Annotated in this window: 50 protein-coding genes and 3 riboswitches (1 of these 53 running past the window's edge); of the genes, 34 read left to right on the plus strand and 16 right to left on the minus strand. The window is 45.0% G+C overall.

All coding sequences use genetic code 11. The features are described 5' to 3' along the window. The 5 genes in view from AB1K91_RS11680 to AB1K91_RS11700 are tightly spaced (at most 26 nt apart) and all read left to right on the plus strand, a layout consistent with a single transcriptional unit that may run on beyond the window. Positions 1–809 carry the 3' portion of an ABC transporter ATP-binding protein gene (locus AB1K91_RS11680; protein ID WP_093727506.1) on the plus strand. 118 nt of this gene lie to the left of the window's left edge, so 809 of the gene's 927 nt are visible here — the last part of the coding sequence; its start codon lies off the left edge, out of view; the stop codon is at positions 807–809. Then, complete coding sequence (locus tag AB1K91_RS11685) at positions 796–1,725, plus strand: ABC transporter permease (RefSeq protein WP_413090012.1); 930 nt, start codon at positions 796–798, stop codon at positions 1,723–1,725. The genes AB1K91_RS11680 and AB1K91_RS11685 overlap by 14 nt, the downstream gene beginning before the upstream one ends. Positions 1,726–1,745: 20 nt before the next feature. Next, entirely contained in the window at positions 1,746–2,168 is a 423-nt protein-coding gene (locus AB1K91_RS11690; RefSeq protein WP_413090013.1) for a DUF4064 domain-containing protein, read from the plus strand. 26 nt (positions 2,169–2,194) lie between these two features. After that, positions 2,195–2,608 (plus strand): DUF4064 domain-containing protein, encoded by a 414-nt coding sequence (locus tag AB1K91_RS11695; protein WP_413090014.1) that lies wholly within the window; start codon positions 2,195–2,197, stop codon positions 2,606–2,608. Between the two features lie 23 nt (positions 2,609–2,631). Continuing rightward, positions 2,632–3,057, plus strand: a complete 426-nt coding sequence (locus tag AB1K91_RS11700; protein WP_413090015.1) for a DUF4064 domain-containing protein — start codon at positions 2,632–2,634, stop codon at positions 3,055–3,057. Between the two features lie 33 nt (positions 3,058–3,090). Here AB1K91_RS11700 and crcB (AB1K91_RS11705) read toward each other — a convergent pair whose 3' ends face one another. Continuing rightward, a complete protein-coding gene (gene crcB, locus AB1K91_RS11705) occupies positions 3,091–3,435 on the minus strand; it encodes a fluoride efflux transporter CrcB (RefSeq protein ID WP_413090016.1) in 345 nt (114 codons plus the stop codon). Continuing rightward, a complete protein-coding gene (gene crcB / locus AB1K91_RS11710; RefSeq protein ID WP_413090017.1) occupies positions 3,432–3,824 on the minus strand; it encodes a fluoride efflux transporter CrcB in 393 nt (130 codons plus the stop codon). The genes crcB (AB1K91_RS11705) and crcB (AB1K91_RS11710) overlap by 4 nt, the downstream gene beginning before the upstream one ends. Positions 3,825–3,921: 97 nt before the next feature. Here crcB (AB1K91_RS11710) and AB1K91_RS11715 point away from each other — a divergent pair, with 97 nt between their 5' ends. Beyond that, positions 3,922–4,122: a hypothetical protein gene (locus AB1K91_RS11715; protein WP_413090018.1), complete on the plus strand. Its 201-nt coding sequence runs from the start codon at positions 3,922–3,924 to the stop codon at positions 4,120–4,122. 78 nt (positions 4,123–4,200) lie between these two features. Further along, positions 4,201–4,662: a flavodoxin gene (locus AB1K91_RS11720; RefSeq protein WP_413090061.1), complete on the plus strand. Its 462-nt coding sequence runs from the start codon at positions 4,201–4,203 to the stop codon at positions 4,660–4,662. A 34-nt stretch (positions 4,663–4,696) separates the two neighbouring features. On the opposite strand, the gene AB1K91_RS11725 is transcribed toward AB1K91_RS11720, so the two are convergent. From AB1K91_RS11725 to ascB, 3 genes are all read right to left on the minus strand, one after another. Beyond that, positions 4,697–6,577 (minus strand): beta-glucoside-specific PTS transporter subunit IIABC, encoded by a 1,881-nt coding sequence (locus tag AB1K91_RS11725; RefSeq protein ID WP_413090019.1) that lies wholly within the window; start codon positions 6,575–6,577, stop codon positions 4,697–4,699. 173 nt (positions 6,578–6,750) lie between these two features. Further along, positions 6,751–7,581 carry a BglG family transcription antiterminator LicT gene (licT, locus tag AB1K91_RS11730; protein ID WP_413090020.1) on the minus strand — a complete coding sequence of 277 codons (831 nt, stop codon included), beginning with the start codon at positions 7,579–7,581 and terminating at the stop codon, positions 6,751–6,753. Between the two features lie 72 nt (positions 7,582–7,653). Next, positions 7,654–9,084 (minus strand): 6-phospho-beta-glucosidase, encoded by a 1,431-nt coding sequence (gene ascB, locus AB1K91_RS11735; RefSeq protein ID WP_413090021.1) that lies wholly within the window; start codon positions 9,082–9,084, stop codon positions 7,654–7,656. 239 nt (positions 9,085–9,323) lie between these two features. Here ascB and AB1K91_RS11740 point away from each other — a divergent pair, with 239 nt between their 5' ends. The 8 genes from AB1K91_RS11740 to thiM all read left to right on the plus strand — a co-directional run bounded on the left by AB1K91_RS11740 (position 9,324) and on the right by thiM (position 16,740). After that, positions 9,324–9,737: a secondary thiamine-phosphate synthase enzyme YjbQ gene (locus tag AB1K91_RS11740; protein ID WP_413090022.1), complete on the plus strand. Its 414-nt coding sequence runs from the start codon at positions 9,324–9,326 to the stop codon at positions 9,735–9,737. Then, entirely contained in the window at positions 9,734–10,768 is a 1,035-nt protein-coding gene (locus tag AB1K91_RS11745) for an EAL domain-containing protein (protein WP_413090023.1), read from the plus strand. The genes AB1K91_RS11740 and AB1K91_RS11745 overlap by 4 nt, the downstream gene beginning before the upstream one ends. Before the next feature lie 210 nt (positions 10,769–10,978). Further along, on the plus strand, positions 10,979–12,682 hold the full coding sequence (locus AB1K91_RS11750) for a methyl-accepting chemotaxis protein (protein ID WP_413090062.1): 1,704 nt from the start codon (positions 10,979–10,981) through the stop codon (positions 12,680–12,682). A gap of 195 nt (positions 12,683–12,877) precedes the next feature. Beyond that, positions 12,878–13,123 (plus strand): transcriptional regulator SplA domain-containing protein, encoded by a 246-nt coding sequence (locus AB1K91_RS11755; protein ID WP_413090024.1) that lies wholly within the window; start codon positions 12,878–12,880, stop codon positions 13,121–13,123. Further along, a complete protein-coding gene (gene splB / locus AB1K91_RS11760) occupies positions 13,116–14,144 on the plus strand; it encodes a spore photoproduct lyase (RefSeq protein ID WP_413090025.1) in 1,029 nt (342 codons plus the stop codon). Before AB1K91_RS11755 ends, splB begins: the two co-directional genes overlap by 8 nt. A gap of 60 nt (positions 14,145–14,204) precedes the next feature. Continuing rightward, positions 14,205–14,305: riboswitch (TPP riboswitch) on the plus strand. Positions 14,306–14,425: 120 nt separating this feature from the next. After that, positions 14,426–15,124 (plus strand): thiaminase II, encoded by a 699-nt coding sequence (gene tenA / locus AB1K91_RS11765; RefSeq protein ID WP_413090026.1) that lies wholly within the window; start codon positions 14,426–14,428, stop codon positions 15,122–15,124. Continuing rightward, positions 15,117–15,953 carry a bifunctional hydroxymethylpyrimidine kinase/phosphomethylpyrimidine kinase gene (gene thiD / locus AB1K91_RS11770; RefSeq protein ID WP_413090027.1) on the plus strand — a complete coding sequence of 279 codons (837 nt, stop codon included), beginning with the start codon at positions 15,117–15,119 and terminating at the stop codon, positions 15,951–15,953. The genes tenA and thiD overlap by 8 nt, the downstream gene beginning before the upstream one ends. Further along, positions 15,940–16,740: a hydroxyethylthiazole kinase gene (gene thiM, locus AB1K91_RS11775; RefSeq protein WP_413090028.1), complete on the plus strand. Its 801-nt coding sequence runs from the start codon at positions 15,940–15,942 to the stop codon at positions 16,738–16,740. Before thiD ends, thiM begins: the two co-directional genes overlap by 14 nt. Before the next feature lie 36 nt (positions 16,741–16,776). On the opposite strand, the gene AB1K91_RS11780 is transcribed toward thiM, so the two are convergent. Further along, positions 16,777–17,097, minus strand: a complete 321-nt coding sequence (locus tag AB1K91_RS11780; RefSeq protein WP_413090029.1) for a YckD family protein — start codon at positions 17,095–17,097, stop codon at positions 16,777–16,779. A 172-nt stretch (positions 17,098–17,269) separates the two neighbouring features. Between AB1K91_RS11780 and thiE the strand changes: the two genes are divergently transcribed. The 4 genes from thiE (at position 17,270) to AB1K91_RS11800 (ending at position 21,185) form a co-directional block, all read left to right on the plus strand. Continuing rightward, the gene (gene thiE, locus AB1K91_RS11785; RefSeq protein ID WP_413090030.1) at positions 17,270–17,914 is read left to right on the plus strand and encodes a thiamine phosphate synthase; all 645 of its coding nucleotides are present in this window, start codon (positions 17,270–17,272) and stop codon (positions 17,912–17,914) included. A 137-nt stretch (positions 17,915–18,051) separates the two neighbouring features. Further along, entirely contained in the window at positions 18,052–18,603 is a 552-nt protein-coding gene (locus tag AB1K91_RS11790) for a copper resistance CopC family protein (RefSeq protein WP_413090031.1), read from the plus strand. Positions 18,604–18,609: 6 nt separating this feature from the next. Further along, on the plus strand, positions 18,610–19,680 hold the full coding sequence (locus AB1K91_RS11795) for a copper resistance D family protein (protein ID WP_413090032.1): 1,071 nt from the start codon (positions 18,610–18,612) through the stop codon (positions 19,678–19,680). 242 nt (positions 19,681–19,922) lie between these two features. Beyond that, complete coding sequence (locus tag AB1K91_RS11800) at positions 19,923–21,185, plus strand: S8 family peptidase (RefSeq protein ID WP_413090033.1); 1,263 nt, start codon at positions 19,923–19,925, stop codon at positions 21,183–21,185. A gap of 110 nt (positions 21,186–21,295) precedes the next feature. On the opposite strand, the gene AB1K91_RS11805 is transcribed toward AB1K91_RS11800, so the two are convergent. The 4 genes from AB1K91_RS11805 to AB1K91_RS11820 all read right to left on the minus strand — a co-directional run bounded on the left by AB1K91_RS11805 (position 21,296) and on the right by AB1K91_RS11820 (position 25,615). Then, positions 21,296–22,102, minus strand: a complete 807-nt coding sequence (locus tag AB1K91_RS11805) for a hypothetical protein (protein WP_413090034.1) — start codon at positions 22,100–22,102, stop codon at positions 21,296–21,298. Positions 22,103–22,204: 102 nt separating this feature from the next. Continuing rightward, the gene (locus tag AB1K91_RS11810; protein ID WP_413090035.1) at positions 22,205–23,170 is read right to left on the minus strand and encodes a serine hydrolase domain-containing protein; all 966 of its coding nucleotides are present in this window, start codon (positions 23,168–23,170) and stop codon (positions 22,205–22,207) included. A 200-nt stretch (positions 23,171–23,370) separates the two neighbouring features. Further along, positions 23,371–24,579, minus strand: a complete 1,209-nt coding sequence (locus AB1K91_RS11815; protein ID WP_413090036.1) for an MFS transporter — start codon at positions 24,577–24,579, stop codon at positions 23,371–23,373. Further along, positions 24,572–25,615: a helix-turn-helix domain-containing protein gene (locus AB1K91_RS11820; RefSeq protein WP_413090037.1), complete on the minus strand. Its 1,044-nt coding sequence runs from the start codon at positions 25,613–25,615 to the stop codon at positions 24,572–24,574. The genes AB1K91_RS11815 and AB1K91_RS11820 overlap by 8 nt, the downstream gene beginning before the upstream one ends. A 70-nt stretch (positions 25,616–25,685) precedes the next feature. On the opposite strand from AB1K91_RS11820, the gene AB1K91_RS11825 reads away from it, so the two are divergent. The 4 genes from AB1K91_RS11825 (at position 25,686) to AB1K91_RS11840 (ending at position 28,277) form a co-directional block, all read left to right on the plus strand. Beyond that, complete coding sequence (locus AB1K91_RS11825) at positions 25,686–26,195, plus strand: NUDIX hydrolase (protein ID WP_413090038.1); 510 nt, start codon at positions 25,686–25,688, stop codon at positions 26,193–26,195. Between the two features lie 23 nt (positions 26,196–26,218). Further along, positions 26,219–26,581: a DoxX family protein gene (locus tag AB1K91_RS11830; RefSeq protein ID WP_413090039.1), complete on the plus strand. Its 363-nt coding sequence runs from the start codon at positions 26,219–26,221 to the stop codon at positions 26,579–26,581. Between the two features lie 67 nt (positions 26,582–26,648). Further along, positions 26,649–27,725, plus strand: a complete 1,077-nt coding sequence (locus AB1K91_RS11835; protein WP_413090040.1) for a tetratricopeptide repeat-containing glycosyltransferase family 2 protein — start codon at positions 26,649–26,651, stop codon at positions 27,723–27,725. 69 nt (positions 27,726–27,794) lie between these two features. Then, the gene (locus AB1K91_RS11840) at positions 27,795–28,277 is read left to right on the plus strand and encodes a DUF456 domain-containing protein (protein ID WP_413090063.1); all 483 of its coding nucleotides are present in this window, start codon (positions 27,795–27,797) and stop codon (positions 28,275–28,277) included. Positions 28,278–28,310: 33 nt separating this feature from the next. Here AB1K91_RS11840 and AB1K91_RS11845 read toward each other — a convergent pair whose 3' ends face one another. The 4 genes from AB1K91_RS11845 to AB1K91_RS11860 all read right to left on the minus strand — a co-directional run bounded on the left by AB1K91_RS11845 (position 28,311) and on the right by AB1K91_RS11860 (position 30,895). Beyond that, complete coding sequence (locus AB1K91_RS11845) at positions 28,311–28,514, minus strand: hypothetical protein (protein WP_413090041.1); 204 nt, start codon at positions 28,512–28,514, stop codon at positions 28,311–28,313. A gap of 119 nt (positions 28,515–28,633) precedes the next feature. Beyond that, positions 28,634–28,927 (minus strand): DUF3817 domain-containing protein, encoded by a 294-nt coding sequence (locus tag AB1K91_RS11850; protein WP_093727533.1) that lies wholly within the window; start codon positions 28,925–28,927, stop codon positions 28,634–28,636. A gap of 94 nt (positions 28,928–29,021) precedes the next feature. Continuing rightward, on the minus strand, positions 29,022–29,804 hold the full coding sequence (locus AB1K91_RS11855) for a carbon-nitrogen family hydrolase (RefSeq protein ID WP_413090042.1): 783 nt from the start codon (positions 29,802–29,804) through the stop codon (positions 29,022–29,024). Then, positions 29,801–30,895, minus strand: a complete 1,095-nt coding sequence (locus tag AB1K91_RS11860; RefSeq protein WP_413090043.1) for an iron-containing alcohol dehydrogenase family protein — start codon at positions 30,893–30,895, stop codon at positions 29,801–29,803. The genes AB1K91_RS11855 and AB1K91_RS11860 overlap by 4 nt, the downstream gene beginning before the upstream one ends. 78 nt (positions 30,896–30,973) lie before the next feature. After that, positions 30,974–31,076, minus strand: a riboswitch (SAM riboswitch). A gap of 106 nt (positions 31,077–31,182) precedes the next feature. Between AB1K91_RS11860 and AB1K91_RS11865 the strand changes: the two genes are divergently transcribed. Further along, a complete protein-coding gene (locus AB1K91_RS11865; RefSeq protein WP_413090044.1) occupies positions 31,183–32,361 on the plus strand; it encodes a pyridoxal phosphate-dependent aminotransferase in 1,179 nt (392 codons plus the stop codon). A 40-nt stretch (positions 32,362–32,401) separates the two neighbouring features. On the opposite strand, the gene AB1K91_RS11870 is transcribed toward AB1K91_RS11865, so the two are convergent. Continuing rightward, positions 32,402–33,532, minus strand: a complete 1,131-nt coding sequence (locus AB1K91_RS11870) for an MBL fold metallo-hydrolase (RefSeq protein ID WP_413090045.1) — start codon at positions 33,530–33,532, stop codon at positions 32,402–32,404. A gap of 13 nt (positions 33,533–33,545) precedes the next feature. Further along, on the minus strand, positions 33,546–34,172 hold the full coding sequence (locus tag AB1K91_RS11875) for a metal-dependent hydrolase (RefSeq protein ID WP_413090046.1): 627 nt from the start codon (positions 34,170–34,172) through the stop codon (positions 33,546–33,548). A 457-nt stretch (positions 34,173–34,629) separates the two neighbouring features. On the opposite strand from AB1K91_RS11875, the gene ddlA reads away from it, so the two are divergent. The 10 genes from ddlA (at position 34,630) to argF (ending at position 47,490) form a co-directional block, all read left to right on the plus strand. After that, a complete protein-coding gene (gene ddlA / locus AB1K91_RS11880; protein WP_413090047.1) occupies positions 34,630–35,736 on the plus strand; it encodes a D-alanine--D-alanine ligase in 1,107 nt (368 codons plus the stop codon). A 506-nt stretch (positions 35,737–36,242) separates the two neighbouring features. After that, complete coding sequence (locus tag AB1K91_RS11885) at positions 36,243–36,605, plus strand: hypothetical protein (RefSeq protein WP_413090048.1); 363 nt, start codon at positions 36,243–36,245, stop codon at positions 36,603–36,605. 586 nt (positions 36,606–37,191) lie between these two features. Continuing rightward, positions 37,192–37,236, plus strand: a riboswitch (PreQ1 riboswitch). 105 nt (positions 37,237–37,341) lie between these two features. Further along, a complete protein-coding gene (gene queC / locus AB1K91_RS11890) occupies positions 37,342–38,001 on the plus strand; it encodes a 7-cyano-7-deazaguanine synthase QueC (protein WP_413090049.1) in 660 nt (219 codons plus the stop codon). Next, positions 37,998–38,435 carry a 6-carboxytetrahydropterin synthase QueD gene (gene queD, locus AB1K91_RS11895; protein WP_413090050.1) on the plus strand — a complete coding sequence of 146 codons (438 nt, stop codon included), beginning with the start codon at positions 37,998–38,000 and terminating at the stop codon, positions 38,433–38,435. Before queC ends, queD begins: the two co-directional genes overlap by 4 nt. Further along, positions 38,425–39,156, plus strand: coding sequence for a 7-carboxy-7-deazaguanine synthase QueE (gene queE, locus AB1K91_RS11900; protein ID WP_413090051.1), 732 nt, complete (start codon positions 38,425–38,427; stop codon positions 39,154–39,156). Before queD ends, queE begins: the two co-directional genes overlap by 11 nt. 343 nt (positions 39,157–39,499) lie before the next feature. After that, positions 39,500–40,759 carry an argininosuccinate synthase gene (locus tag AB1K91_RS11905; protein WP_413090052.1) on the plus strand — a complete coding sequence of 420 codons (1,260 nt, stop codon included), beginning with the start codon at positions 39,500–39,502 and terminating at the stop codon, positions 40,757–40,759. After that, complete coding sequence (gene argH, locus AB1K91_RS11910; RefSeq protein WP_413090053.1) at positions 40,756–42,171, plus strand: argininosuccinate lyase; 1,416 nt, start codon at positions 40,756–40,758, stop codon at positions 42,169–42,171. Before AB1K91_RS11905 ends, argH begins: the two co-directional genes overlap by 4 nt. 90 nt (positions 42,172–42,261) lie before the next feature. Continuing rightward, positions 42,262–43,347 (plus strand): carbamoyl phosphate synthase small subunit, encoded by a 1,086-nt coding sequence (locus AB1K91_RS11915; protein WP_413090054.1) that lies wholly within the window; start codon positions 42,262–42,264, stop codon positions 43,345–43,347. Continuing rightward, positions 43,340–46,543 carry a carbamoyl-phosphate synthase (glutamine-hydrolyzing) large subunit gene (gene carB / locus AB1K91_RS11920; protein ID WP_413090055.1) on the plus strand — a complete coding sequence of 1,068 codons (3,204 nt, stop codon included), beginning with the start codon at positions 43,340–43,342 and terminating at the stop codon, positions 46,541–46,543. Before AB1K91_RS11915 ends, carB begins: the two co-directional genes overlap by 8 nt. Further along, complete coding sequence (argF, locus tag AB1K91_RS11925) at positions 46,540–47,490, plus strand: ornithine carbamoyltransferase (RefSeq protein WP_413090056.1); 951 nt, start codon at positions 46,540–46,542, stop codon at positions 47,488–47,490. Before carB ends, argF begins: the two co-directional genes overlap by 4 nt. Positions 47,491–47,593 lie beyond the last annotated feature (103 nt).

A 47,593-nucleotide genomic window follows, 5' to 3' on the forward strand; every position in this document is an offset into this window, starting at 1 on the left:
ATGGAGCAGGAAAAACAACGACAATCCGTATGATGGTCGGCTTGATCCGGATTTCGGAAGGTGATGTGCGCATTCAAGGAAAGAGCATTAAGACGGATTATAAAGAAGCAATCCGACATGTAGGCGCTATCGTCGAGAACCCGGAATTATATGGATTCATGTCAGGTTATAAGAATCTGCTTGTATTTTCAAGAATGATTCCCGGGATTTCGAGAGAGCGAATCGATGAAGTGGTGAAACTCGTCGGACTTGAAAAGCGCATCCATCAAAAAGTAAAGCGATATTCCTTGGGTATGCGTCAGCGTCTGGGCATCGCACAGGCATTATTACATAATCCATCCATCTTGATTTTGGATGAGCCGACGAATGGTTTGGATCCATCAGGTATTCGTGAAATCCGCCAATACATACGCAGATTGGCAGAACAGGAAAATGTGGCAGTCATCGTCTCCAGCCACTTGCTTTCCGAAATGGAACTGATGTGTGACAGGATCGGTATCCTGAAAAACGGCGAACTCATCTCTATCCAGCAAATCCAAAACACGGAAGAGGATGCGCCTACTGAAGTTGTTCAGATCGATTGTCCACCAAGCTATCACGAAAAAGCACAGCGTCTCCTGCAGGAACGATTTGGTGTAACGGCTATGGCCAGCGGTGAGAAACTGACATTCCCGATAACACGCGGTGAAATTCCATCCATCATCAAAGAACTGGCAGTCGCTGATATTGAAATGCATGGCTTTGCAGTCGAACGGAAGACGCTAGAGGATAAATTCTTACATGTGATTGGAGAGAATGTCATTGAGTAATTTTTTCCAGCTTGTCCGTAATGAACAGACAAAGCTGTACAGCCAGCTGTCGACATGGATCATGCTTGGCATTCTTGTTGTCGTAGTACTTGGCTTTGCAATTTTAATGCGGACAGCAGATGGTTTTGTATCGGATTATGATGATGCGACATGGAAGCAGCAATTGCAAGAAGAGAACGAATCACTTGCGGAATTCGACCCGGCTGATTCGAATATCTTGATAAATAACTACCGAATTGAGAATGATTTAAAGCCTGAGGGGATGACCGCTTGGGAATTCCTATATCAAGGTAATTTTATTACGAGTGTGCTCAGCTTGCTGACGATTATAGTTGCTGGCGGAATAATAGCAAATGAGTACCGCTGGGGAACTATCAAGCTATTATTAATCCGACCCGCAACGAGGACGAAGATCTTCTTTGCTAAGTATGCGAGTGTATTGATTTTTGCATTGACTGCATTGATAGTATTATTCATCTTCTCTTGGTTATTCGGAATGTTGTTCTTCGGTCTTGGGGGCGACGGTTCCATGTTACAAGTGAAGGATGGAGAAGTTGTTGAGGTCTCCGTATGGACACGGATCGCACAGGACTATGGTCTGCAACTGGTAAAGCTGGTCGTATGGTCGACATTTGCGTTCATGATTTCTGCGGCATTTCGAAATGGTGCATTGGCAATCGGAACGGCTATCTTCCTGATGTTCGTTGGCACATCGGTTGTCGGCTTCATAGCAGACAAACCGTTTGCAAAATATATCTTGTTTGCGAATCTGGATTTAACACAATTTACAACAGGGTATAAGGTGATAGACGATTTAACACTTACATTTGCGATTGTGACCATAATTGTGTATTATCTAATTTTCTTAGTCGTAGGATGGGTATTGTTCGCCAAGCGAGATGTGGCGGGTCACTAAAATAAGAGAGGGGAATTTATATGTTGAAAAGAACAGCAGAAAAAGTGTTGGCAATCATCGGGGCAGTTTTGTTTCTTATCTTCGCAGGGTGGTCTGCTTTGGGTCTTGGAGGATCGGATGAAGCGGCAACCAATGAACTCCTAAACCAAGGTTTTTCGCAAGAGGATGCTTCCATGTTTACTGATATCGTGACTGGAATGTCCATTTGGCTGATCATCCTATACGTGATTTGTGCAATTCTTGGTTTTGTTTCCCTAGCTATGCTCAAACCAAATAAGAAAGCAACAGGTGCTGGTGTGCTTCTTATTATTACAGCAGTGCTTGGTACGCTTCTGTCTATCTTTACAGGCATCATCGGCGGCATCCTCTATTTGATCGCAGGGATCATGGCGATTGTGCGAAAGCCTGTTGAGCAATATAATGATAGAGGAGAGACTTATTAAGAACTAACGCAGGAAGGAGGTTTGACATGTTGAAACGAACAGCGGAGAAGGTACTTGCCATCATTGGTGCAATTGTCTTCCTCATTACTGCGGTCATGACAACTGTTAGAGTTGCTACGTACGATCCCGAAGCGGCTCGCGGTGAAATTTTGGATAACGGGTTGGACCAGCCGATCGATACTGATATGGTTGCCAGCATGGCAAGTTCCATCGGGATCTTTATCATTATTGTAAGTGTGATCTGTACCATCTTAGGTATTGTGGCAGCAGTTAAGCTTAAAGCTGATCGTAAGCAGGTTGGACTGGGTGTCATGTTAATCATCGCGGCTTTGGTGGGTTCGATTGGTACATTCCTATCGGGCTTTATCGGTGGTGTATTGTACACTATTGCAGGCATCCTGGTACTTGCGAGAAGACCTTTGGATGAAAGCAGAGATTAGTTGGCTGAGAGAGGGGAAACAGATTGATTGGACGTACTGCAGAATTGGTTTTAGGAATTATAGGTGTGGTTTTTAATGCATTGGCTGCCATTTTGGTTGGATTTTTCATCGTGGCAGCTGGAGATGCCATGAGGGAGGAGATTTATAATGATCCTACCCTTACAGCTCAAGATGCAGATCTGATAAGCAGTGTTTTAGGCGGATTGGGATGGTATTTCGTCATTGTCAGTGTGATATCGGCTATTCTGGGTGTTGTGGGAATCGTACTATTACGCCGTGACAGCAGATCCACTGTTTCTGGTGTTATCTTTATTGTAACAGCCGTTCTGTCTGCTTTTCTGACACTTTTCGGTTCTTTTATCCAGTCAATCCTATTTCTAGTCGCAGGGATCCTGGCGATTGTCAGGAAACCAATTGACACAAATGACAACACGATAGAGAGCTACTGAAAAACGGGGCACTGCTTTGGAGCAGTGCCCTTTTTACATGGATAATCCGATCAACGCTAAAGCAATACCAGCAGCATAACTGCATAGCAAGTAACTGACAGCGATGATTATTCGCTTTTTGCTGCTTAATTGGACAATTTCCAAATGGAAAGTAGAAAATGTGGTAAACGAGCCCAGGAACCCAATGGCGAGGAAGTTGTGCCAGTCCGTTCCCCAATCTGCCTGGAAAACCAGTCCGATCAGGAAAGAACCCATTACATTGATCAGAAAGGTCGCCAGCGGGAAGCTGTATGTCCAGGAGGTCTCTACCCGTCTGCTGATTTCATAGCGAATCACTGCTCCAAGCCATCCACCTATTAAAACGAAGATAATATTCATATAGTATGCTCCTTATGACTTGGGTCCGGCGAAAGTCGCAGCCCGAGAAGCAGAGCACCTAGACCGCCGGTTGTACTGCAGGCAAGGTAGAGCAATCCGATATGTAACAGATCATCTTGGAAAAGCAGTGCTGTTTCCAGGCTGACAGTCGAAAAGGTCGTAAAGGCGCCGACCATGCCAGTAGTCAGTCCTTTAGCAAGGGCAGGATTATCCGCAAAGAATCGTCTTTTCACAAAGTTAGTCAAATACCCCATAGCGAAACAACCAATGATATTGATGCAAAGCGTACCTAAGGGAAAGCTGCCGGTCTGCGGCATGATTATCCCGACGAGATAACGCAGGAGTGCCCCGATACTGCCGCCGCAGCCGATGGCGATATACACTTTCATACACAAACCTTCTTTTTCTGCATATACTGCTGTATGTCTGTATTATACCCCAATAGTTGTGTTACGCTAGTATGACGGATTTATAAGGAAAGGTAGTATGATGATGAAAAACGCGGCGATTCTTAGTGAGGAATACTTCATATCCTATTTTCGCCTGTTGCTGAATACTCGCGGATGTACTGTGGAAGAAGCTTATCAGCTCACAGTTGAACAGATTTTCGAAGGTGATATTAATATCTTCGGCGAAGAGACAAAAAAGAATTTTAAACTTGCCTACCAGACGGTCAAAGGGTACTGATGCTTCCCGGACTGCTCCATTTGACATTGAGAATGGTTATCAATTAAAATGAGGGTAGATGAAGGGAAGTGAATGAAGGTGGCAAGTGTACTGATAGCATTCACCAGTATGTCGGGCAACACGGAAGAGATGGCTGACATCATGGAACAGACTTTGGAAGAAAGAGGAGTCGAGGTAACGAAGCTCCAAATTGATATAGATCAGTTAGATGTCTTTACCATGACCGATTATGATGGCATCTTAATGGGGACCTATACATGGGGAGACGGAGACATCCCTTATGAAATCGAGGATTTCTACGATGAATTGGATGACATCGAACTGGATGGCAAGCCGGTTGCCCTTTTTGGATCTTGTGATTCGATTTATGCAAGCTACGGTGCGGCCATTGATACATTCGAGGAGAAATTCAAGGAACGCGGAGCGGAAATTGTCCTTGATAATATGAAAGTTGATCTATCACCAGAAGACGAAGATATTCGGAACTGCCAGGAATTCGCAGCTTCGTTTGCTTCGATATTGGATAAACAGCACATATGAAAAGCAGTCTGCTAATGCAGACTGCTTTTTTACGTCATGAGATTTTTTCTTCTGTTATTTCGCCTAGCATCAAGTTGATCACTTCGTCACCGATTTCCACTTTAGCCGCTTCTGTCCCGGTAACAGAGATATACGAGGAAGAGTTCGTTACAATAATCGGTGTAGAAAGGGAGAATCCGGCTGCTTTGATTGCCTCCATATCAAACTCAAGCAGCAAATCTCCTGGTTTTACTCGATCACCTTGCTGTACATGCAGGATAAAATGTTTGCCGTCCAACTGGACAGTATCAATACCTACGTGAATCAGTATTTCTGCTCCATGGTCAGAAGTCAAACCGATGGCATGCTTGGTCTTAAAAGCGACCGTTACTTCTCCATCAATCGGGGATACAACCTTGCCAGCAGTCGGCTCAATTGCAATCCCTTTCCCCATCGCTTCGGATGCAAATGCTGGATCATCCACGTTTTGGAGAGCGGTGACTCGGCCAGAAAGGGGGCTGGAGATAATTTCATTCTGCTGTAATGTCAACGTGTCTTCTGTTTCCTTTTTATCTATATCTGTTTCCGTTTTATCGTCAAAACCGAGAATGAGAGTTAGTACAACGGAAACGACAAAGGCAGCTGCTATTCCAATGAGCAGACCAGGGAATCCCTCACCGCCAGGACCGTAGAAAATAGGCAAAGTAAGTAAACCTGGTGCTCCGGATGCGAACGCCTTCGTTCCTGCCTGCGCAATGATGGCACCACCTACAGCCCCGCCGATTATGCCAGCGATAAATGGTTTCTTCAAAGGAAGCGTGACACCGTAGATGGCTGGTTCTGTAATACCGAAAAGGGCGGTGATTGTAGCTGATCCCGAAAGAGCCTTCATTTTCTTATTCCTTGTCTTGATCATGACAGCCAGTGCGGCCCCTGTTTGTGCAAAGATAGAAGCTGCTGCCGCCGGTTTTAATGGATCACTTCCATTTACAGCGATATTATTGATGAATACAGGTGCTAACCCCCAATGTACACCAAAGATAACCAGAAGCTGCCAGCCGCCGCCAAGCAGAGCGCCAAATAACAATGGACTGAAATTGAATACTGCTAGAAGTCCAGAGGCAATCCCATTACCGATATTGACACCAAGCGGCCCGAATACAATCAACGTGACAGGAACCATTATCGTCAGCAAAATCAGTGGTGTCACGAAGTTGCGGACAGATTGATGGATGAAGCGGTTACATATATCTTCCAGCTTCGACATTAATATTATTGAGAATATGATTGGAAGAACCGTTGAAGCGTATTTCATTAGAACAACTGGAATACCAAAGAAGGAAGTATCTGTACCTTCCTCAAACAAGGTAACAATTGTTGGATAAAGAAGTGCACCAGCAATAGTCAAGGCAACAAAAATATTACCATTGAATTTCCGGGCAGTTGTAACAGCCAACAACAGTGGTAAGAAATAAAAGAAGCTATCAGCGGCTGCGTAAAGGATCGTATAAGTCGTCCCTGCAGAATCAAGCCAGCCTAAGTTGTCTGAAATCAGCAGCAAACCTTTCAGAATACCGGCACCAGCCATTACACCTAATAGTGGTGCAAAGATACTCGAAATAACATCAATGGCTCTGCTGAGCATATTGCCGCTTTTCTGCTGATCCTTATCTGCTTTTTTGCTGTCGGAAGTCAAATTGGTGAAGGTACCGATAGCTTGATAGACTTGGGATACGTCATTTCCGATAACGACCTGATACTGGCCACCGCTTCTTTTGACGGTTATGATTCCATCGGTATTTTCCAATTTAGTTGTGTCAGCTTTCGATTCATCCTTGAGTACGAATCGCAGTCGAGTCGCACAGTGGACAAGTGAGCGGACATTCCCCTCTCCACCAATAAGCTTGATGATTTTTTTTGCCAATTCATTGTACATAGATAACACCTCCATAAAAAATGAAAAAAACCTAAACACAGTAAAGCGTGGAGGTGCATCCGCCGCTTCCTGCATTTAGGTTTTGCCTGAGAATCAGTTACAATCCTAATATCTATATTTGGTTGATGAATTCATTATAATAAATAGAAATGATATGTCAACGCTTACATTGATTATCTGTTCATAACTCGCTGAAGGTGGATTGTTAAATAGAACATCTCTTCGTTTGTCAGCTCATGCCCATACTCGGATACGATGAAATCTTTAATTTTCCTGCTGCAGTCAGCTGCTTCGGGGTACTTTTCTGACATCATTGTATAAAGATAAGCATCATTGCTGCCATAGAATGTCTTCGTGAAGATACGCTGTGCAAAATATCGTAAATGAGTGATGAATCGGGATACATTCAGGGAATTCTCATCTAGATCCATCTTGTAATGATACTTAACGATTGTCATGATATGCTCGACGAAACGGGTGATGTCCATCGTGTTGGATACTTGTTCATTCATTTCAGCATTTATGAAATGGATAGCAATCAAGCCAGCTTCCTCATCGGGCAATTGATATCCAAGAGACTCTTTGATTTTAGCTAAAGCTTGCTTTCCAACATCAAATTCAGCAGGGTAAAGCTGCTTTGTCTCCCATAACAGGGCATTTTTAATATCATATCCCTGCTGATGCCTTTCGATAGCGAAATGGATATGATCAGTCAGTGCCACGTAAATATTTTCGTGAAATTGTTTTTGCAGCCGTACAGTTGCTTCCTGGACGATCGTTTCTACAAGTGAAGCTAGCTCCATCGGTACTTGTCGCAATAATGTCTGAAAGTTATTTGATACTTGCTTGTCTTTCAATGTAAAGATCTTCTGAATCTTGCCATCATCCAGCCGATCCCCGACTTTTTTGTGGAAAGCCAAACCTTTCCCCATTACAACCAATTCCGTGCCATCCAATTGATAAACACTGACGACATTATTATTGATGATCCTGGCTATCCGCATGTATATGACCTCCTTGGGAGAGCCATGATGCCCTGAACCAACGGTTGGGCATCTGGTCTTCCTGTACTGCTATCATGTTAAACCATTTGTACTGATCACTTTCTGGTACCAATGGAAGCTTTTCTTCTTTTTTCGTTCCAAGCTGCCATTCCCTTGATTATCACGATCTACATAAATATAGCCGTATCGTTTCTTCATTTCACCGGTGGATGCGCTGACCAGGTCGATTGGTCCCCAGCTTGTGTAGCCGATAAGATCAACACCATCTTTGATTGCTTCTGCCATCTGCTCGATATGCTGCTTTAAGTATTCGATTCGGTAGCCGTCTTCTATCTCATCTTCTTTATTCGGTTCGTCAATTGCACCCAATCCATTTTCGACAACGAAGAGGGGCAGCTGATATCGATCATAGAGCTGGTTCGCTGTGATTCGGAAGCCTTTTGGATCAATCGTCCAGCCCCACTCGGACTTCTTGAGGTATGGATTGGAAACGGAGTGGAATACATTTCCCGCAGTCGATTTCGCCAAGACCTCCGGATCAGTGCTGGTCGTCCTGGAGGAGTAATAGCTGAAGCCGATGTAATCTACTGTATTCATTTTTAAAATCTCTTGATCTTCAGGTTGCATATCAATCTGAAGATCATTTTCCTCGAAGAATCTACGGGCATAGCTTGGATAGTATCCACGAGCTTGGACATCGATGAAAAAGTAAGATTCCCGATCCCGATCCAACGCAGCTTGGACATCGTCCGGATTGCTTGTATATGGATAAAACATACCTGCGGCAAGCATGCAGCCGATTTTTGCTTCTGGCGCTATCTCATGACAAGCTTTCACAGCTAAAGCGCTTGCCACCAGTTGGTGATGTGCAGCTTGGTATTTAATCTGCAATTCTTGATCACCTTTTTCGAATATCAGCCCTGCACCGACGAAAGGAAGATGAAGCAACATATTGATTTCGTTGAATGTCATCCAATACTTTACTTTATCGCGGTAACGTGTCAGGACGGTTTTGGCATACTTCTCGAATAAAGTTACCAGTTTCCGGTTACGCCAGCTGCCATATTTCTCTACGAGGGCAACCGGGACATCGAAATGAGCTAAGGTTACGACAGGCTCGATTTTATGCTCCAATAAACAATCAAACAAAGAATCATAGAAAGCGAGACCATGTTCATTCGGTTCATCTTCTTCACCAGTGGGAAAAATCCTGGTCCATGCAATAGATACTCGAAGTGCCTTGAAGCCCATTTCGGCAAATAAAGTAATGTCCTCACGAAAGCGATGATAAAAGTCGATGGCTTCATGGGAAGGATAGAATAAATCATTTTGCAGCTTCAATGTAGGGATATGGCCTTCCATATATGCCCTGCGTTTCTCCCCCGATGGGAGCAAATCAACGGTGCTCAGTCCTTTTCCGTCTTCCAGGAAAGCTCCTTCTGCTTGATTGGCAGCCAATGCACCACCCCATAGAAAATCATTTGGAAAAACTGAATTACTCATCCTAATCTCTCCTCCCAAAATAAAAATAACCCAGCACAATAACACACTGCAGCACAGTGGTATCGACTAGGTTATGCCCAAAAAGGTAACATTCCATATCTCTATATATACAAGTTTATTTTAAGGGAAATGTGACAGCGCTGTCAAAGGCCATTTTAAACAGTTTTTTAATTTAAAAAGGAATATGTAGAACAATGTCGAATAAATTCGGGTATAGGATCAGAACAGGAGGTAGGACTATGGACATATTCCCTATAGTAACAAATCAGCATGATGAAATGATTGAAATCACCGAATCCATTGAGCGCTATATACAGTCAACAGGCATCCGGGAAGGGATAGCAGTCATCTCCTCCTTGCATACGACAGCGGGCATCACCGTAAATGAGAATGCCGATCCCGATGTGAAGCAAGATTTTCTTCGTCGACTTGCGGAAGTATTTCCTTGGGAACATGAATTGGATCTCCATGCAGAAGGAAACACAGCCGCTCATTTGAAAACGAGTACCGTCGGGCATGCTCACACAGTTCTCATTTCAGGAGGCAGATTAGTTTTAGGGACGTGGCAAGGCATCTATTTTTGTGAGTTTGATGGACCAAGATCGCGGAAATACGCCGTTCAAGTCCTGTCGTCCGGAAAGGGTGGATCATGATGGGGCAGCCCTCTGTTTGCGCAATGTGCGGTACAGTCCTGCATATACCAGAGAAAGGGGAATTACTGCTGCAGCTGCCGGAATCATCCCGACACCTAGCTCTAGGTAATCCGCTCAGGCAGGAAGATACATATACGATTTATCAATATTTCAATAAACAGCAGCTGGAGCAGATGCTGCTTTCCATTCAACGTCATTGTATTGCCTCAGCAATGTGTTCTGTTGCCAAGAAAGTGACACATAGTTATCCGATGCTATCTGTCGAGGAGTTGCTGCATCGGATTCAATATCCCCAATTTACGGAGATTATCCACAAGAGGGCATTTCGTTCCTTTTTGCAGCCGATCATTTCCATGAAGGATGAAGCAATTTTCGGTTTTGAGCATTTATTGCGCGCAGACAAATTGGAAGTATCCCCCGCTGTTTTATTTAATTTTGCGGCAGAAGCAGGACTCACTTCCATGCTCGATCAGGAAGCAAGACAGACAGCAGTCAGGAAAAGGGCGAGGGAAGGCATACCTGTTGGAGTGAAGAGTTTCATCAACTTCCTGCCATCCACCATCTATGATCCCGATTTTTGTCTGGGGCAGACCTTTCATATAGTCAATGAATATGGGATTGCTCCCGGAGACCTCGTATTCGAAGTGGTCGAAACAGAGAAATTGGATGACATTGCCCGCTTGAAACGTATTTTCAAACGCTACAAACAAGAGGGCATGATGGTGGCTCTTGATGATATAGGCGCAGGCTATTCCACACTCGATCTGTTCAGGGAACTGGAGCCGGATTTCGTCAAAATAGACAGAGCATACATATCTTATTGCGATACGGATTCCAAGAAACAGGAATTTCTCCATAAAGTGATCGATGTTGCCAGAACGCTTGGTACAAAGGTTCTGGCAGAAGGGATTGAGAGGGAGGAAGAGCTTAGCTTTTGTAAACGAATCGGGATTGATCTAGCCCAAGGCTATTATGTTGGGAAACCGAGCCCGGAGGCTTTATCTGATGATGGACTGTTTCCATTAAGATAAATATTTGAAAGTCCTGGTACTTGGCGGTCACATTACGCTGAAGTGTCAGGGCTTTTTGTTGATATTTTGTAAAAAATTAAATCGGAATATTTTACATAACTTTTAGAATCACTTCATTTTCTTTTAACTTCGCCGATATATGGTACGTGATTATACAGAATGGTGCTGTGTAATAGTTATTAGTTTAAAGGGGATACGTAAGTGAAAGTGATGAGAAATGTAAAGATCAGGTCAAAGCTTTTTATTTTGATCCTGGTAGGAGCCATTGCGCTCGGTGTTGTAGGTGCATCTGGGTTGATTTATACACGGGAGATGGCTCAAGATGCTGAAAAGATGTATCTAGACAAAATTCTGCCCAATTTATCACTGGGTATAATTCAAGAAAATAACACTGCGAACGATGCATATTTATTGGAAATGATGCTCGTGACGGAAGAGGCAAGGAATGATGAGCTGAATAAGCAGCTTACTGACTCCATAGTTGAGATTGATGATGAAATGGAGAAATTGGAGCATAGTTATATGTCCGAAGATAGTAAGAAAATCTTCGAAACCTATAAGCAAGAACGTGAAAAGTTGCAAGATGTTCGAAATCGGGTTTTGCGCCTGACAATGGCGAATCAGAATGAAGAAGCTTATGATTTGTATGTCGAAGAACAGGTTCCGCAGCTTACTCTCGTAAATGATACACTGACGAAAATGCAGCTGCAGAACACAGAAGAAGCAGAGCAGGCATATAACGAAGCGAATGAGGACGTAAAGACAGCAACAATTATCTTATCGATTGTCATTGGTGTCGCGTTGATACTGCTCATTGCGTTAGGAATCCTGATTACGAAGCTCATCGTAACTCCTGTGAAAGAGTTGCGTGAATTACTGGGCAAAGCAGCAGATGGTGATTTCAGCAGTGATGGTTCGTATCAATCCAAAGATGAAATAGGGGAGCTGACAGCTTCCTATAACACTATGGCTGATGGTATGCGATCCATCATCCGGGTTGTGAACGATACATCTCAGCAAGTGGCAGCTTCCGCAGAAGAATTGAGTGCTAGCGCGGAACAAAGCAGTTCGTCATCCGAACACGTGGCAAGAACGATGCAAGAATTGGCAGGAGGTTCTGTCCAGCAGCTCGAACTTGTTACGACAGCTACAGGGACAATGAATGCCATGGAACAGCATACGAGTACATTAGCTGCAAACGTCCAGACCGTTGAAGAAGCAGTAAGAAAAACATCCGCGCTTTCTGTTCAGGGAGGGAATGCAATCAAGGATGTCAATAAACAGATGGATACGATCAATTCCCATGTCCGGGAATTGTCTGCTTCCATTGACAGTCTGAACAAGCGGTCGGGGGAAATCAGTGATATTACAAGTGTCATTACGGATATCTCGGCACAGACGAATCTTCTTGCCCTAAACGCCACCATCGAGGCAGCTCAAGCTGGAGAACATGGTAAAGGATTTGCAGTCGTTGCGGATGAGGTGCGGAAACTGGCCGAGGAAACGAAGGGAGCAGCAGCGCAAATCGCTTCTTTGATCGACTTCATCCAAAAAGACACAACAGCAACGATCGACCTGATGCAGTATGCGGCGAATGAAGTGCAGACAGGTACACAAGTTGCAGGTCAAGCAGGCGGATCCTTCCATCAAATTGAAACTGCCGTAGCAGGATTGGTGGAGGAATTCAAAGAAGTGCAAGTCGCCCTGGAAGGTATGCTTGCAGGAACGGATTCTGTCAATCGGTCACTTGGTGATGTGAATGAGGTAGCTGAAGAAGGAGCAGCTTCAACGGAAAATGTGTCAGCTGCAACGGAGCAGCAGCTGGCAGCTATGCAGGAAATCGCTGCTTCATCCAGTTCGCTTGCATATCTAGCAGAAGAGCTGCAAACCTCTGTAGCTCGTTTCCGTGTATGATTTAATTGGCCAGCAGATAGTAGGCGATAAAAGATAAAATGATCAACAGAAAAATATATATAAAGATTTTCACTCTTGAACCCTCCCTAAGAAGTAGACGAATACATCTTGGAAAAGGGTTCATTTTTTTACATGCTTTGTCTGCAAACTGTGCATACTAGCCCCAGTATGTATAAAAAAAGGAGGCAAATTGGTATGGATGCATTTCAAGCAGGAGATATCGTCTACGTAATCATTCGCAACCCCCATGCGCAGGGAGTGGCAAATATACAGGAAGCAGCAGTCGTCCATAATCCCGAAAAGCCTGGGGAACTGGCTTTATTTGTTTATGAAACATATTATCCGTTGACAGATGAAGTAGCCGTCTATCAGGATCTTGGAGAGGCAGAAGAGGCGTATGTGTCTGCTTTCGGTCTCACCGAGGGCGGTTATTATGGTTAAACCATTCGTACCGCAGCTAGTCTATATCGAACCTAGGGCATTGGAGTACCCGCTTGGAGTGAAACTGCAAAATAAATTCAAGGAAATGGGAGTGGAAATCCGTGAGACCACTTCCCATAATCAGGTTCGTAATCTGCCAGGGGACAATGATTTCCAGAAGTATCGTACCGCTAAATCGACTTTGGTCGTCGGAGTGCGGAAAACATTGAAATTCGATACGTCGAAACCATCTGCTGAATACGCAATTCCCTTTGCGACAGGCTGTATGGGGCATTGTCATTATTGCTACCTGCAAACAACGATGGGTTCCAAACCTTATATCCGTACGTATGTGAATACAGATGAGATATTCGAAGCAGCAGAGCAGTACATGCAAGAGAGGGCTCCTGAGGAAACAAGATTCGAGGCTTCCTGTACTTCGGATATTGTCGGGATCGATCATCTGACGCATACGTTGAAGCATGCAATAGAATATTTCGGGCGTTCCAAGCATGGTCAGCTGCGCTTCGTCACAAAATTTGCCCATGTGGATCATCTATTGGATGCAGATCATCAGGGGCGGACACGATTTCGCTTCAGCATCAACGATGATTATGTGATCAAATATTTCGAACCTGGTACCTCCCGATTGAAAGATCGGATCGAAGCTGCTGTGAAAGTAGCAGAAGCTGGGTATCCGCTCGGTTTCATCGTCGCTCCTATCTATCTGCATGAAGGCTGGCAGAAGGGCTACCCGGAAATGCTTGAGCAGCTGGAAGCGGCATTGCCTGCCCATGCCAAAAAGAATCTCACTTTTGAATTGATTCAGCATCGATTCACGAAGCCGGCAAAGCGTGTCATCCAGAAAAACTACCCGATGACGAAGCTGGAACTCGATGAAAATAAGCGGAAATACAAGTGGGGTCGCTACGGTATCGGAAAATATGTTTATCAGAATGAAGAACAAGAAGAAATCAAAGATGTTCTGGGGAGCACGATTTATAAGATGTTCCCGCAATCACGGATTGAATATTTCACCTAATGCATCGGTTGACAATCTTATCCATGCATGTGATAGTTAAAGGGACAATTGAATTTTGAGGAAGTCCACTAGGGGTGCCGTTTGGCTGAGATAAGAGAAATCTTTGTCCCTTTGAACCTGATCTGGTTAACACCAGCGTAGGGAAGTGGAGCCGGATTCGTGTAAGCTTTGACACTATCACTATGTATACGAGTCGCTCCATACTTTTGGAGCGGCTTTTTTATATAGCCGGCGCCAATCACTCTTCATCAGGGCTTTCTCCAATAAGGGGAGGAAAATACATGTTTTCTGCACAATTGAGAGAAGAAGCAAACCCGGTTTTCGAAGCGATCTATAAGCATCCTTTTGTTACGGGAGTAGCAAATGGCCATGTGCCGAAAGAAGCATTGATCCATTACGTGAAGGCAGATTATGAGTACCTGACTGCATTCGCCCGTATTTACGGCTTGGCAGTCAGCAAATGTGAGACACGGGAAGAGATGGATTTCTATCAGTCTCAGATCAACTTCGTCCTGCATAGTGAAATTCATCCGCATAATGTTTTTTGTAAGGTGGCCGGTGTGAAATATGAAGATTTGCAGCGTATGACACCGCCGCCAGCAGCGGACCACTATATATCCCACATGATGAATAGTGCTCTGCATGGTGATATCGGGGAACTGATGGCAGCGCTTCTGCCTTGCCCATGGACGTATCAAGCACTGGCTGCTCATATTATCGAGACGAAGGCTCCGGATGCATCCAATCCGTTCTTGGAGTGGATCCTCTTTTATGCCGGCAGGGAAGACGGTATGCCGGATGTGACATCCGAACTTTGCAAGCGGCTGGACAAATGGGCCGAAACGGCAGGATCTGCTGCCAAGGAACGGGCACGGAAAGCTTTCCTGAAAAGCTGTATGCTGGAGCATGCCTTCTGGGAGATGGCGACCACCGAGCAAGACTGGATGGTGCCGTTGAAAGGGGAATCCCTTCATGCCTGATGTTAGAAGTGCATTGACGATTGCCGGTACGGACCCTTCGGGCGGTGCTGGAATCCAGGCGGACCTGAAGACATTCCAAGAGCGTGAAGTATATGGCATGAGTGTGATCACATCTCTCGTCGCACAGAACACGACAGGAGTGCAGGCCATTCATCATGTTCCAGTTGCATTTCTTGAACAGCAGCTGAAATCCATTTTTACAGACATCGGACCGGCTGCTGTAAAAACCGGAATGATTGCAACAGAAGAAATGATGCAGTGTATCGCTTTTACGTTGAATAAAACGAAGGCAGCTTATATCATGGATCCAGTCATGTACGCCAAAAGCGGCCATGCACTAATGGGAGAAGAAACGAGGGATGCGCTTAAGTCGCATCTTGTTCCGCTGGCAACACTGGTTACGCCGAACGTACCCGAAGCAGAAGAACTGACTGGTATCCGGATAGATGATGAAGCTAGCATCAAAACAGCGGCAAAAAGGATCGTCCGGGAATATGGAGCAAAAGCTGTCCTGATGAAAGGCGGGCATATGGAGGGGGCTTATGCAGCAGATTGGCTTTATGATGGAGAAAACTTCACCTCCTTCACAGCCGAGCGAATGCAGACAAAGCATACACACGGTACAGGATGCACATATTCAGCAGCAATCACAGCGGAATTGGCAAAGGGGAGAACCTTGCAAGAAGCGGTCAAGATCGGCAAGGACTTTGTGACAGATGCCATTCGATATTCGCTGCAGCTAGGCAAAGGAAATGGACCGACAAACCATTGGGGCTACCGTCTGAAAAGTGTACCTGTACAGGAGGAACAGCATAATGAAGTATACTGATGCGATAAAGGAAGTCCGCGCAAAGAACCCGCTGATTCACTGTATTACAAACAATGTTGTCATCAATTTCACAGCGAATGGATTGATTGCACTCGGTGCTTCTCCCGTGATGGCGTCTGCCAAGGAAGAAGCGGCGCAAATGGTGCAGCATGCACAGGCGTTGCTGATCAATATCGGTACACTGTCTGCAGCGGATGTGGAAGCGATGATCCTAGCCGGGAAAGAAGCGAACAGACTCGATATACCGGTGATTTTCGATCCTGTAGGTGTGGGTGCGACAACATACCGGTCAGAAACGGCCCGTCGTATTCTGGCAGAGGTGGATGTCACTGTCATCCGTGGAAATGCGGGTGAAATAGCTGTCCTGGGCGGTACATCTGCCAAAATAAAAGGGGTGGATGGTTCAGGTGAAGGTATTTCACCTAGTCTCGTTCAGCAGATTGCAAGGGAATTGGATACGATAGTGATCGCAACAGGAAAAATAGATATCCTCTCGGATGGGAACAATACGTACAGCATAGCGAATGGTCACGAAATGCTCACTAACATAACAGGGTCCGGCTGCTTGCTTGGTGCGGTTGTTGCGGCATTTGCAGGAGCAGCAGATGATATAGTGAAAGCTTGCATCGGCGCACTCTGCTTTTATGGTATCGCAGCAGAAGCAGCGGCTGAACATACAGAAGCCCCGGGAAGTTTTCAGGTTGCTTTTCTGGACCAGCTTTATCTATTGGGGGATAGTGCAAGGGATATGGAACAGGTGGATAAACTAGAAGTAGTTGTGAAATGAAACAATCAGCAGGAATGATCCTGCTGATTGAAATGGTCAGTTTGGACGGGGAGGATGGCCATGCCTATGTGGCTTAGGAATGAAGCCATCCTTCTCCAATTGCTCAAATCGTTGGTCCAAATGCTTCACGATTTGGTCGGCTCTTTCCTCGGAGAAGACACCGAATTCAACATATTTCTCGATGATTTGCTTTTCCTGCTCCAAGGCTTGTTTCTGCAGTGCTGCTATTTCCTGCTTTTGCTTATCTGTCAATACATCGGCAACAACTTCATCAGCAGCGAAAGAAGCAGCGGGATTGGTAACGACCAATCCGAGACATAGAGCGATTATGACAGCCCCGGCTTTTATCCATTTCAACTTTACCATCTCCTTGTTCAAAGCTTGGGCTTACTTTACGCAGTTTTGGGATTGCTATCCATCTTCCACACTTTTTCCTAAATTAGCAGCAAGGAGTTTTCTATCTGAGGAATGAGAACATATTCGATAGGGGATTGGGATGTGAAAGTATCAATGGAAAAGGAGCAGTAACATGAAAGAAGAATTGGAGCTATATTTCATCATGGGCAGTCAAAACTGCCCGGACAAGGATCCGGAGGACATACTGGAACATGCGCTCGAAGCCGGCATCACAATGTTCCAGTTTCGTGAAAAAGGGGAAGGAGCGAGGGTAGGAGAAGCAAAACGACAGCTGGCAGAAAGGCTCCAGGCTAGATGCAGGGCGCACCGCATTCCTTTCATCGTTAATGACGATGTCGACCTTGCCATTGCGATTGGCGCAGACGGCGTGCATGTCGGACAGACAGATGAAGCGATGCAGGTAGTGAAGGAGCGTTGTCCAGAGCATTTCATAATCGGTGTAAGTGCCCAAAATGCCGAAGAAGCCAAGAAGGCAATCCGAGACGGAGCGCATTATATCGGGGTCGGCCCGATTGCTGCCACCCGAACTAAAATCGATGCCAAGTTCCCGATCGGACTGACTGGACTGCGGGAAATCCGGAAACAAGTCGGGGACTTCCCTATTGTTGCCATCGGGGGTATCAATCAAAAAAACGCAGAAGCTGTTCGTCAAGCCGGCGCGGATGGCATCTCGTTCATCTCGGTCTTGACCAAAGCAGCAAATATCCAGCAGGCTGTCGATGAGTTGAAAATGGGAATGGAAAAGATGCACAGATAAGTGCATCTTTTTTATTTGGCAGGGGCAACGCTGCTTGAGGATATAAAAATGTAAGTTTTTGGTCACAATTCATTATATACGCTTGTCTTTTTCTTTTATACGATGGAAGAGACATTTGAAAATTGGAGTGGTAGATAATGAAGAAGGCGATGTTCGTCTTGCTGGCATTATTTTTATATATGCTGCCGCAGACTGTATCTGCCCATGCAGTCTTGACGGCATCTGACCCCGGACAGGGTGATACCGTGAGAGAGAGCTTGGATGCTTTCACGCTGACATTCAATTCGGATGTGGAAGATGTAGTGGAAACAAAGGTGACAGTAGATGGACAAACATTCAGCACAGAACCTTCGACTGTGGATGGAACGACAATCACCGTACCATTGGCGCAAGAAATGATCAATGGCGATTATGAATTGAGCTACAAAGTGATTTCAGCTGATGGACATGAGGTTGGTAACACAGTTTCTTTTACAGCAGAAGGTTTGACAACGAATGACGATGAAGATGTTCAATATGCAGAGAAAAGCGATCAAAATCTGAAAGTGAACGAGCAGGAGCAAACAGCTGCTGAAAAAACGAATGAAGAAGAGGAAGGTTCCAATACAGGATTCATCACCACTGGTTTGGTGGTCATCGTCCTTCTTTGTGCGGGAGTCTTGTTCTTCGGATATCGGAAAAAGGATTAATTCTCCATGATTCTTGTCCCATTATTGGAGTTGCTGTCGTATATCGCTTTCTCTTTTCTCGCAGGGTCTATTGTATTCCGATTTGTACGCAAGGACGAAGCAGCTATCCGGACGCCGCGAAGTGATGTCTTGGCATCGGCAGCATCGGCAGCGCTTGTTACAAGCGGCCCGGTCATCAATCTTGTTTCTCTGCTTGGTGCACAAAACGGTTATGGTCAGGCATTGAGCCAGGTTTTATTTCAATTCACGGCCGGAAAAGTATGGATCGGAATCTTTGTTCTCGCCATTGGTGTCTGGCTGCTGCTTTATTTCGATAAACTTCCGGTTCTGACACTCATCTTGTTCCTTGGGATGCTATTTCTTGATGCGTATGGCAGCCACACAGCCACAGAGGGCGGTTTGATCGGTGCATTCGCTCATTTCATACATTTAGGTGCTGCCGTTTTCTGGGTTGGTGTCCTGATTCATGTTTGTTTTTATGCTCCCGAACACTTCAGTTGGGAAAGTTTCCTGAAGTGGTTCACGCCGTTTGCAATCCTGCTCGTTATTGCAGTGATAGCCAGTGGAATCATCGTCATGCTGTTTGCGATGGATATCCGGGATTACGGAAATGCTTTGATGCTCACATATGGGCAAATGCTGTTCATAAAACATATCGTGTTCGTTCCAGTGCTTATATTTGCCGTCATCAATGGATTTCTGGCAAGGAAGGCACATCGTGATCCAGACTTCCGTCCATTCGGCTGGATACGTGCTGAAGCTATCTTGTTAGCGATTGTCTTCATTTGCACAGCGGTACTTGGTACATCCGCCACACCAGCGGACATTCCCGCTACTTTAAGAAATGAAGGTTCTGCACTGATTTTCGGCAGCATTTTTCCTCGTGTAACGGCTGAAAGTGTCGCAACCTGGCATTGGGGTGTGGTTGGGGTTATTTGCTTCATCGGATTTTTCTTCTTTTTGACCAGTATCATATATTTTTTCAGGAAAAGAGCAGCAGCAAGCTTTGCATTGGCAGCAGCATTTGTCGCTTCGGGACTTTTATACAGTGCCATAATGACTAGTTTGCAATTCTGATAGCTTAATAGAAAGACATTATTCCGCCTTTTATCACTGGAAGTTTCTTTTGGGCAAACATTCTGCTGGAAAAAGGAAAAAGAAATTGGAATAATGTCTTTTTTTGTGTGCTGCTGTCATCTGTTTTCCCAATACATTTCATAGGAAGCCTATGCTAGATTTACTGTAATAGTTTCTGAGAGTCTAGAATGACAGGGGATGGACTCCACTTCAGTGACTATAAAATCCAGTGAGGTGATGAAATGAAAAGAAAACTGGCAAGTGTCGCTGCTGTCGCAATGATAGGATTATCTGTATTTCAGCCGCTGCAAGCTTCCGCTGCTCCGGACGAAACGGCGAAAAATGACGAAGTCCGCGTACTAGTCAAGCAGAAGGATGGTGTGTTCTCCACGCAAGCCACCGACAAGGTCAAGGAAGAGCATGGTGTCCGTAACAGCTTTGGCAATGAGGGCTTCACTACCGAAGTATCCGAAAAGGAGCTTAAGGAACTAAAGGCTGATAAAGCTTTGGAAGTAACCGAAGTAACGGTGTATACGAAGCAGGAAGTGTCTGCCAATCGAGATGTTTCGACGCAAGCGGTATCTGATCGAACACCTTGGGGGATACAGGCAATCTATAACGATTCATCCATAACGAGAACAAGCGGAGGAAATAATATCAACATTGCCGTTCTCGATACTGGTACATCTGTTAATCACCCTGACCTTGCTGCCAATGTGGAACAATGTGTCGACTTTACACAGGCTTCCAGCGGGCAAGTGAATGGTACTTGTGTCGACCGTGATGGACATGGTACGCACGTTTCCGGCTCTGCGCTTGCCAATGGTGGAAATGGCTCGGGAATCTATGGTGTAGCACCGGAAGCGGATTTATGGGCATACAAGGTACTTGGTGATGATGGACGCGGTTATTCCGATGACATTGCTAATGCTATTAGGAAAGCAGCAGACGAGGGAGCTAACCGCGGCGAGAAAGTGGTCATCAGTATGTCACTTGGCGGCGGACAAGATTCGCTCATCTCCAGTGCTGTGCGATATGCAAATAACAGTGGTGCCCTAGTCATTGCGGCCAGCGGAAATTCGGGTCCATATGAAGGCACCATCGGCTATCCTGCGGCCTTGCCGGAAGCGGTGGCAGTAGCGAACCTGGAAAATCGTCAGCAAAACGGTACATACCGTGTTGCGAATTCCTCTTCCAGAGGCTACAGCCGTACAGATGGTGATTACGTGATCCAGCAGGGCGATGTGGAAGTATCGGCTCCTGGATCAGCTATCCTATCTACGTATCCGGGAAATACGTATGCTACACTTACGGGGACATCCATGGCTACACCGCATGTCTCTGGTCTGGCAGCAAAGATTTGGTCTGAAAACACTAGTCTCAGCAGCTCCCAGGTGAGACAGACTCTGCAGTCGCGTGCTCGTGCCAATGATATTCTTGGCGGCTATGGTGCTGCGCGTGGCGATGATTATGCATCTGGTTTCGGATTCCCGCGGGTCCAATAAATATTGCGTAGGTAATGAAGGAAGAAGGCTCCTTTTGCGAGGAGCCTTCTTTTTATGGCTTCTGTGAAAATTCCCAGTGAGTATCGGGAATTGACCCAGTGCTCAGTTCATCATTTATAAAACTGCCAAGTTATAAGTAATGAGATTAGAATAACAATAGAAATGTTAGTCAATGCGTATAAATAAAACTGTATCTTAGTTGTTTTATCTTTTTTAATATTTATTAGAAAGAAAATAATAGAGATAATGCTTATGATTGTTAAAATGTAATTAGTGACAATATGCGGAAGCACTTCAGTATATGCTCTATCAATATTACTTAACATTCTTATTATCAATAGACTTACATTCAACACAAAAGCTGTACCGACAAAGTTTAACAAGTAAATCCATTTTCTTGTTTTTAGAGACTGTTTTTTTCTTTTCCGGCTCCGGATACTGCTTATGATTAAAACACATGGAGACAAGATGAAGTACACGAAGCAGTAAACGAATAAAATCGCACTAATTGTTAACCAATAAGGACTTTTATCCATAGGCAGATAATCTGAAATGGATGTATGAATTTGTTTTATGTCACCATCTTCAGTTGAAAAATAGAGAACACTTGCAGGAATAAACAAAGGATTCCCGTTTTTCATCTTATACACATTAGGATATATTTGTGTGTAATTACCGGTTGCACCTGCAAGATTCACTTCTATCTCATTTTCATTTTTTGATTTAACCGTAAGCGGCAGTAAATAATTATATAGATTTAGGAAGCCGCTTTCCATTCTTCGAGCAGAGATATACGTACCTTCTAATGATTGTGAATTTTGCAGGTGTGATGTGATTACATTATTTTTCTCTTTTTCTCCTACTAATTCTTTGGTTAACCCATAAGAAATATCGATCTCAGATGCTTGATTTGTCAAAATGATTACTGAAAAATTTTCTTCAGGTACTATGTGGAAGTTACTGGAGAAAGAAGTTGTATTTCCTCCATGCGTTAAACCTCTATATTTACCATCATACTCTCAGAAGCCATGAGCGATACCAGGCGCATGTTCATTCGCAGAATAACTTTGTGAAAGCAATGTTTTCAGGGTATCTTCATTCTCAAATAAAAGGTTCTTATTATGGAGCTGCGGCATTAGTGCATCTGAAAACTTGGCTAAATCTTGTGCTGTTCCATTTATTCCTCCGCTAGGATACATTGACATATAGTATTCTGTTGAAAGTTTGAATTTTCCTTTATCAATAAGTTCATAGCCATTTACTTTGTTTTTTGTCATCTGTTCATTACTTTCCGAAGACAGATAGGCAGTTGAATCTGAAAAACCTAATCTCTGAAATATATGTTGTTCTACATAATCTTTAAAATCCTGTCCTGTAATTAACTGAACTATATAGGCTGCTAGACTTGTTGAATAATTTGAATAAGCAACGACTTCACCTGGACGATATATCTGGTTCGGCTCAGCTATTTGTATTCCTATATCCAAAGGATTTAATTGGTCAGCATTCGCATAGCCTAAATCAAAAATCCTCTCCTCAAACCCGGCTGTATGGTTCATTAAATCTAACATTGTGATAGGATCATCGTACTTAAGGTGCTTGAGAAATTCGTTTGGTAAGTAATTCTTTATATCTTCATCCAACTTGATCTTTCCTTGTTCAACTAATTGCATCACCGAAACCCAGACAAACAATTTGCTTATTGAACCCCATTCAAATACAGAAGTACCAGAGTCTATTTTTACTTGGTTTTCGACATCTCCATATCCATACCCCTTTGAAAATACAATTTCATTATTTTTTGTTATGACGATACTTGCACCCGCAGTTGTTTTGCCAATATAGTCACTGACATAGTCATCCACGTAAGCTTCTACTTCGGATAATGGGATTCCCGATGGAGTTTCATGTTCATTAGCATAAAGTGTTTGTGGAAATAATGGGATTAAGGCAATCAGTAATAAAAGGAATAATTTCTTATACATGTAGTACCCTCTCCCATAACTTTTTTCAAATGAACCGTTAAAAGTCATTGCACTTTTAACGGTTCATTTTTTGTTAATTCAAATAATTAATGAATTGATTTTACCTATATATACCAGTGTAATCATCTGTCCAGGGAACTGTTATTTACTAAGTCTATAGATGTAGAATAAAATCCTAGGGTTATCTGCTTAGCTCGTTTTTATAGTTTATGTGGCAATCTCCATACGAGAAACCCGGAGATTGAAGCGATGCATCCGCCTAGTATGATTGTTAAACCAATACCGATCCACTCTGATAGCAGTCCGCCGCAAATGGAAGCTACTGGCAGTAAAGTAAAGGTGATAAAGCGGGATGTGGATTGGACACGGCCAAGGAGATGGCGTGGCGTATAGCGCTGCCTGATTGTTTTGATGATCGGGTTAACTGCGCCTGCGGCCGCTGTTCCGACCATATTGAAGCAGGCTGCCAACCATATGCTATCTGTTAGGCCGACCCAGATAATAGATAACCCGCCAATCACTTTGGCAGTAAAAAGTATATGTCTGTATGTAGAGAACCGATCGGCAAAGAATCCGAGAGATGTACCGAGAATGGCTCCGATTCCGCCGGAAGACAGGACGATGCCGATGAGCAGCGGATCATTTGTAAGTTGATCTACATAGATTACCAGCAAGACAATGAGAAACTGAATGCCGAAGTTGGAAATCAGTAGTATGAGATTGGTGTACCAGATTTCTTTTTGATGATAAATAAAAGTGAATCCTTCCTTCAGCTCGTGTATGTAATGGGATATGGAGAATGTTCTGGAGCTGGACGTATGCTGCTCGTATGGAAGCAGGAGGACTAGCCAAACGGCGAGTAAGGAAAGTACGCTTACTGCTATTAAGCTGTAATGGATGCTGAAGAATACAAGAACGACACCGCCTATGCTCGGTCCGATTACAATGGTAAGCTGATATAGAGCACTTTCCAGACTGTTGGCATAATGAAGCTGCCGATCAGCAACTAGATACGGAATGGCAGTGAACTGAGCGCCTTGGTAGAATTGACCGGCGAATCCGATGCATACGGATATGATACAGATAAGCAGAAGACTTATCTGTCCGGTTACAGCGATTATACTCAACAGCAGAAAACAGAGAAAGCGAGCAAAGTCAGCAATTAGCAGTACATGCTTCCAGTTCGCGCGGTCGAGAAAAGGACCGATTAGAGGCTGCAGCAGCATCGTGGTCCGCTCAGCCGCTATGGCGATAGTAACTGCGATAGTGGAAGAGGTTACTTCCAGGACAAGCAGCGGAAGCAGGATGCTGTATACTTGCCCGGCCATTGATGCCATTGTGGTGCTCATCATCAGGCGTGAAAGCGGATGGGTTAGCGTAATTTTCTCCATGCCCATATGATCACTCATCCAAAAAGGCCCGCAGTTCGGGATCTAAGGAAGCGATGCTATCTTTATTTGCATAGTAGGCCTGTTTATTTGAATCGATGAGACCGGCGGATTTGAGCATCTTTAAATGGTGGTGCAGTGTTGATTTCGCGACGGGAAGCTGCTCTGCTAATTGCTGGAGCGTTTGTTCACCTTCTGTTAATCGTTTCAGCAAGTTAAGTCTGGTTGCATCGCCCAATGCCTTATACTTTCTTACTAGCATCGTATCCGGATTATATCTGTTTTCAGGATCGATGCTGCCTGCATGGATCGGGTAATAGAAAACCTTTGTGCCAGGCAGGTCTGCACTGATGGTCCATGGTCTATAGTGAAAATGCGGAATTAATAAAATCGTATCTATAGCATCATCCGGTTTGAAGTTTGTATTGTTTGTCACCCAGCGAATGAATGTCAGTTTATCCATTGCTGCCAGCTTATGTTTTTTATCAGAGACGTCCCGTTCCAGGATATCCTGCAAGTGTTTCTCCTTCGGTCTGATAACCTCTATGAACCATTTCGACATAACCGAAATCAAGTGGTTTTTCAAAGAGGTACTATCTGCTTTGGCAATAACAGCGATATAGTCCGGAAAGAAAGGGTTATCTGCAGTTACCTCTTGTAGAGTTGCTAAAGAGCTTTCATTTCCTTGAGCTGCTTGAATCCGATGGTTTTCAAAAGTGCTTCCGATGTAAGGGAGACAGCTTTCTCGAAATGTCTTTTCCGGCATGTTTGAAATTTCATTTTCCCATTCCTTTAAGGTCCGGGCATTTGAGTGATGGAGTAACTGAAGCAGTGCTTTCCAGGTATTGTACTGATGGATCTTATCCAATTCTTGCTGAAGATCTGTCGAAAAGTCATTATCGGGATCATCCCACATCTTTTCCACATGCTCGAGCGTCCCGGCTAAGGGTGCATTCGTTACTGCGGCAATTCCTAATGCGGCTTCCCATAATAACGATGTTTCAAACCGAATGGTATAATCGTGTTTTGCTTTAAAACCTGTCTGAATTATTTGCATATCTATCACCTCTTTTAATATTCTATATTATTAGAATATTGAATTCAATAAAAATCGAATGGAGGAAAAAATGATAAGTTATCATCGTGCATTCGGTGTCTATGCCGTCATACATAAAGAAGGCAAATTACTAGTCATCCATAAAGGAGCTGGTCCATATATCAATCGCTACGATTTGCCTGGTGGAAGTCTGGAAAGCGGAGAGGGTTTGCTGGAAGCTGTCATCCGTGAAGTAAAGGAAGAAACCGGCTTGACTGCAGCAGTGAAGAAGCAGATAGGTGTTGTCGATTTTAAGCTACCGTGGCAATGGAAGGAATTTACCTGTGTACATCATACAGCGGTTTTATATACGGCAGAGGCAACTGGGGAATTGAGGGTACCAGAGCAATTTGCAGGGCAGGATGCGATAGATGCAGAATGGGTTTCTTTTGATAGATTGTCGATTATGAACAGTTCACCGTTGGTCATGCAGGCGATCCAATGGTTATTGTCATCTGCAATACCGTTAGAAACAGTGGTTTATCCAGAGTGGGAAGTTCGCGAGATGAGATTCCAGGAAGGAAATCAGGGTAATAGATAAGGAAAAAAGAGGGGACGGCAGAGGTGAAAAAAGTTGGCTTGTGCGTATTCAGTCTGATGTTTATTGTAGCAGGTATTTTGCACTTCGTATTAGATGATGGCTTTACAGCTATGCTGCCAACGTATGTACCGCTGCGCTATACATTAATTTATCTGACTGGCATAGCGGAGATTCTCCTGGCTATTGGATTACTTGTACCTGCTACCAGAAAATTAACCGCTATCTTCGCTGTCATTTACCTGATTGCAATCTTTCCGGCAAACATTTACAGTGCCGTATATGATATACCAGTGCCCGGATTTGAAGAGACCAACCAAGCACTTCTTTATATACGGCTCCTTGCACAGCCAGCACTTATCTGGTGGGTTTGGAAGGTTACAAGATAAAACGCATCTGGCAATTCCTTGAAAGGATTTGCATATATTGAGAATATCATGTATGCCGAGGTGACCTATGCATTCCATCAGTTTGTGTATGATTGTTAAGAATGAAGAAGAAGTGCTGGCTGGCTGCTTGGATAGCGTCCGGAATCTGGTGGATGAAATCATTATCGTGGATACAGGCTCCACTGATCGGACAAAGGAAATTGCAGCACAGTACACTTCGCGTATCTTTGATTTCAAATGGATAGATGATTTTTCCGCTGCAAGGAATTACAGCTTCAGTAAGGCGACAGGAGAGTATATCATGTGGCTGGATGCAGATGATATACTGCTGGCGAAGGATCAGGAGGCTTTCTGTACCTTATGGAGTAATTTGACCGATGAAGTGGACGTCGTATCGATGTATTATCATACAAAATTGGATAGTGAGGGGCGGCCGCTGTACTTGTATAGAAGAAATCGAGTCGTGAAGCGGAGCAAGAATTTCCGCTGGCACGGTGCCGTGCATGAATACTTGGAATTCGGCGGCAATATCGTGGCGTCGGAAATAGCTGTCACCCATCGTAAAAATAAAAAAACGAATACGATATCAGATCGAAACCTGCGAATCTATGAGTCTTACATTGCTTCTGGCAGAAAGCTGACACCACGCGATATGTTTTACTATGCAAATGAGTTGAAAGATCACGGAAAGTTCAACCTTGCCAAGAATTACTATACCGATTTCCTTCAATCAGAAGCGGGTTGGGTGGAGGATAATATCCGTGCGTGCCAGTACTTGGCGGATTGCTGCAAAGCAGAAGGAGATATGGAAGGGTATCGGATGCACTTATTCCGATCGTTTCGATATGATCGTCCGCGGCCTGAATTTTGCTGTCTGATCGGGGACTTGCTGACGGAGGATCGGAATTATGAGGCGGCTGCATATTGGTATCGGCAGGCATTGGATTTTGAAGGGAAGGAACTTCCGGGTTTCAGTGTACCTGCTTATACGACGTGGTATCCATATTTGCAGCTGACACTTTGTTATTCACGGATCGGCCAGCTGGAAGAGGCAAAATCGGCTCATGACAAAGCTGTCTTTTATCATCCGGATCACCCGAGTATCCTCCACAATACAGCTTTTTTTGAGAAGTTTGAGCTTTGATTTCCTTTTGCTGTTTCCTATGTCATAATACGTACTATCAAGGTAAGATATGGAGGATTGATTGTGGCACTGGACATAATTGCTTGGATTATCATTGCGGTGGCATTCATCGCTAGTTTTGCGGGAATCATCTATCCCGTCATCCCATCTCCGCTTATGCTCTGGATTGGATTTTTAGTATTTCAGTTCATGCTTAGTGATGGAGACTTATCAGTAATCTTCTGGATTGCGATGGTCATCTTGACGGTGATTTTGATCATCTCGGATATTATCGCGAATAGTTACTTTGTTAAGAAATTCGGCGGCAGTAAATGGGGGGAGCGTATTGCGGCGATCGGCGTAATCGTAGGTTCCTTCATCATCCCGCCTTTTGGCATCATCGTCGTGCCGTTTGTTGCTGTGCTTGTGACGGAGTTAGTCCAAAAAAGGACACCGAGGGAAGCTATTTATTCTTCCATTGGCTCATTGCTTGGCTTCCTTGGAGGCTCGATAGCTAAAATCGTCATCCAATTGATCATGATTGTATGGTTCTTGATAGCAGCATTCGTATAACGTGAAATAAGAAAGAGTGATCTCAAGGTGAGGTCACTCTTTTTGCTTGTGTCTATCATGCGAATTACGATAATGTTCATTTGATGCGTATAAGTCATCATGATTTCCGATTCCTGTAATATCGCCGTCTTCCAGGACAATTATCTGATCAGAGACTTTTAATGTGGACAAGCGGTGTGCAATCATGAATACACCGATATCATCCTGATTCAGCTGTTGTATCGTATCAATCAACAAATGTTCGGATTCACTATCCAAATATGAAGAAAATACTATCAAATGAGGATAACATTGTATATATGGTGAAATAAAAAACACCCTGCGGAAACAGGGTGTGCGTAACGCTATGTCATTGCTTATGCATATTGTGTTTTCTGCAATCTCATATCAAAGATGTAATAGCCGAATGGAATGACGGATGCGAGCAAGGCGAAGATTGCCCATTTCAATCCCCAGCCGACTTTCAGTGTTGTGTATCCTGCCCAAATCACATACAGGACGAAAAGCCCGCCGTGGATGGCACCTATATAGGTGACGAAGATCGGCATATCCATCATATATTTTAGCGGCATTGCTATGAATAATAGCAAAAGCAAGGAAGTCCCTTCGAGAAATCCGATGATTCGGAACCATTTCAGTGTCGCTTGCATGAAAGCCCTCCCAGAAACTATTTGTTAATAGTATAAGCAAGCTAGCTTATCTTTACCACTGCCCGGGAGAACTTGTCATAACATTGTCAAAATATCACTGCACGTCATAGATGGACGGGCGCCTGTCCTGGAATACGGGAATGCGACTTCGTACGTCAGCCACTTGGTCGAGATCTGCTTCGCCATAAAGGATGGTCGCTTCCTCTTTGGCTTCAGCGATGATTTCACCCCACGGCCCGATGATCAGGCTGTGCCCGGCAAAGTCATTTGCTGGATCACTTCCGGAGCGATTACAAGCAACTACAAAACATTGGTTTTCGATTGCCCGGCTGAGCAGGAGTGCGCGCCAGTGATCGAGCCGCTGCTTTGGCCATTCGGCGACGACGAATAATACTTGCTGATCACCTATCATATGCGTGCGGATGAATTCCGGAAAACGGATGTCGTAGCAGATGACACCGGCTGCTCGTTTATTTCCAATGGAAAAGGAGGCGGATCTGTCACCTTGGGAGAGGAACTTCTCTTCATCCATTAGCCGGAACAAATGAGCCTTATCGTATTCATGGAGCAGTTCACCTGCTGGCCCGAAGACAAGCATCGTGTTGTAGACGCCTGTTTCAGTACTTTTCGCGATGGAACCAGCGACAATATATATTTGATGCGCTTTAGCCAGCCTGCTGATGAAGCGTTTCGTCGTTTCTCCGTCAGCATCACTGATGGAATCAAGCCTTGTCAGATCATAACCGGTTGTCCAAAGCTCCGGCAGCACAATGACATCGGCTTTTTCCTGCGCCTCATGTATCAATGCTTCCATTCTTCTATAATTGGATTGGGGGTCACCAAAAACAATATCATGCTGGATCAATGCAAGTTTCATTGTGTCACTCCCTGATTTGCTGCAACGAAGGTCTCCACACTTTGCATGGCATCTACTACTTGTTCCAAAGAAGAAACATGCATGAAATGAATGGATTCTCCTGGTGCAACTGCACCGTCTGCAGCAATTTTCATCGCCTTATCCACATTCTCTTTTACGCCGAGCTCTTTCAGTATAGTTGGCAATCCGAGCTTCCGATAAATTGGAAGCAAAGTCCGGATCTCCTCAAATTTATCCTCCAGTGCCAGCTGTACTAGAATACCGTAAGCTACCTTATTCCCATGCAGCTGCTCATGTGTTTCGGCAAGTCTTGTCAGTCCATTGTGTATGGAATGAGCACCAGCTATGCGGCCATATTCATCTCCGAATCCGCCGACCATGCCGCCTGCCATGATGATTGTTTCTGCAACACGCAGAAATGCACTATCCGCTTGCTTATTCTGCAAGGAACAAATTGCTGCATCTCCTTCGGCAATGAGGATATCCCGGCATAGCTTAGCGGCATTGCGGGCTATTTGAACAGCAAGCGGCTGATCAGTCATGTTTTCGGTAAGGGCATCCGCTTCATACCATTTAGCCAATGTGTCCCCAATTCCCGCAATCAGATACGGTGTAGGTGTCGTGAGCAGCAATTTCGGTTCAACTAGCAGCATGAAGGTGCTGCGCGGGAAGACCGTGTATTCGACGAAATTTCCCTCTTCATCATAGAACACACTTAGTGAGGCCCATGGGGAACAGTTGGATACGATTGTCGGAATCAGGATGACCGGAAGTCCTGCATCATTGGCAGCAGCTTTGGCAGTATCCAACACTTTTCCGCCGCCCACACCGATTATGAATTGAGCAGCTTCGCCGGCTGCGATACCTGCTAATCGAGCTGCTTCTGCATGTGTGCATTGGCCGTTGTAAGCAATCCGTTTCACTGGTAAATCGATCGGATCCAAGAATGGGGAAGCTGCTTTCCATGATGCATCCCCGTGAATAAGCAAACCATTGGTCCAGTTCAATTCGGATAGCCGTGCTGGTAGGCTTTCCAATATATTATCCTCGCAGACGTAATAGTTCGGGGCGCCTTTTATGTTGATGGTCATGTTGTCACCTCATTGAATTTTTACATAAAAAAACTCTTCCAGACGAATATGGAAGAGGGAAAGGCGTGTGTCTTCATCCCCTTATCCCTCAGCGTCTCGCTGTTGGAATTAGCACCGTGTGCAAATGCACCGGTTGCCGGGCTTCATAGGGCCAATTCCCTCCGCCTTCTCTTGATAAGAGTGTGTGATTCATGTATGATTTGTTCATTATCGCATTCTATTTCCAACACTGTCAAGATTGGTAATAGTCAGAATAGGAAGCGCGACACAACAGGAGAGTGAGTAAGATGGATTTTCCGTTTTCGGATGCATTGAAACGATTGCCGGAGCAGTTTTTTGCCGGCTTAGTACATAAAGTAAGCCTGCTGGAAAAAGAGGGCCACGATATCATCAAGCTTGGACAGGGGAATCCTGATTTGCCGACGCCGCAGCATATCGTAGATAAATTAAAAGAAGCCTCTGATAATCCGGCTTATCATAAATATTCACCATTCAGAGGCTTTGATTTTCTTAAGCAGGCAGTCTGTGAATTTTATGACCGGGAATACGGTGTGAAGTTAGATCCTGCAACAGAAGTAGCCATCATGTTCGGCTCTAAAACAGGTTTGGTGGAGATCAGTCAATGTTTGTTGAATCCAGGTGACTTGGCACTGCTCCCGGATCCGGGGTATCCGGATTATATGTCCGGTATTGAACTTGCCCAAGCACGGACATCGCTCATGCCATTAACTGTTGAAAATGAATTCCTGCCTGACTATGGTGCTATTCCAGCTGGTGATCTGGAAGAAGCAAAGCTGATGTTCCTCAACTATCCGAACAATCCGACTGCAGCAACAGCGGATCAGAAGTTCTTTGATAGAACAGTGGAGCTGGCGAAGGAACATAAAATCTGTGTGCTGCATGATTTTGCTTATGGTGCACTTGGCTTCGACAGGGAAAAACCGCAGAGCTTCCTGCAATCCGAAGGCAGCAAGGAAGTCGGCATTGAAATGTACACCTTATCCAAAACGTATAATATGGCCGGCTGGCGCATCGCGTTTGCAGTCGGTAATGCATCTGTGATTGAAAGCATCAATTTAATCCAGGATCATGTTTACGTAAGCTTATTCGGCGGCATGCAAGAAGCAGCTGCTTACGCGTTGACTACAGACCAGACATGCGTGGAAGAGCTCGTCCATACGTACGAAAGCAGAAGAGATGCTTTCATTGGCCATTTGCGTGCAATCGGCTGGGATGTACCCGAACCAAAAGGAACCTTCTTCGTTTGGCTGCCAGTTCCGCATGGTTACACATCCGAGGAATTCGCTGATCTGCTACTCGAAAAGGCACATGTTGCGGTCGCGCCGGGCAATGGATTTGGGGAATATGGAGAAGGATACGTCCGAGCGGGTCTATTGGATACAGAAGAAAGATTGCTGGAAGCTGCAAAGCGAATCGAAAAACTCGGTATCTTTTCAAAAGCATAAGAAAGAGCCAGTCACGGAAAGGGACTGGCTCTTTTGTCTGTCAGCTGGTCACTGCGCAGCGATTGGGGCCGGATTCGATATCGGCTTCGTCTGCGCCGTCTATCGTCGCTTTTCCTTGGTTGGCTTCTCGAATCAGCTGATAACTATTCGGCTGCTGTTCAGGAATGCTTTCCAAAACGGAGGAGGCAAATTCGCCTGCATCCTGCAGCTGTAGTCTTGGATTTTTTCTGTACAGGTCTTCCATGCGTGCTTGGACGGTGCCGTCACTTCCGATTTCTGTAAGCTCGGAGAAATGGGAAGGCAGGACAATCAAGTCCAGGGATAATAATGGATATTTTTCATATAAAGTGTTATGCAGATCTTGTACCCATTGTTCTGCTTGACCCGCCAAATCTGGGCGCCCGATCGACTCGGTAAAGAGCGTATCCCCGGATAGTAAGTACGTGTCGTCAACGACAAAACTGATGCTTCCTTCTGTATGACCTGGTGAGGCAACACAGCGCATGCCCTCTTCAGGCTTGCCGAACGGTATGTCGATCCCGTCTTGTAACGGGGAAAAGCTGAATTTTGCTTCTTTCCCATCATCAGCAGGGAACCAGTAAGTTGCCCCGGTTTCCTCTGCGATCTTCTGCCCGCCGGATAAATGATCGGCGTGGAGATGGGTATCAAGTACTTGTTTGATTTCCCAGCCATTCTCTTTTGCAAAAGAAACATAAACTTCCGTGAATCTGGCTGGATCCACTACGGCTGCTTCGTCACCTGAGACGATCATATAGGAAAGACAGCCTTTCCCGATGCGCATAAACTGGTAAATTGCCCCCCCATAAGTGAGATCGCCAATCTTGCGTGGACTGATCGTTTCTCCCCATGCATGCATACCGCCGACTACATGTACACTATTGACCATTCCAGCCGACTCTAAAAGCGAGACGGCGGTCTGAGCTGATTTGCCCCGATAGCACATCACATAAACAGGCTCATCTTTTGGCAGCTGGTTGCAGACATCATTTGGATCAGCTTTGATGGCAGCAAACGGAATATCATATCGCTTAACACTGTCGGCAACAATCGCCCAGTCTTGCACATCCGCTTCCTGCCGGATATCAAGCAGATGAACGGTTTCTTTCTTTTTGATTTTCTCTGCCAGTTCTGCTGTGTGCAATGGATTCATGCAATCGTCTCCTTTAGAAATCTTTTTTAATTATAGGAAGGAGCAATTTGACTCCTTTCTTATTAACAGGGAATATCTTGCTATCGGCAAGCAAGTGGCTTGCATAGCCGGCTGTGCCCGCGAGCTGGGTACCGAATAGGGCTGTCCCCTGTTCGAAGAATGTCATCAATATGTAGAAATAGACTAACCCGATCAAGGAATGTGTGTAGCTCCGGTGGCTGAGGAAAGATGCAATCCCGATATAACATCCACTCATGACAACCCAAGTATGCCCTGTGTACAAGCCGGTCAGCAGTACAGCGATGCCTGTAATCAGCAGCATGAACTTCTTATTGATTACGCGGGAGAGAACCATAATTCCTGCTCCGATCGCTAAACCGATATAACGATCTTGGCCAAATAAATTCCACATACTATATAGAATGAGCAATAATCCGATAAAAATTGTAATATTGCGGATGGCTTTGTGTGAAAAAGTGATGCGGTTGGAGAGGATACCGCCTGTATCCAAATCTGGTACAAGGGCTGCAACCGCTGCTGTGCAGGTCATTGTGACGGTAACAGCGCCTTCAGCATCCAAGGCGGTTGCGCTGGCGAAACCAGCGCCTGCCCCGATTAATAAATGTGTGATTCCTTTCATTCTAGCTGTGCCTCCAAAAGTTAGTCCTTAAAAGCATACTAGAATCTTTATGTCATGGCTATCCGTATTGTATCTGATGTGCTTTTTTACGGGAAAGGTATCTTCATCTTTATATGATTTTGCCGCCCGACAAAATCATCGTCCTCGTAAATCTTTGAAATCTTCTGGCAGGATTCGTTTGCGATTTTATGTCTTGAAGCACCAAAGAGGAGGGATAAGGCTCCACCACCAGCACGTCTTTGCTCACCGCGGCCGACACGATATTTCAAAAATCGGTCGAGGCATCAAAATGATCGTAATAAGTCCATTCCCATCCCCTGTCTCTGTTGTTAATGTATATAGTTACCGAATGAGCTGCATGTAAAACGCGATTTTTTCTTATGGACATAGGAGGCAGCCGCACACGTTTGTGATAAAATGAAAGCAATGGTCTCACGTCAGAAAGGAATGGTTACAGGTGGGTAAAACAAAAGTAGGAATCGTCTTCGGCGGAAAATCCGCGGAGCATGAAGTATCCTTACAATCAGCAAAAAACATTGCCGATGCAATTGATAAAAATAAATATGATGTTGTCTTGATCGGAATCGATAAAAATGGAAAATGGCAGCTGAATGACAAAGCGGATTATCTGCTGAACGCACATGATCCGAAGCATATCGAATTGAAACCTTCCGAGCAAGGAATTGCAGTAGTTCCTGGCATGAAGGAGAAGCAGCTTGTCAGCCCGAGTCAAGGCGCGGTCCTCGATCAAGTGGATGTCATCTTCAGCATCCTCCACGGTACATTAGGAGAGGATGGCAGCATGCAAGGCATGCTGCGCATCGCTAATCTTCCATATGTCGGTCCGAATGTACTCAGCTCTGCCGTCTGTATGGATAAGGATATCGCCAAGCGTCTATTGAAGGAAGCGGGGATCCGAGTCGCGAATGGCTTTACATTCAAAAAGCGTCAGCTTGGATCCATAAAATATGAAGAGGTGGCGGAAGTGCTGGGCAGCACGGTATTCATTAAACCTGCCAATCAAGGCTCCTCTGTCGGCGTAAGCAAAGCAAAAACAGAAGAAGAGTTCTACAAAGGATTGGAAGAAGCATTCCGTTATGACACGAAAGTGCTTGTCGAGGAAGCAATCGTCGGCCGCGAGATTGAAGTGGCGGTACTTGGCAATGAAGAACCGATGGCATCCTTGCCGGGAGAGATTCTGCCGAAAACGGAGTTTTACTCTTATGAATCCAAGTATATCGACGAATCCGGTGCAGAGCTTGCTATTCCGGCCCAACTTTCCGAGTCTGTTACAGAACAAGCAAGGAAGCTGGCAGTCGAAGTATTCCAGACACTTGATGTCGAGGGGCTTGCGCGTGTTGACTTCTTCTTGACGGAACAAGGCGAATTCGTTGTCAATGAAGTAAACACCCTTCCAGGCTTCACGAAAATCAGCATGTATCCGAAGCTTTGGGACATCACTGGCATCTCCTATCCAGAGCTGATCGACCGTCTGATTCAGCTTGCCATTGAACGCCACAAACGGGATAACGAATTGAGCAATGCTGCTTTTGAGCAATTCTGATTGATTGCTTGGATGCACGTACTTTAACTAAAAAATCCGAACTGAGAAGAGATTCTCCAAGTTCGGATTTTTTTATTTATATGAATATGCCCTATTTGCGGCGCAGAGCTTGTACAACAGGATGCATGTAGAGTTCCAGACGAAACTCTACATACTGTTTGGCATGGAGGCTGTGCAAATTCGGTCTGGCACCTGAAAATCATGTGATTTCAAGATAGTTGGATACTGCAGGGCTTACAATGTAGGTGATTATCGCTGGTTACGAGCCATTCGGGAAAAAATCACGTTAGGTTTGTAATGTTTTCGAATACAGAGAATTTCTATAAATTCAGCGCAATTTATTTGAAATCGTAAATTTGTAAGATTATATACCTTTTACAAAAAAATGGTTTAAAAGGTTCTCATTTATCTTGATTATAAGTATAGTGTAGAATTTGTAAAAAAAAGCTTATTCAGGGGGGGCTTAAAGAATACTATAAGGTTCTAAAAAATGGAGGGTAAAAATATTGAGTGAAAATTACGAGTATGAATCATCCAAGCTAAAAAAGTATAGAAAGATCATTTTTTTAATGGCTTTTTTCGGACAGCTCATTACACTTTATTTTTTTACTGTTATTGGACGATTTGATAGTACTGAATCTGATATTATCCTTAAGAATTACGTTAGTCTTTCTGGGTTGGCTTCCACTATTTGTATGTGTATTTTGGTCATTTATGGAGCGATTATTATCAATAGGTTCTTGGTCAAAAATTATATTGGTGAAGATAAAATGAGAACGTATTTATACCCTAATGGAAGGTTGAAATTATTTTATGATAAAGTGATGTCTTTCTGTGGTATGTTCTTTGGTGTCCAACTGTTGGGATGACTGTAGCAAACATTCTATATCTACTGTTGGAGACAGTAGCTCCAATACTTGATACATCCAATACGGCTCTATATTCTATTGGTCATTTCTTCATTACTTCTATAGCCACAGTAATATTAACTGTTTCTTTAATATTTTTTTCGAGCATGGCGGGTATATATTTGAACTCAACAGTGGCTACTATTGTAACAGGAATTATTTTAATAGCTGTATTCGGTAATATAGTAGCGATGGCTTTTGCTAGTCAGTTACTAGTTACACTAAGTTCTGCTATTTTTATCCTCGTTATAACTTTAATCTGTATTAAAATTACTGGTTCGAAGATTGAAAAGGATGAAGTGTTTTCGAAATGAGGATATTTTACTGCTGTGGTTAGAGTTTTGTAGTGATTTCTAAAATAGGAGGCGTCCAGCTTTATTTAACACTAATGAATTTGTCTTGAAGAAAAATTCCGCTTAGTCAGCATTCCTGAAACAATCACATACATTTCCATAACCTTGGTATGTGGTTACATGTCTTTCCATATGCAAAAGCGCCTTGCTATGATACAATGGACTGCAGAAAAGAATAAAAAATCCAGGCCATCCTGGGAGAGGTTCTAGCACAACCCTCTATAAAAAACTAAGGAACTATATCCTTGGGTATAGTCTTTTTTATTTTTTTATGGATAATTGGCAGCCTCTTTCCTTTGGGAAGAGGCTTTTTTATTGGATTGTCTGGAAAAAGGAGAAACGTAATGAAAAAGGGTAAAGCCATCGTCGTCTTCAGCGGCGGACAAGATAGTACAACTTGCTTGTTTTGGGCAATGGAGCAATTCGAGGAAGTGGAAGCTGTCACTTTCAATTATAACCAGCGTCATAGTCTGGAAATCGAAGTGGCTGAACAAATCGCCAAAGAGCAAGGAATCAGACATCATGTATTGGATATGTCATTATTGAATCAGCTTGCACCAAACGCGCTGACAAGGGATGATATCGAAATCGAAGAGCAAGAAGGGGAACTGCCGTCCACGTTTGTACCTGGACGTAATCTAGTATTTCTATCCTTCGCAGCTATCCTGGCGCATCAAGTAGGCGCAAAGCATCTTGTAACAGGTGTTTGTGAAACAGACTTTAGCGGCTACCCAGACTGCCGTGATATCTTTGTGAAATCCTTGAATGTATCTCTCAATCTATCAATGGATAAAGATTTCGTCATCCATACGCCATTGATGTGGCTGGATAAAGCAGAAACATGGGAATTGGCAGATCAGTTAGGTCAGCTCTCTTATGTGAAGGAAAAAACACTTACCTGCTACAACGGCATCATTGCCGAAGGCTGCGGAGAATGCCCAGCTTGTAAGCTGCGTCAAAACGGGCTTGACCAATACGAAGCGAAAAAGGCGGCCAAGGCATGATCCAGCAAATTTATCCGCAAGTGCAGCATGACTATAGCTACGAATTGAATAAGGATCTGCATTTTGCTGCGGCACACAGCATCCAGCATCCGGATGCAGGTAAATGCCAGCAAGTGCATGGCCATACGTATTTTGCCAATGTTACGATTGCCGGAGATGAATTGGATGACAGCGGATTTTTATTCAACTTCTCGACGATCAAAGCACTGATCCACAAAAAATTCGATCACACGCTTTTAAATGACCACACTGATGTCCTTGGGGAAGAAGATTTCCCAACGACGGAAGTGATGGCCCGAAAAATCTATGAATTGATTCAACAAGAACTGGATCAGCTGCCTCACCAGCCACAATGCCTGCAAGTTTTCTTGCGTGAGACACCGACCAGCTACTGTGTATATCGACCAAAGCGAGGAACAGAAAATGGCAAGTAAATTTCCGGTTTTAGAAGTATTTGGTCCTACCGTGCAAGGAGAAGGAATGGTTGTCGGACAGAAGACGATGTTCGTCCGTACAGCAGGCTGCGATTATAGCTGCAGCTGGTGTGATTCTGCTTTTACATGGGATGGATCAGCGAAAGATGATATCCGACTGCTGACTGCCGAAGAGATATGGAATCAATTGAAGGAAGTGGGCGGAGATCGCTTCCGTCACGTGACTATCTCTGGTGGGAACCCTGCGCTACTTAAGAATCTAGGAGAGTTCACACAGCTTCTGAAGCAAAAAGAAGTGAAAGTAGCTTTGGAGACTCAGGGAAGCCGGTATCAGCCGTGGTTTCTGGAAATCGACGATCTTACTATTTCTCCTAAACCCCCAAGCTCAATGATGAAGACCGATTTTCATCGCCTTGATGAGATAATTAACAATCTGAGAGAAGCAGGGCGTCTTATGCATGTGAGTCTGAAGGTTGTCATTTTCGATGAAGAAGACTTGCGGTATGCAACGAATGTTCATAAACGTTATCCAGACGTGAGTTTTTATGTACAAGTCGGTAATCATGATACAGCTACGTTGGATGATGCCGCATTGAAAGATGCATTGCTGTCCAAATATGAATGGCTGATCGATCAAGTGTCAGCTTCCAATGAACTGAATCATGTGCGTGTCCTGCCACAGCTTCATACACTTGTATGGGGAAATAAACGTGGTGTATAAATCGAGGCTGGGACAAAAGTATTTCAGCTAATTGAAAACCCGAACTATGACGGAATCTTGAATCAAAGATACGCGTAGATTCGGGTTTTTGACGTTAATCTATACTAGTGTAGGCAGAACACGGAGACTCCACCAAGCAATTTTCTTCGTTCGATGTTAAGCTGCCGAAGTAGTCCTCAGGGAGTCTTTTTATGCCTGAAAATGGGCAGGCACAATCTACCTGCCGGAATAATAGGATACCTAGTCAATAAATTAACAAAAAATGCTTGAATTTATATTAGTTATAATGCATAATAATTCACATAAATAAATCGAGCATTCAGCACGGAGAGGGAGATTCATAATGGCAAAGGATAAAATCGTACTCGCATACTCTGGTGGTTTAGATACTTCTGTAGCAATCAAGTGGCTGCAGGATAAATATAATTATGATGTGATCGCAGTTGGTTTGGATGTTGGGGAAGGCAAGGATTTGGATTTCGTTCAAGAGAAAGCCTTGCAGGTGGGAGCTATCAAATCCTATACAGTTGATGCTAAAGCTGCGTATGCAGAGGAATACGTACTTCCAGCTTTGAAAGCAAACTTGCTATATGAAGGAAAATATCCGCTTGTTTCAGCGCTTAGCCGTCCGTTGATTGCGAAGGTGCTAGTCGATATCGCGAAAGAAGAAGGAGCCGTGGCAGTAGCGCATGGCTGTACTGGAAAAGGTAATGATCAGGTTCGGTTTGACGTGAGTTTCACCGCATTGAACCCGGATTTGAAAATTGTTGCCCCTGTCCGTGAATGGGCAATGAGCCGTGATGAAGAAATCGAATATGCACAGCAGCATGGTATTCCAGTACCGGTAGGCAAAGAGAGCCCATATAGTGTCGATCAAAATCTATGGGGGCGTTCCAATGAGTGCGGAATTTTGGAAGATCCATGGGAGCAGCCGCCAAGTGATGCTTTTGGACTGACTGTTGATCCGGAAGATGCACCAGATGAAGCACAAATCGTGACCATCACTTTCGAAAAAGGGAAGCCGGTCGCAATCGATGGCGAGGCTTATGCATTGGATGAACTTATCCTGAAATTGAATGAAATCGCTGGTAAGCATGGTGTCGGACGTATCGATCATGTTGAAAATAGATTGGTAGGTATCAAATCCCGTGAAATCTATGAATGCCCGGCTGCAGTGACACTGATCGCTGCCCATCAGGAATTGGAAGCTTTGACGATGACTCGCGAAATCTCCCAGTTCAAACCGATCGTTGAGCAAAAACTGGCACAGACAATTTATGACGGCCTATGGTATTCCCCGCTTACAAAAGCGCTGCAAGCATTCATCGAGGAAACACAGCAGACAGTTTCCGGCAATGTCAAAGTGAAGCTCTACAAAGGACATGCACTTGTTGTCGGCAGAGAATCTGCTGAGTCCTTATACAGTTTTGATCTGGCAACATACAAGCCAGAAGATAAATTCGATCACGATGCAGCGCTTGGCTTTATCCAGCTTTGGGGTCTGCCTACAAAGGTGCAGGCTGAAGTTGCCCGTAAGCTAACAGTGCAAACGGTAGCACCATCATTATTGAAAATAGATAAAAAAGAAGCTGTAAAACAATGAAGCTCTGGGGAGGAAGATTCACGAAGCCGACCAATGAATTAGTAGACGCCTACACTTCCTCCATCGGCTTTGATCAAAAACTGGCTGTATATGATATCCAAGGCAGCCTCGCCCATGTGGCGATGCTTGGTAAATGCGGCATCATCGAACAGGATGAAGCGGAAACGATTGCTGATGGATTGAAACAGGTGCTGAACAAAATCCAGGCAGGGGAAGCAACACTCACGCAAGCAGACGAGGATATCCATATGAATGTAGAGAGGCTGCTGATTGAGCACATCGGTCCGGTAGGCGGCAAGCTGCATACCGGAAGAAGCCGTAACGACCAAGTGGCATTGGATATGCGTTTATATTTGCGGGAAGCAATCGTCGATATTGTCGGATTGCTGGGAGCTGTACAGACCGCATTGACGGAACAGGCAAAGCAGCATTTGGAGACGATCCTTCCTGGCTATACTCATTTGCAGCGTGCACAGCCTGTATTGTTCGGCCATCATCTTATGGCATATGCTTTTATGCTGCAGCGGGATGTTGAGCGTCTGCAGGATAGCTGGAAGCGCGTGAATAAAATGCCGCTTGGGGCAGGCGCCCTGGCTGGGACGACGTTCCCGATCGATCGGCATTTTGTAGCGGAGCAGCTCCATTTCGACGGGATTACCGAAAACAGTCTGGACAGCGTCAGTGATCGTGATTTTGTAGTGGAATTCCTGTCAGCTGCGAGTTTGATCAGCATGCACCTATCACGACTATCAGAGGAATTGGTGCAATGGTCCAGTGCGGAGTTCAATTTCATCGAATTGGATGATGCCTTTTCGACTGGCAGCAGCATGATGCCGCAGAAAAAGAACCCTGATGTCGCAGAACTCGTACGAGGTAAATCCGGTCGGGTATTCGGACATCTGATGGGAATGCTCACTACCTTGAAAGGTCTGCCGCTTGCGTATAACAAGGATATGCAGGAAGACAAGGAAGGCATGTTTGATACAGTGGAAACGTTGAAGGGGGCTCTGGGCCTTTTCGCGCCGATGATCGAGACCATGCATGTGAAGCAGGATAATATGTACCACGCTGTCCGCAATGATTTTTCGAATGCGACAGATCTTGCCGATTACTTGGTGGCAAAAGGCATGGCTTTTCGTGAATCACATGCAGTGGTCGGTCAGACAGTATTGTACAGTATCGAACAAGGAAAGTACTTATTGGATCTCGGTCTAGAAGAGCTGCAGCAGTTTTCCAGTCTGATAGAGGAAGATATTTACGAGGCACTTGCACCGGAAACGGTCGTAGCAGCCAGGAATATTCCAGGCGGCACAGCTAAAGCAAGGGTCCAGGACCAAGTGGATAATATAGAAGCCTTGCTGGAAACGAATAGAAAGTGGACAGAAGAGCAGGCTGCCAAACTGGAGGGGTGAGCAGCTGCTCACCTTTCTTTTTCTTATAAATGCATATTTATTACTTTTTTAGAATAAAGATAATGTCCGTTTCGGAAAGGAGCAGCATGAATGGAAGAGACAAAGGGTTACTTGATGCTTAGTACAGGCGATATATTGGAAGGTGTCTGGCTCGGTAAAACAACGGAATCAGATGGGGAAATGGTTTTTAATACAGCGATGACAGGCTATCAGGAAGTGATGACGGATCCTTCCTACGCCGGGCAGATTGTTACGATGACGTATCCGCTGATTGGCAATTATGGTTTCAATACGCAGGATAAGGAAAGCCATACACCGTCTATTCATGGGCTTGTCATTTCGACACCATGTGAAACACCGGCTCACTACCTAGCAACCCAGACATTGCAGGATATTGCGGATGAGTACAATTTTCCGATTTTGGCACAGGTGGATACACGGAAACTGACAAAAATAATCCGCCAGCACGGGGACGTTTATGGAAAAATGGCTAAAACGCCGGGAGCAGTTCCGGATAAAGCAAAGGTATCCGAGAAAATCGTGGAGAAAGTCTCCGTTAAACAAGAGCAGTTCCACCAAGCAGAAGGCTCACCGAATGCCCATGTAGCAATCATTGATTATGGTTATAAGCATTCCATACGGGATATGCTGCTGGAAAATAACTGTGACGTCACCGTTTTTCCTTTTGATACGAAGCTGGAAGAGCTGCAGGAAGCAAAAGTGGATGGGGTTCTGCTATCCAATGGTCCTGGCGATCCAAAATCCTTGGAATACTTAGCGGGAGAAATCAAACGGATTGCGGATTTTTACCCGACGCTGGGTATCTGTCTCGGACATCAGCTACTGGCACTTGCATTCGGTGGAAATACGATGCGCCTGCCTTACGGACATCGTGGAAGCAACCACCCGGTTCAGCATCTGCCGAGCGGCAAAATATCGATTACTTCCCAGAACCATGGATATGTCGTCGATGAAGCTTCTATTTCCCAGTCACTTTGGAATATCCTTTACAGCAATGTCAATGATGGTTCGGTAGAAGGGCTTCAGCACTGCTCCAAACCGATCATGAGTGTCCAATTCCATCCGGAAGCGCATCCTGGTCCGAGCGATACGTATGATGTGTTCAAACAATTCTTGAATTCGGTACGGAACAGAGGAGTGACAGCATATGCCTAAACAGCCGCACATCAGGAAAGTCCTAGTCATCGGTTCTGGTCCGATTGTCATCGGGCAGGCGGCGGAATTCGATTACGCAGGCACACAAGCATGCCTGGCTTTGAAAGAGGAAGGAGTAGAGATCATCCTCGTCAATAACAATCCAGCCACGATCATGACGGATCAGGCATTTGCTGATGAAGTGTATTTGGAGCCGCTCACTTGTGAGTCCCTGACCAATATCATCGAAAAGGAAAGGCCGGATGGCCTGCTGCCTACTTTAGGCGGCCAGACTGGCCTTAACCTTGCTGTAAGCCTGGATCAAGCAGGTGTATTGGAAAAATACGATGTCACCCTTTTAGGTACGCCGCTGGATGCCATCCAGCGCGGTGAAGATCGTGAACTGTTCAAGCAGATGATGCAGGATATCAACGAACCAGTCCCGGAAAGCCTTCCGGTCACTTCTATCCAAGAAGCCAAAGCTTTCGCTGAAAAAACGGGATTTCCAATCATCATCCGCCCGGCTTATACGCTAGGAGGAGCCGGCGGGGGAATAGCCAATGATCTATCTGAACTGCTGCGTTATGTGAAAAGCGGAATCCAGGCAAGTCCGATCAATCAAGTGCTGATTGAACAAAGTGTAAAAGGCTGGAAGGAAATAGAATATGAAGTGATGCGCGATGCCAATGATACATGCATCATTGTCTGCAATATGGAAAATATCGACCCTGTCGGCATACATACAGGAGATAGTATCGTTGTCGCACCGTCCCAGACACTGACAGACAGACAATATCAGATGCTTCGGACGGTATCTTGTAAAGTCATCCGTGAACTGGGGGTCGTTGGGGGGTGTAATATTCAGTTTGCCCTGAATCCGCATAGCGATGAATATGTCATCATCGAGGTGAATCCGCGGGTAAGCCGCTCCAGTGCGCTAGCTTCCAAAGCAACAGGTTATCCGATTGCCCGGATTGCTGCAAAGCTTGCACTTGGCTATCATCTGCATGAAGTGCCAAATCCGATCACGGGAGATACATTTGCCAGCTTCGAGCCAGCCATCGACTATGTAGCGGTGAAAATTCCGCGCTGGCCATTCGATAAGTTCACACAGGCCGATCGCTTGCTTGGTACACAAATGAAAGCAACAGGCGAAGTAATGGCACTTTCACGCAACTTGCCGGCTGGATTGCATAAAGCGATCCGTTCTTTAGAGATTGGACTTGAAGAATTCCGTCTCCCGTCTGCTGAAGCACTGTCGGACATCGAGCTGGAACAAGGTCTCAAAGCTGCAGATGATCGCCGTCTGTTCCTGCTTGCAGAAGCACTGCGCCGCGGGATAACGATTGAAACTATCCATGAATGGACAGAAATCACAACATTCTTCCTTCATGAAATGAAACGGATCATTGATGTCGAGCGGGAATTGAAGGATGGAGGCTGGCAGCCGGATGATCTGCTTCTTCGAAAAGCAAAGACACTTGGGTTCAGCAATGTCGCCCTGGCCAGAGTGTTTGATCAGCCATTGGCGGCAGTGGAAGGACTGATCAAGGAGCTTGGGACCAAACCATCCTACAAAATGGTAGATACATGTGCAGCAGAGTTTTCCGCGCAAACTCCTTACTTTTATTCCAGCTGGCAGGAAGAAGATGAGGTAGATCCATTGCCTGCAGCAGATAAAAAAGTGGTGGTGCTCGGCTCTGGTCCGATTCGGATCGGGCAAGGGGTGGAATTCGATTTTTGTTCTGTGCAATCGGCTTTATCGTTGCGAGAGCAAGGAATCCGTTCGATAGTCATCAATAATAATCCGGAAACGGTCAGTACAGATTTCAATACAGCAGATCATCTGTATTTCGAGCCTCTCACAAAAGAAGATGTACTGCACATTATCGAAAAAGAGCAAGCCGATGAAGTGCTCGTCCAGTTCGGGGGGCAGACAGCAATCAATTTAGCTTCGGATTTGGCGGAAGCTGGTGTGACGATTGCTGGAACCAGCACGACTTCGATCGATTGTGTAGAGAATAGGGAAGCTTTCTATGATTTGCTGCATTCTTTGAACATCCCGCATATTCCAGGCACGACGGTGGTGGATACAGCTTCGTTGAAAGACGAGGCTCGCCGTATCGGCTATCCGATTTTGATTCGTCCATCTTATGTGATCGGCGGTCAAGGGATGGTCATTCTCCATTCGGAAGATGGGCTGGATTCTTATTTGAGAGATCTGGAGCACCAGATTCACACTTCCCGTCTGTTCCCGCTGCTTCTGGATAAGTATGTTCCGGGCATGGAGGTAGAGGTGGATGTTGTATGTGATGGAGCAGATATCCTCATTCCGGGCATTTATGAACATATCGAACCGGCTGGTATCCATAGCGGAGACAGTACAGCAATTTTCCCTGCTCCCAGCTTGAGTCAATCAGAGAGAAATATGATTGTAGGTTTTGCAAGTCGAATCTCGGATGCTCTTCAAATGAAAGGCATCATGAACATTCAATATGTCTTCAGTGAGGATCGTTCCATCCTGTATGTCCTGGAAGTCAATCCACGAGCCTCCCGCACAGTACCAATTTCGAGTAAGGTGACAGGTATCCCACTGGTTGACTTAGCGACAAGAGTCCAGATGGGTGCAGCATTGCAGCAATTAGGTTACCCGCTTGGATTGCAAAAAGAGATACCGTTCTTTGCCGTGAAGCTGCCTGTCTTCTCGACGACAAAGCTGGCAGGTGTCGATCCGCTCCTTGGACCGGATATGCAATCGACGGGTGAAGCAATCGGTCTAGGGAAAACAGTGCCAGAAGCACTGAATAAGGCGTTTGGCTGGAAGGAAAAAACACTTAGATCTTTGACGGATGACGCACAGATCCTCTTGGATGCTGAAGCTTCCGATTTGATCCAGCTGGAAGCACTGCTTGGGCAGCTGCAAGCCAAAGCAGTGCTGACAAAGGAAACGGCAGCGCTTCTGCCAGATGCGGATGCATATCAAATTGTTTCCTATGAAGAAGCGATCGAGTTGGTTGAAGATCAAAAAATGACAGCTGTATGCAGTACGAGAAAGGGGCGTCAAGGTATCCGTGAATCGGCATGGAAGACAGAGACGCCGTGTATGACAAGTTTGCCGACCATGCAAAGCTATTTGATTGCCGGCAAAAAGGAGCTGGCCGACAGCCTATCAATCTCGGATTATCTGGAACAAGTGGAAAAGGAGCATGTGCGATGAAGCAACTGACAGAGGAGCATTACCTTGCAGGCAGAAGCCTCTTATCCTTACAGGATTTGACGAAGGAAGAAATTCATTACGTGCTGGATTTGGCTGCCGGGCTGAAGAGTCAGCAGCAAAAAGGTGAGCTGATCCAGCCGCTGAACGGGAAAACATTGGGAATGATTTTCGAAAAATCTTCCACACGGACACGAGTTTCATTTGAAACCGGCATCTACCAGCTTGGTGGTATGGGACTTTATCTAAACGCAAATGACCTGCAGCTTGGCCGCGGTGAACCTGTTGCAGATACAGCAAAGGTGTTGTCGGGCTATCTGGATGCGATCATGATCCGCGCCAATTCGCATAAGATGGTCGAAGAGCTGGCAGCCCATGCCAGCATCCCGGTGATCAATGGTTTGACGGATTTGTTCCATCCATGTCAGGCGCTTGCTGACATGCAGACGATCCTGGAGTATAAGGAAACGTTGGAAGGTGTGAAACTAGCCTATATCGGGGACGCAAACAATGTTGCCAACAGCCTGATGATTGCGGCAGCGAAAACAGGTATGCAAATCCGGATTGCATCACCTGCTGGTTATCAGCCGCTTCCTGAGATTGTGGAGAAGGCAAGCGCAATCAGCGATGATCCGGACTTCCTGCTGATTACGGAGAGTCCAGAAGTTGCATGCTGCGGAGCGGATGTCATTTATACGGATGTCTGGACTAGTATGGGGCAGGAACAGGAAACACAAGCAAGACTTGCGGCTTTCCAAGGTTATCAAGTGAATGAAGCACTTATGGATGCTGCAGCTCCAGATGCCATTTTCTTGCACTGTTTGCCGGCACATCGAGGAGAGGAAGTGACCGCCGCTGTCATCGATGGTCCGCAATCAGCCGTATTCCAGGAAGCGGAAAATCGATTGCATGCCCAAAAAGCGCTTATGCTTGCTGTCATGGGAAAATAAATGAAAAACAAAGAAACCGCCAATAATGATGTGCACCCTAAAAGTTAGAGTCAATATTAGATAGCCTGTTGGCTGGTGTGGAGCCGGTATTGTACCGGACTCA

This window comes from Terribacillus jepli (assembly GCF_047228925.1).
GTDB lineage: Bacteria > Bacillota > Bacilli > Bacillales > Amphibacillaceae > Terribacillus.

Bases quoted from the DNA above. Each gene is read 5' to 3' on its own strand.
- AB1K91_RS11685 (WP_413090012.1), top strand. From the start codon at position 796: ATGTCATTGAGTAATTTTTTCCAGCTTGTCCGTAATGAACAGACAAAG.
- AB1K91_RS11690 (WP_413090013.1), top strand. From the start codon at position 1,746: ATGTTGAAAAGAACAGCAGAAAAAGTGTTGGCAATCATCGGGGCAGTT.
- AB1K91_RS11695 (WP_413090014.1), top strand. From the start codon at position 2,195: ATGTTGAAACGAACAGCGGAGAAGGTACTTGCCATCATTGGTGCAATT.
- crcB (WP_413090016.1), bottom strand. From the start codon at position 3,435: ATGAATATTATCTTCGTTTTAATAGGTGGATGGCTTGGAGCAGTGATT.
- crcB (WP_413090017.1), bottom strand. From the start codon at position 3,824: ATGAAAGTGTATATCGCCATCGGCTGCGGCGGCAGTATCGGGGCACTC.
- AB1K91_RS11715 (WP_413090018.1), top strand. From the start codon at position 3,922: ATGATGATGAAAAACGCGGCGATTCTTAGTGAGGAATACTTCATATCC.
- AB1K91_RS11725 (WP_413090019.1), bottom strand. From the start codon at position 6,577: ATGTACAATGAATTGGCAAAAAAAATCATCAAGCTTATTGGTGGAGAG.
- licT (WP_413090020.1), bottom strand. From the start codon at position 7,581: ATGCGGATAGCCAGGATCATCAATAATAATGTCGTCAGTGTTTATCAA.
- ascB (WP_413090021.1), bottom strand. From the start codon at position 9,084: ATGAGTAATTCAGTTTTTCCAAATGATTTTCTATGGGGTGGTGCATTG.
- AB1K91_RS11740 (WP_413090022.1), top strand. From the start codon at position 9,324: ATGGACATATTCCCTATAGTAACAAATCAGCATGATGAAATGATTGAA.
- AB1K91_RS11745 (WP_413090023.1), top strand. From the start codon at position 9,734: ATGATGGGGCAGCCCTCTGTTTGCGCAATGTGCGGTACAGTCCTGCAT.
- AB1K91_RS11750 (WP_413090062.1), top strand. From the start codon at position 10,979: ATGAGAAATGTAAAGATCAGGTCAAAGCTTTTTATTTTGATCCTGGTA.
- AB1K91_RS11755 (WP_413090024.1), top strand. From the start codon at position 12,878: ATGGATGCATTTCAAGCAGGAGATATCGTCTACGTAATCATTCGCAAC.
- splB (WP_413090025.1), top strand. From the start codon at position 13,116: ATGGTTAAACCATTCGTACCGCAGCTAGTCTATATCGAACCTAGGGCA.
- tenA (WP_413090026.1), top strand. From the start codon at position 14,426: ATGTTTTCTGCACAATTGAGAGAAGAAGCAAACCCGGTTTTCGAAGCG.
- thiD (WP_413090027.1), top strand. From the start codon at position 15,117: ATGCCTGATGTTAGAAGTGCATTGACGATTGCCGGTACGGACCCTTCG.
- thiM (WP_413090028.1), top strand. From the start codon at position 15,940: ATGAAGTATACTGATGCGATAAAGGAAGTCCGCGCAAAGAACCCGCTG.
- thiE (WP_413090030.1), top strand. From the start codon at position 17,270: ATGAAAGAAGAATTGGAGCTATATTTCATCATGGGCAGTCAAAACTGC.
- AB1K91_RS11790 (WP_413090031.1), top strand. From the start codon at position 18,052: ATGAAGAAGGCGATGTTCGTCTTGCTGGCATTATTTTTATATATGCTG.
- AB1K91_RS11795 (WP_413090032.1), top strand. From the start codon at position 18,610: ATGATTCTTGTCCCATTATTGGAGTTGCTGTCGTATATCGCTTTCTCT.
- AB1K91_RS11800 (WP_413090033.1), top strand. From the start codon at position 19,923: ATGAAAAGAAAACTGGCAAGTGTCGCTGCTGTCGCAATGATAGGATTA.
- AB1K91_RS11810 (WP_413090035.1), bottom strand. From the start codon at position 23,170: ATGTATAAGAAATTATTCCTTTTATTACTGATTGCCTTAATCCCATTA.
- AB1K91_RS11815 (WP_413090036.1), bottom strand. From the start codon at position 24,579: ATGAGTGATCATATGGGCATGGAGAAAATTACGCTAACCCATCCGCTT.
- AB1K91_RS11820 (WP_413090037.1), bottom strand. From the start codon at position 25,615: ATGCAAATAATTCAGACAGGTTTTAAAGCAAAACACGATTATACCATT.
- AB1K91_RS11825 (WP_413090038.1), top strand. From the start codon at position 25,686: ATGATAAGTTATCATCGTGCATTCGGTGTCTATGCCGTCATACATAAA.
- AB1K91_RS11835 (WP_413090040.1), top strand. From the start codon at position 26,649: ATGCATTCCATCAGTTTGTGTATGATTGTTAAGAATGAAGAAGAAGTG.
- AB1K91_RS11850 (WP_093727533.1), bottom strand. From the start codon at position 28,927: ATGCAAGCGACACTGAAATGGTTCCGAATCATCGGATTTCTCGAAGGG.
- AB1K91_RS11855 (WP_413090042.1), bottom strand. From the start codon at position 29,804: ATGAAACTTGCATTGATCCAGCATGATATTGTTTTTGGTGACCCCCAA.
- AB1K91_RS11860 (WP_413090043.1), bottom strand. From the start codon at position 30,895: ATGACCATCAACATAAAAGGCGCCCCGAACTATTACGTCTGCGAGGAT.
- AB1K91_RS11865 (WP_413090044.1), top strand. From the start codon at position 31,183: ATGGATTTTCCGTTTTCGGATGCATTGAAACGATTGCCGGAGCAGTTT.
- AB1K91_RS11870 (WP_413090045.1), bottom strand. From the start codon at position 33,532: ATGAATCCATTGCACACAGCAGAACTGGCAGAGAAAATCAAAAAGAAA.
- AB1K91_RS11875 (WP_413090046.1), bottom strand. From the start codon at position 34,172: ATGAAAGGAATCACACATTTATTAATCGGGGCAGGCGCTGGTTTCGCC.
- queC (WP_413090049.1), top strand. From the start codon at position 37,342: ATGAAAAAGGGTAAAGCCATCGTCGTCTTCAGCGGCGGACAAGATAGT.
- queD (WP_413090050.1), top strand. From the start codon at position 37,998: ATGATCCAGCAAATTTATCCGCAAGTGCAGCATGACTATAGCTACGAA.
- queE (WP_413090051.1), top strand. From the start codon at position 38,425: ATGGCAAGTAAATTTCCGGTTTTAGAAGTATTTGGTCCTACCGTGCAA.
- AB1K91_RS11905 (WP_413090052.1), top strand. From the start codon at position 39,500: ATGGCAAAGGATAAAATCGTACTCGCATACTCTGGTGGTTTAGATACT.
- argH (WP_413090053.1), top strand. From the start codon at position 40,756: ATGAAGCTCTGGGGAGGAAGATTCACGAAGCCGACCAATGAATTAGTA.
- AB1K91_RS11915 (WP_413090054.1), top strand. From the start codon at position 42,262: ATGGAAGAGACAAAGGGTTACTTGATGCTTAGTACAGGCGATATATTG.
- carB (WP_413090055.1), top strand. From the start codon at position 43,340: ATGCCTAAACAGCCGCACATCAGGAAAGTCCTAGTCATCGGTTCTGGT.
- argF (WP_413090056.1), top strand. From the start codon at position 46,540: ATGAAGCAACTGACAGAGGAGCATTACCTTGCAGGCAGAAGCCTCTTA.